This is a genomic window from Actinoplanes sp. NPDC026623, from assembly GCF_040638275.1.
In the GTDB taxonomy this organism is placed as follows: Bacteria; Actinomycetota; Actinomycetes; order Mycobacteriales; family Micromonosporaceae; genus Actinoplanes.
In genome coordinates this window covers 1-40,708 of record NZ_JBEZXZ010000064.1, presented here as the reverse complement: position 1 = coordinate 40,708, position 40,708 = coordinate 1, and the positions used below count along the sequence as shown (strand labels likewise).

Annotated in this window: 42 protein-coding genes, 3 tRNA genes and 2 pseudogenes; 23 read left to right on the top strand and 24 right to left on the bottom strand. The window is 70.3% G+C overall.

Going from position 1 to position 40,708, the window contains the following annotated elements; genetic code table 11:
- Positions 1-139 precede the first annotated feature (139 nt).
- A complete protein-coding gene (locus AB0F10_RS20440; RefSeq protein ID WP_360627006.1) occupies positions 140-1,054 on the bottom strand; it encodes an IS3 family transposase in 915 nt (304 codons plus the stop codon).
- Positions 1,051-1,362, bottom strand: a complete 312-nt coding sequence (locus AB0F10_RS20435; protein ID WP_262012285.1) for a transposase — start codon at positions 1,360-1,362, stop codon at positions 1,051-1,053. Before AB0F10_RS20435 ends, AB0F10_RS20440 begins: the two co-directional genes overlap by 4 nt.
- Positions 1,363-2,113: 751 nt before the next feature.
- Here AB0F10_RS20435 and AB0F10_RS20430 point away from each other — a divergent pair.
- On the top strand, positions 2,114-2,578 hold the full coding sequence (locus AB0F10_RS20430; protein ID WP_360627015.1) for an ATP-binding protein: 465 nt from the start codon (positions 2,114-2,116) through the stop codon (positions 2,576-2,578).
- Here the strand turns inward: AB0F10_RS20430 and AB0F10_RS20425 are convergent.
- Positions 2,575-3,936, bottom strand: a complete 1,362-nt coding sequence (locus AB0F10_RS20425) for an NAD(P)/FAD-dependent oxidoreductase (RefSeq protein ID WP_360627003.1) — start codon at positions 3,934-3,936, stop codon at positions 2,575-2,577. The two genes, AB0F10_RS20430 and AB0F10_RS20425, sit on opposite strands and share 4 nt — an antisense overlap.
- Positions 3,937-3,974: 38 nt before the next feature.
- Between AB0F10_RS20425 and AB0F10_RS20420 the strand changes: the two genes are divergently transcribed.
- The gene (locus AB0F10_RS20420) at positions 3,975-5,066 is read left to right on the top strand and encodes a serine hydrolase domain-containing protein (RefSeq protein ID WP_360627000.1); all 1,092 of its coding nucleotides are present in this window, start codon (positions 3,975-3,977) and stop codon (positions 5,064-5,066) included.
- A gap of 142 nt (positions 5,067-5,208) precedes the next feature.
- On the opposite strand, the gene AB0F10_RS20415 is transcribed toward AB0F10_RS20420, so the two are convergent.
- The gene (locus AB0F10_RS20415; protein ID WP_360626997.1) at positions 5,209-6,540 is read right to left on the bottom strand and encodes a deoxyribodipyrimidine photo-lyase; all 1,332 of its coding nucleotides are present in this window, start codon (positions 6,538-6,540) and stop codon (positions 5,209-5,211) included.
- A 1-nt stretch (position 6,541) separates the two neighbouring features.
- Positions 6,542-7,447 (bottom strand): phytoene/squalene synthase family protein, encoded by a 906-nt coding sequence (locus AB0F10_RS20410; protein WP_360626994.1) that lies wholly within the window; start codon positions 7,445-7,447, stop codon positions 6,542-6,544.
- 105 nt (positions 7,448-7,552) lie between these two features.
- Between AB0F10_RS20410 and AB0F10_RS20405 the strand changes: the two genes are divergently transcribed.
- The 11 genes and pseudogenes from AB0F10_RS20405 (at position 7,553) to AB0F10_RS20355 (ending at position 14,807) form a co-directional block, all read left to right on the top strand.
- Positions 7,553-8,632, top strand: coding sequence for a polyprenyl synthetase family protein (locus AB0F10_RS20405; RefSeq protein WP_360627012.1), 1,080 nt, complete (start codon positions 7,553-7,555; stop codon positions 8,630-8,632).
- A gap of 30 nt (positions 8,633-8,662) precedes the next feature.
- Complete coding sequence (gene crtI / locus AB0F10_RS20400; RefSeq protein WP_360626991.1) at positions 8,663-10,168, top strand: phytoene desaturase family protein; 1,506 nt, start codon at positions 8,663-8,665, stop codon at positions 10,166-10,168.
- Positions 10,165-10,752 (top strand): isopentenyl-diphosphate Delta-isomerase, encoded by a 588-nt coding sequence (gene idi / locus AB0F10_RS20395; protein ID WP_360626988.1) that lies wholly within the window; start codon positions 10,165-10,167, stop codon positions 10,750-10,752. The genes crtI and idi overlap by 4 nt, the downstream gene beginning before the upstream one ends.
- Positions 10,745-10,972, top strand: a pseudogene (locus AB0F10_RS20390) (MerR family transcriptional regulator); the annotation flags it as partial. The gene idi and the pseudogene AB0F10_RS20390, both read left to right, overlap by 8 nt.
- Positions 10,973-11,593: 621 nt before the next feature.
- Positions 11,594-12,271 (top strand): annotated as a pseudogene (locus AB0F10_RS20385) (B12-binding domain-containing protein); the annotation flags it as partial.
- 123 nt (positions 12,272-12,394) lie between these two features.
- Positions 12,395-12,467 (top strand) — tRNA-Glu (locus AB0F10_RS20380).
- 47 nt (positions 12,468-12,514) lie between these two features.
- A tRNA-Asp gene (locus tag AB0F10_RS20375) sits at positions 12,515-12,588 on the top strand.
- 37 nt (positions 12,589-12,625) lie between these two features.
- Positions 12,626-12,702 (top strand) — tRNA-Phe (locus tag AB0F10_RS20370).
- 181 nt (positions 12,703-12,883) lie between these two features.
- Positions 12,884-13,009 carry a hypothetical protein gene (locus AB0F10_RS20365; protein WP_360626985.1) on the top strand — a complete coding sequence of 42 codons (126 nt, stop codon included), beginning with the start codon at positions 12,884-12,886 and terminating at the stop codon, positions 13,007-13,009.
- A gap of 233 nt (positions 13,010-13,242) precedes the next feature.
- A complete protein-coding gene (locus tag AB0F10_RS20360; protein ID WP_360626982.1) occupies positions 13,243-13,758 on the top strand; it encodes a hypothetical protein in 516 nt (171 codons plus the stop codon).
- Between the two features lie 230 nt (positions 13,759-13,988).
- Positions 13,989-14,807, top strand: coding sequence for a site-specific integrase (locus AB0F10_RS20355; protein WP_360627009.1), 819 nt, complete (start codon positions 13,989-13,991; stop codon positions 14,805-14,807).
- 328 nt (positions 14,808-15,135) lie between these two features.
- Here AB0F10_RS20355 and AB0F10_RS20350 read toward each other — a convergent pair whose 3' ends face one another.
- On the bottom strand, positions 15,136-16,116 hold the full coding sequence (locus tag AB0F10_RS20350; RefSeq protein WP_360626979.1) for an AraC family transcriptional regulator: 981 nt from the start codon (positions 16,114-16,116) through the stop codon (positions 15,136-15,138).
- A 109-nt stretch (positions 16,117-16,225) separates the two neighbouring features.
- Complete coding sequence (locus tag AB0F10_RS20345) at positions 16,226-17,179, bottom strand: AraC family transcriptional regulator (RefSeq protein ID WP_360626976.1); 954 nt, start codon at positions 17,177-17,179, stop codon at positions 16,226-16,228.
- A 1,075-nt stretch (positions 17,180-18,254) separates the two neighbouring features.
- Here AB0F10_RS20345 and AB0F10_RS20340 point away from each other — a divergent pair.
- Together AB0F10_RS20340 and AB0F10_RS20335 are read left to right on the top strand one after the other, a co-directional pair.
- Positions 18,255-19,139, top strand: coding sequence for a peptidase inhibitor family I36 protein (locus tag AB0F10_RS20340; protein WP_360626973.1), 885 nt, complete (start codon positions 18,255-18,257; stop codon positions 19,137-19,139).
- A 707-nt stretch (positions 19,140-19,846) separates the two neighbouring features.
- Positions 19,847-20,560: a hypothetical protein gene (locus AB0F10_RS20335; protein ID WP_360626970.1), complete on the top strand. Its 714-nt coding sequence runs from the start codon at positions 19,847-19,849 to the stop codon at positions 20,558-20,560.
- A gap of 38 nt (positions 20,561-20,598) precedes the next feature.
- Here AB0F10_RS20335 and AB0F10_RS20330 read toward each other — a convergent pair whose 3' ends face one another.
- Together AB0F10_RS20330 and AB0F10_RS20325 are read right to left on the bottom strand one after the other, a co-directional pair.
- A complete protein-coding gene (locus tag AB0F10_RS20330; RefSeq protein WP_360626967.1) occupies positions 20,599-21,033 on the bottom strand; it encodes a hypothetical protein in 435 nt (144 codons plus the stop codon).
- Complete coding sequence (locus tag AB0F10_RS20325) at positions 20,984-21,226, bottom strand: hypothetical protein (protein ID WP_360626964.1); 243 nt, start codon at positions 21,224-21,226, stop codon at positions 20,984-20,986. The genes AB0F10_RS20330 and AB0F10_RS20325 overlap by 50 nt, the downstream gene beginning before the upstream one ends.
- Positions 21,227-21,409: 183 nt before the next feature.
- Here AB0F10_RS20325 and AB0F10_RS20320 point away from each other — a divergent pair, with 183 nt between their 5' ends.
- Complete coding sequence (locus AB0F10_RS20320) at positions 21,410-21,913, top strand: hypothetical protein (protein ID WP_360626961.1); 504 nt, start codon at positions 21,410-21,412, stop codon at positions 21,911-21,913.
- Positions 21,914-22,070: 157 nt separating this feature from the next.
- On the opposite strand, the gene AB0F10_RS20315 is transcribed toward AB0F10_RS20320, so the two are convergent.
- On the bottom strand, positions 22,071-23,507 hold the full coding sequence (locus AB0F10_RS20315; RefSeq protein WP_360626958.1) for an Ig-like domain-containing protein: 1,437 nt from the start codon (positions 23,505-23,507) through the stop codon (positions 22,071-22,073).
- A gap of 220 nt (positions 23,508-23,727) precedes the next feature.
- Between AB0F10_RS20315 and AB0F10_RS20310 the strand changes: the two genes are divergently transcribed.
- Complete coding sequence (locus AB0F10_RS20310; protein WP_360626955.1) at positions 23,728-24,207, top strand: hypothetical protein; 480 nt, start codon at positions 23,728-23,730, stop codon at positions 24,205-24,207.
- Between the two features lie 342 nt (positions 24,208-24,549).
- The gene (locus AB0F10_RS20305) at positions 24,550-24,867 is read left to right on the top strand and encodes a hypothetical protein (protein WP_360626952.1); all 318 of its coding nucleotides are present in this window, start codon (positions 24,550-24,552) and stop codon (positions 24,865-24,867) included.
- Here the strand turns inward: AB0F10_RS20305 and AB0F10_RS20300 are convergent.
- The 3 genes from AB0F10_RS20300 to AB0F10_RS20290 are packed head-to-tail and all read right to left on the bottom strand — an operon-like array spanning position 24,864 to position 26,437.
- Positions 24,864-25,541, bottom strand: coding sequence for a DUF2786 domain-containing protein (locus tag AB0F10_RS20300; RefSeq protein ID WP_360626949.1), 678 nt, complete (start codon positions 25,539-25,541; stop codon positions 24,864-24,866). The genes AB0F10_RS20305 and AB0F10_RS20300 overlap by 4 nt on opposite strands.
- A gap of 46 nt (positions 25,542-25,587) precedes the next feature.
- The gene (locus AB0F10_RS20295; RefSeq protein ID WP_354727123.1) at positions 25,588-25,980 is read right to left on the bottom strand and encodes a hypothetical protein; all 393 of its coding nucleotides are present in this window, start codon (positions 25,978-25,980) and stop codon (positions 25,588-25,590) included.
- Between the two features lie 37 nt (positions 25,981-26,017).
- Positions 26,018-26,437 carry a hotdog fold thioesterase gene (locus AB0F10_RS20290; RefSeq protein WP_360626946.1) on the bottom strand — a complete coding sequence of 140 codons (420 nt, stop codon included), beginning with the start codon at positions 26,435-26,437 and terminating at the stop codon, positions 26,018-26,020.
- A gap of 187 nt (positions 26,438-26,624) precedes the next feature.
- On the opposite strand from AB0F10_RS20290, the gene AB0F10_RS20285 reads away from it, so the two are divergent.
- Positions 26,625-26,870 carry a hypothetical protein gene (locus AB0F10_RS20285; RefSeq protein WP_360626943.1) on the top strand — a complete coding sequence of 82 codons (246 nt, stop codon included), beginning with the start codon at positions 26,625-26,627 and terminating at the stop codon, positions 26,868-26,870.
- Positions 26,871-26,876: 6 nt separating this feature from the next.
- Here AB0F10_RS20285 and AB0F10_RS20280 read toward each other — a convergent pair whose 3' ends face one another.
- The 4 genes from AB0F10_RS20280 to AB0F10_RS20265 are packed head-to-tail and all read right to left on the bottom strand — an operon-like array spanning position 26,877 to position 30,128.
- A complete protein-coding gene (locus AB0F10_RS20280; RefSeq protein ID WP_360626940.1) occupies positions 26,877-28,172 on the bottom strand; it encodes a PrsW family intramembrane metalloprotease in 1,296 nt (431 codons plus the stop codon).
- Complete coding sequence (locus tag AB0F10_RS20275) at positions 28,169-28,738, bottom strand: hypothetical protein (protein ID WP_360626937.1); 570 nt, start codon at positions 28,736-28,738, stop codon at positions 28,169-28,171. The genes AB0F10_RS20280 and AB0F10_RS20275 overlap by 4 nt, the downstream gene beginning before the upstream one ends.
- 56 nt (positions 28,739-28,794) lie before the next feature.
- On the bottom strand, positions 28,795-29,355 hold the full coding sequence (locus AB0F10_RS20270) for an RNA 2'-phosphotransferase (RefSeq protein WP_360626934.1): 561 nt from the start codon (positions 29,353-29,355) through the stop codon (positions 28,795-28,797).
- Positions 29,352-30,128 (bottom strand): methyltransferase domain-containing protein, encoded by a 777-nt coding sequence (locus AB0F10_RS20265; RefSeq protein ID WP_360626930.1) that lies wholly within the window; start codon positions 30,126-30,128, stop codon positions 29,352-29,354. Before AB0F10_RS20265 ends, AB0F10_RS20270 begins: the two co-directional genes overlap by 4 nt.
- Positions 30,129-30,146: 18 nt before the next feature.
- On the opposite strand from AB0F10_RS20265, the gene AB0F10_RS20260 reads away from it, so the two are divergent.
- A complete protein-coding gene (locus AB0F10_RS20260) occupies positions 30,147-30,539 on the top strand; it encodes a PPOX class F420-dependent oxidoreductase (protein ID WP_360626927.1) in 393 nt (130 codons plus the stop codon).
- 72 nt (positions 30,540-30,611) lie between these two features.
- Here the strand turns inward: AB0F10_RS20260 and AB0F10_RS20255 are convergent, their stop codons facing one another.
- Complete coding sequence (locus AB0F10_RS20255; protein ID WP_014687221.1) at positions 30,612-30,821, bottom strand: BldC family transcriptional regulator; 210 nt, start codon at positions 30,819-30,821, stop codon at positions 30,612-30,614.
- A 302-nt stretch (positions 30,822-31,123) separates the two neighbouring features.
- A complete protein-coding gene (locus AB0F10_RS20250; RefSeq protein ID WP_360626924.1) occupies positions 31,124-31,963 on the bottom strand; it encodes a hypothetical protein in 840 nt (279 codons plus the stop codon).
- Positions 31,964-32,126: 163 nt separating this feature from the next.
- Here AB0F10_RS20250 and AB0F10_RS20245 point away from each other — a divergent pair, with 163 nt between their 5' ends.
- Together AB0F10_RS20245 and AB0F10_RS20240 are read left to right on the top strand one after the other, a co-directional pair.
- Positions 32,127-33,209 carry a Glu/Leu/Phe/Val dehydrogenase dimerization domain-containing protein gene (locus AB0F10_RS20245; protein ID WP_360626921.1) on the top strand — a complete coding sequence of 361 codons (1,083 nt, stop codon included), beginning with the start codon at positions 32,127-32,129 and terminating at the stop codon, positions 33,207-33,209.
- Positions 33,210-33,422: 213 nt separating this feature from the next.
- The gene (locus AB0F10_RS20240) at positions 33,423-33,641 is read left to right on the top strand and encodes a DUF3073 domain-containing protein (protein WP_184998193.1); all 219 of its coding nucleotides are present in this window, start codon (positions 33,423-33,425) and stop codon (positions 33,639-33,641) included.
- 126 nt (positions 33,642-33,767) lie between these two features.
- On the opposite strand, the gene amcA is transcribed toward AB0F10_RS20240, so the two are convergent.
- The 5 genes from amcA to AB0F10_RS20215 form a co-directional block, all read right to left on the bottom strand.
- Positions 33,768-33,992 carry a multiple cyclophane-containing RiPP AmcA gene (amcA, locus tag AB0F10_RS20235; protein WP_360626918.1) on the bottom strand — a complete coding sequence of 75 codons (225 nt, stop codon included), beginning with the start codon at positions 33,990-33,992 and terminating at the stop codon, positions 33,768-33,770.
- The gene (amcB, locus tag AB0F10_RS20230; protein WP_360626915.1) at positions 33,961-35,064 is read right to left on the bottom strand and encodes a cyclophane-forming radical SAM peptide maturase AmcB; all 1,104 of its coding nucleotides are present in this window, start codon (positions 35,062-35,064) and stop codon (positions 33,961-33,963) included. The genes amcA and amcB overlap by 32 nt, the downstream gene beginning before the upstream one ends.
- A 144-nt stretch (positions 35,065-35,208) precedes the next feature.
- Positions 35,209-36,360: a phosphoribosylformylglycinamidine cyclo-ligase gene (gene purM / locus AB0F10_RS20225; protein WP_360626912.1), complete on the bottom strand. Its 1,152-nt coding sequence runs from the start codon at positions 36,358-36,360 to the stop codon at positions 35,209-35,211.
- A gap of 105 nt (positions 36,361-36,465) precedes the next feature.
- The gene (gene purF / locus AB0F10_RS20220; protein ID WP_360626909.1) at positions 36,466-38,076 is read right to left on the bottom strand and encodes an amidophosphoribosyltransferase; all 1,611 of its coding nucleotides are present in this window, start codon (positions 38,074-38,076) and stop codon (positions 36,466-36,468) included.
- Between the two features lie 78 nt (positions 38,077-38,154).
- Positions 38,155-38,487 (bottom strand): sterol carrier family protein, encoded by a 333-nt coding sequence (locus AB0F10_RS20215; RefSeq protein ID WP_360626906.1) that lies wholly within the window; start codon positions 38,485-38,487, stop codon positions 38,155-38,157.
- 303 nt (positions 38,488-38,790) lie between these two features.
- On the opposite strand from AB0F10_RS20215, the gene AB0F10_RS20210 reads away from it, so the two are divergent.
- Positions 38,791-40,708: carboxypeptidase regulatory-like domain-containing protein (locus AB0F10_RS20210; protein ID WP_360626903.1), on the top strand; the 1,918-nt coding region annotated here is incomplete at its 3' end.

Sequence of the window (40,708 nt, the reverse complement as noted above, 5' to 3'; positions counted from 1 at the left end):
GCGAAGCCAGGAGGCGAAGCCAGGAGGCGAAGCCAGGAGGCGAAGCCAGGAGGCGAAGCCAGGAGGCGAAGCCAGGAGGCGAAGCCAGGAGGCGAAGCCAGGAGGCGAATGAGTTCCCCCCGCTTTGACGGAGCGGTGGTTACCTGCTTCCGGTCGGGGCAGGAGTGAGGTTATCTGGCTCGGTCTGGGCGTGCCAGGCCGCCTCGTATTCGTCGGGGCTGAGGTAGCCCAGTTCCTTCTGGATGCGGCGGGTGTTGTACCAGCCGTCGATGTATTCGAAGATCGCGTTCTCGGCCTCGTCGCGGGTCCGCCAGCTCGTGCGGTACACGAGTTCGATCTTCAGCGTGGACCAGAAGTTTTCCATCAGCGCGTTGTCGTAGGAGTCACCGACCGACCCCATCGAGGGCCGGATTCCGTTGTCCTGCAAGCGTTGTGAGAAGCGGAAGCTCGTATAGTTCGAGCCCCTGTCCGAGTGGTGGATCAACTGGCCGTCGCGGACGTCACGCGACCAGATGCCGTACTCGAGCGCGGCCAGGATCAGATCGGTGTCACACCGGTCCGAGGTCTTCCAGCCGACGATCCGGCGGGAGAACACGTCACGGACGGCGGCCAGCCAGAACACGCCCTCGCCGGTCGGGATCCGGGTGGCGTCGGCGACCCACAGCCGGTTCGGGCCGGCCGCGGTGAACTGGCGGTTGACCAGATCCGGCGCCGGCGTGTGCCGCGGATCCTGCTTCGTTGAGCCGCCGCGCCAGCCGCGGCGCAGGAACGCCCCGTGCCAGCCCTGCCCGGCCATCAGCCGCTCGACCCGCTTGCGGCCCACGCGGATGCCGTCGCGGCGTAGCTGCCGGTGGACGCGGTCGGCGCCATAGGTGAACCCGGACGCCTCCCAGATCTCATAAATGTTGGAGAGCAGCCCGAGGTCGACCAGGTCCCGCTCACAGGGCTGTTCGGCCTGCCTGATCCACTGGTAGTAGGTGGACTCGGCGATGCCCAGGACCCGTAGCAGGAGCGCGACCGCGAAGCGGTCACGATGTTCGTTGATGAACCTCATGACCGTCGCCGGGTCGGGCCGAGCTCCGACGCGAAATACGAGGATGCCGCACGCAGGATCTCATTGACCCGGCGCAGCTCAGCGACCTCTTCACGTAGCCGGCGGTTCTCCTCGGCCATCTCGCTGGTGGGCCGGTCATGACGCTCGCCCGCGTCGGCCTCGGCCTGCCGGATCCAGTTCCTGAGCGCCTCGTGATGCACGTTCAACTGCTCTGCCAACCGCCGGATGGTCGGTTTCGGGTCTGACTCGCGATACAGACGCACAGCACGCGCTCTGAGCTCGTCGGGGTACTTCTTCGGTGCGGCCACGGATACTTCCTACCCATGATCAGTCGATCATGCTTGAGAAGCTCCACCAAACCGGGGGGAACTCAGAAGCCAGGAGGCGAAGCCAGGAGGCGAAGCCAGGAGGCGAAGCCAGGAGGCGAAGCTCTGGTGGCAGTTGACGGGCAGGTCAAGGCGCCGCATCCGGCGAAGGTCAGTGCCCCGCGAAGGCCGCGCCGGGCTGCGAGCGTGCCGGAGCAGCGAGGGACGAGCGAACGGCGCCCACCAACGCGACCTACCGCGGACCCTGCGGCAACGACGTCGCTCGGCCGGCGTTAACGGGCGCGGCGCTCGCTGTGCCGGTAGATGGGCACCTCTAATCCATGCTCGGAGGACCTGCCTATCGGGTACGTTGCGGACCCGGGGTTAGTTGAGGAGATTTCATGGCCGCCGCGACGCCGATGAGTCGACTCGGTCCCGACGGCCACGCATGCGTCGCGTTCCTCTATCCCCGGAAGGTGGCGGCGACGCGGACCGGCCCGGGCCTGCTACTGAGGCGGCTGGATAACGCCGCGGACCGGTTCCGCGACAGTAGAAGTTCCTGCCGCACAGGTCTCGTGGGCGGTGACCGGCCGGGTGGCGCCGGCAGCCGACCGGACGCGGTCCTGATGACAACGCTGCCCGCGGGGCCCCGTTCTCCCGCGCGAGGCCCGGATCCTCGCGGTCTGCGAAAGGCCGACCTAGCGAACACCGACATTGGCGGGCGCCCCCGCGCTCGGAAGGCTGGCGCGCGGTGATGGGCGCCGAGTCGATGGGCGCCGGCCGTCGCCACCACGCCTCGAACCGGCCGGCCCGGGCTGCCCGCAGGGACCCGACCGGGACTACGACAGTCCTGCTCGAGCTGGGTTTCGACGGCGACGGCCTGTCCGGCGTGCGGTCGGCCGTCGCCGCACAGGTGGCCGCGATACCCGCCGGCCGCCTCGTGGACACGATGATGCTGGTCGCCCACGAGTTGGCCAGTAATGCCGTCCGGCACGGCGGCGGTTCCGGGCGGTTGCGCCTCTGGGTGGGTGGCGGCGTGTTGCACTGCAGGGTCAGCGACGCCGGACCGGGCCTGGCGGAGCCGGCTTCGGTCGGGCGGGTTCTGCCGTCGCCGTCGCTTCCGGGCGGCCGCGGGCTGTGGATCGCCCGGCAGATGTCCGAGCTCCGCATCGTCTCGTCGCCCAGCGGGACCACCATCACCGCGATGCTTTCGCTCTAGAGGCTCCGCAGGGCATCTCCGATCGCCCGGTGGAATGTCGGGTACGCCCAGATCGTCGCCTTGAGCGTGGTTATCGGAACCTCTGCCTTCACCGCCACGGCCAGGGCGCCCAGCACTTCGCCGCCCGATGGCCCGGCTGAGGTGGCGCCCACCAGCACACCCCGGCTCCGGTCGGCGATGACTTTGATGAAGCCCTCGTTGCCCGGCCCGTGGATGAACCCGCGCGACGAGGACGGCAGGCTCGAGTAGCCGACCTGCACGTCGAGGCCGGCGTCGCGGGCCTGCTTCTCGGTGTAGCCGACCGCCCCGATCTCCGGATCGGTGAAGGTGACGCGCGGCTTGGCGTGAAAGTCGGCGGCGGCCCCGCCCTGGCCGAGGATGTCGCGGACCGCGACATCCGCCTCGTACATCGCCATGTGGGTGAACGCGCCGTTGCCGGTCACGTCGCCGACCGCCCAGACCTTGTCGGCGGCACGCATCCAGTCGTCGGTGCTGACGAAACGGGCCGCCGGGTCCAGGCCGATCGCCTCAACGCTCAGGCCGTCGAGGCGGGCCGCGCGTCCGGTGGCGACGAGCAGCCGTTCCCCGGTCACGGTCGAGCCGTCGGTGAGCACGACGCTGAAGGCGGTGCCGGAATGGGAGACGTGCTGTGCGCGTACCCCGGTGAGGATCTTTACGCCGTCGGCGGCCAGGGCCGCGGCGGCCGACGCGGAGGATTCGGGCTCCTCCATGGCAAGCAGGCGGCCGCTGCCCTCGATGACCGTGACCTTCACGCCGAAGCGGGCCATGACCTGGGAGAGCTCGAGTCCGATGGCGCCCCCGCCGAGGACGAGCATGGTGGCCGGCAGGGTTTCGGCCTCGACGGCCTCGCGGTTGGTCCAGTAAGGGGTGCCGGCGAGCCCGTCGATGGCCGGGATGATCGCCTTCGTGCCGGTGGCGATCACGATGCCGCGGCTCGCGGTCCACTCCTGGTCGTTCACCCTGACGCGACCCGGCCCGGCGATGGCGGCCCGGCCGCGGACGAAGTGGCCGCCCTTGGCGGTGAAGCGGTCGACGGCGACCTTGTCATCCCAGGTGTCGGTCGCCTCGTCCCGGATTCTGCGCGCGACGGGTGCCCAGTCGGGCTGCACCTGAGCATTGCCGGCCAGCCCGGGAATGCGGCGAGCCTCGGCGAGCGCGTTGCCCGCGCGGATCATCATCTTGGTCGGGATGCACCCCCAATAGGGACACTCGCCGCCGACCAGCGTGTCCTCGATACCGACCACATCGAGGCCCGCCTCCGCGAGCCGTCCGGCGACCTCCTCGCCGCCCACGCCCAGGCCGACGACCACGACATCAACTTGCTGTCCTTCGCCCATGCGAACACCCTTCCACTTTTCGCCGGTACCGTGCGCACATGTCAGCCGACGATGATGCCCACGGCTTCGTGGCGCCCGGATACGAAGCCGTCCGGGAGGCCCTCGCGGCACATCCCAGCGGCGGTTCCGCACTCTGCGTGCTGCGCGACGGTGCGCGGGTGGTGGATCTGCGCGAGGGCTGGGCCGACGCCGCCCGGACCCGACCGTGGGTCGAGAGAACCCTGGTCAATGTGTATTCCGTCGGCAAGCCGGTGATCGCGCTGGGCGTGCTGCTGCTGGTGGACCGCGGCCTCGTCGGGCTCGATGATCCGATCGCGCGGCACTGGCCCGGATTCCGGGCCCCCGCCTCCGTACGCCAGGTGCTTACTCACACGGCGGGCCTGCCCTTCTTTCCGGTACCCCGGAAGGCGTCGGACTGGGGCGACTGGGATCTGCTCTGCGCGGACCTGGCCGGCGCGAGCCCGCAGTGGCCGCCGGGCACGGTGGCGGCCGAGCACGCGCTGACCTATGGCCATCTGCTGGGCGAGATCATCCGCCGGGTCGACGGCCGGCCGCCGGCGCGGTTCGTCGCCGAGGAGATCGCCGCGCCCTGGGGGCTGGACTTCGGCTTCGGTACCGCCGAGCCGGAGCGATGCGCCGAGCTGGAGTTCGACCGGCCGGACCGGCCCGCGCTGATGCTCGGCGAGCCGGAATCGGTGCGAACGCTGGCGGTTCTGAATCCGCCCGGCGCGCGTGATCTCGCGGTCGTCAACAGCCCGCTCTGGCGTGATGCCGTCGTGCCAGCGGTGAACCTGCACGCCACGGCCGGCTCCCTCGCGCGCTTCTATGCCGGGCTGCTCGCCGGTGGGATTCTGGACGGCCGCCGTCTGCTGAGCGCGGCGCTCGTCGAAGACCTGACGTCGGCGCACTTTTCGGGTCAGGATCTCTTCATCGAGAGCCAGACGACGTGGGGTCTCGGGGTGCAACTGGAGCCCGACGGGACGTGGGGCATGGGTGGCCTCGGCGGCAATGCGGCGTGGGCGGACCCGAAGACGGGTCACGCGATTGCCTTCGTGACGCGGCAGCTGGGCGACTTCGACCGGGTCGGGGCGATCGACGCCGCGATCTCCTCGGTACGGATTCCCGGCTGACCGGGGCCGCCCGCCGGCGCCGTCCCGAGTTCGGAACGTCCTGTCCTCCGGGTCCTGCCAGCCTTCAATCGACGAAAGCTCCGGGCCGGCCGGAGCCGCGTCCGCTCCCGCCGGGCTTGTCGAACGGAATTCTCCCGTCGGGTCATGGCCGCAGCCAGACCGCATCGTCGCGATGCGACTCGAGTGGCCCCGGATAGTCGAGATCTGAGCGCACCGCCTCCGGCAGCCGCCAGGGCTGGTGCACGGCCTTCCCCTCGACGGATTTCAACTCGGGTACGTAACGACGCACGTACGCGCCGTCGGGGTCGAAGCGCTCCGCCTGCCGGATCGGATTGAACCGCCGGTAGGGCTTGGTGTCGTGGCCCGTGCCGGCCACCCATTGCCAGTTGCCGGAATTGTTCGGCACGTCGCCGTCGATCAGCCAGCGGAAGAACCATCTCACGCCGTGGCGCCAGTCGAGCCCCAGATGCTTGGTGAGGAACGACGCGGTGATCAGCCGGGCGCGATTGTGCATCCACCCCTCGGCGCGCAACTGGCGCATGCCGGCGTCCACCACCGGCACCCCGGTCGTGCCGTTCTGCCACTGCTTGAGCGCGTCGTCGTCGGCACGCCACCCGGAGTCGCCTGCCCTGCGGTAGGCCTCCGTCGAGATCGCCGGAAACGCGGCGGTGGCCTGGTAGTAGAAGTCGCGCCAGCAGAGTTGGCGGACGAAGGCGTCCGCGCCCGGGCCGCCGATTCCGCGCGCCGCGTTTGCCACCGCCAGCGGCGAGACACATCCGAACCGCAGGTAGGCGCTCAGCCGGGAGGTTCCGTCGGCGGCCAACTGGTCGTGCAGGTCGTCGTACGGCTCGATATGCCGAAGCCACGCCGCGAGCCGGCGCCTTCCCTCGCTCTCGCCGCCGGGCGCCGCCCCTGGGGACTCGTTCTCCGGTGCCTTCGGAAGCCGGCCCGCGGCGACGCCCGGCGGCAGAGTGACCTTGTCAGGGGTGGCGGACTCGTCGCGCCATGCCGCCGATTCCCAGGCCCGGTGGTATGGCGAGAAGACCCGGTAGTGATCGCCGCCACCAGGTCGCACGCCGCCCGGCGGGACGACCGTGGTGCCGGGGAAGTGCCGGACCGAGATGCGGTGTCGCTCGCCCTCCCGCTCGAGGCGCTGCTCCCGGCGCCGGGCGTAGCCGCTGACGTCGGCGGCGAGCGCGATCCCCTCGGCCTCGACCTCGCGGGCCAGCCTGATCGCCTCCGCGACCGGCTCGCCCGTGCGGATCACCAGGTCGCCGCCCAGGCGGCGCAGGGTCTCGCGCAGGTCGGCGAGGCTCTGGTGCAGGAAGAGCGCCCGGTTGGGGGAGAGCCGTAGCAGGTGCGGATCGAGCACGAAGAGCGGCACGACCCGCTCGGCGGACGCACAGGCTGCGGCGAGGGCGGGGTTGTCGTGCACCCGCAGGTCGCGGGTGAACAGAACCACGGCGGTCCGCATCTCAGCCTCGGGCCGACGCGGCCATCGGGGTGCCTGCCCTGGTCAGCAGGGACCGGGCCGCCACCCGGACCCGGCGCCGGCCGGGGACCCTGGCTCGGCGGACGAAGACGTCATAGTCGGCCGCGACGACCTCGTCGAGGATCCCGCCGTACAGCTGGAAGGCCGTGCGCATGCAGGCCTGTGAGCCGGGCAGCAGCAGGGGGACGCCGGAAGCCGCAGCGGCGTAGTGCTCGTCGGCGCGGGCCACCTCGGCCCGGATCAGGGCCTTGATCTGCGGGGTCGAGCGGCCCTGCGCCCGAGCGGCCAGCAGGTCGTCGTGGGTGACGCCGAACTCGGCGAGGTCGGCCTCCGGCAGATACGTGCGACCGCGGTCGAGGTCCTCGCCGACGTCGCGGATGAAGTTGGTGAGCTGGAAGGCGAAGCCGAGCTGGCGGGCCGGCTCGCGGGCGACCACCAGGTCTCTCGAACCCAGGATGGGCAGCATCATCGTGCCGATGACGGCCGCCGACCCCTCCATGTAGTCGAGCAGGTCGTCATATGTCGCGTAGGACGTGACGGTGAGATCCATTGCCATGCTGCGCAGGAACGACGCGAAGTCGGCAGGATCCAGGTCGAACACCGCGATCGTGTGGAGAACCGCCGGCAGCAACGGGTCACCGCTCGGCGCGCCGGCCAGCCCGGCCAGAAACTCGTCTGACCAGGCGCCGAGCCGTGCGGCGCGCGCGGCCGGAGGCAGGTCCTCGGTGCGGTCGACGATCTCGTCGGCATAGCGCGCGAAGCCGTAGAGGGCGTGCACATGGCGACGTTTCCAGGACGGCAGCAACTGGGTAGCCAGATAGTAGGTACGACCGTGGCGCTTGTGGATCCTGCGGCACCGCTCGTATGCCGCTGCAAGATCGATCTCCACGGACCCTCCAAAACCAAATCGACTCATGAATCGACGCAACTGGAAGCTTACGGTAACCTGGCTGTCGTGGCCAACGACATCCTCGAGGAAAGCCTTCGATTCGGAATACTTCGCCGGACCGCCTCTCCGGGTGATCTGGCGCCCGCCGTCGAGGCCACCCTGGCCGAGTTTCTGAACGACCAGATCTCGGCACTGGGCGGCGTGGACCCGGCGCTCGGACGCTTCGCGAGCAAGACCCGTGAGCTCGTGCTCGCCGGCGGCAAGCGGCTACGCCCGACCTTCGCCTACTGGGGCTGGCGCGGCGTCGTGAGCCCGCACGCACCCGTCGAACCGGTGCTGCCGGCGCTGGCAGCACTGGAACTGATGCACATGTTCGCGCTGATACACGATGACGTCATGGACGGCTCCGCAACCCGACGGGGCAATCCGACGGCACACCGGATCTTCGCCACGGAGCACGGCGACGCGGCCCGATCCGGCGATTCGGACCGATTCGGCACTGCGTCGGCGATCCTCCTCGGCGATCTCTGCCTGGTCTGGGCCGATCAGCTCCTGGCCCGGGCGACGCTGCGCCCGGCGACCTTGTTCGCCGCGCGCGCCGGCTACGACCGGATGCGCATCGAGGCCATCGCGGGGCAGTATCTGGACGTTCTCGGCGAGGCCGAGCCCGGCGCCTGGTCCCTCGAGCGCGCGCTGCTGGTCGCGCGTAACAAGACCGCGAGCTACACCGTGCGGCGGCCGCTGCAGTTCGGGCTCGCGCTGGCCGGCCCGCCCGAGGCCGACGTGGCCGCGATCGACGAGGCCTACAGCCGCTACGGCCTCGCGGTCGGCGAGGCATTCCAGCTCCGCGACGACCTCCTGGGTGTTTACGGCGATCCCCTCGTCACCGGAAAGCCGGCCGGCGACGACCTGCGTACCGGAAAGCCCACCGCCCTGCTGATGCTGGCGCACCAGCTCGCCACCCCCGCGCAGCGAGCCGAGCTCGCCGTCGGCTCCGAATGCGCCCGATCGGTTGCCCGGCGTGCCGAGGTGATCGCCGAGACCGGCGCGGTCGCGCACGTGGAGGCCCTGATTCAGCGGCGGGTGTCCGAGGGTGTCGCAGCGCTCGCGGGCACACCGATCCACGACGATGCATACGCTGCGCTGACGGACCTGGCGGTCACCGCGACCCACCGTCCGAGATGATGGCCTTTCTCCGACCCCTGGAGCTGTGACGTGCGAAGAACGACGGGACCGACCGACCGCGTGGTGGTGGTCGGCGCCGGACTGGGCGGCCTTGCCTGTGCGCTGCACCTGGCCGCGGCCGGGCGGCAGGTGACGGTCGTCGAACGGGAGGCCGTGCCGGGTGGCCGCGCCGGCAGGCTGTCCGTCGACGGATACGAGTTCGACACCGGGCCGACCGTGCTGACCATGCCCGAGCTGATCGCCGAGCCCCTCGCGGCCGTCGGGGAGAAGCTGTCCGACTGGCTCGAGCTGACCCCTCTCGATCCGGCGTACCGGGCCTACTACCCGGACGGATCCACCCTGGACGTGCGCACCGACCCGGTCCGGATGGCCGCCGAGATCTCCCGGCTCTGTGGTCCCCGTGAGGCCGACGGCTACCTGCGCTTCGTCGATTTCGCCCGCGGCCTGTGGCATCTCGAGCGGAACGCCTTCATCGACCGCAACCTGGACACGCCGCTCGACCTGATCAATCTCAACCTGCTCAAGCTGCTCGGCATGGGTGGTTTCCGCCGGCTCCAGCCGAAGATCAGCCAGTACTTCCGCGATCACCGGACTCAGCGCATCTTCTCCTTCCAGGCCATGTATGCGGGGCTGGCACCGCACGACGCCCTCGCCATCTACGCGGTCATCGCCTACCTCGACTCGGTGGCCGGAGTGTTCTTCCCGCGCGGTGGCATGCACGCGGTGCCGAGGGCGCTCGCAGGCGCGGCGGAGAAGCACGGCGTGCAGTTCCGCTACGAGACGACCGTGACCGGGGTGGAGACGGCGAACGGCCGTGCGACCGCCGTGCTGACCGACGGAGGCGAGCGCCTGAGTGCCGACGTCGTGGTGCTCAACCCGGATCTGCCGGTCGCCTACCGCGACCTGCTGCCCGGGTCCCGCCGCCCACGCCGGCTGAAATACTCGCCGTCCTGCGTGGTGCTCCACATCGGATCCACGCGGAGTTATTCGAAGATTGCCCATCACAACATCCACTTCGGAGGGGCGTGGAAGGGCACCTTCGATGAGGTCATCAACCAGGGGCTGTTGATGAGTGACCCGTCGCTGCTCGTCACCAATCCCAGCCGCAGCGACCCCGGTGTCGCGCCGGACGGACGGCAGACCTACTACGTGCTGGCCCCGACGCCCAACCTCGACGTGGCACCGTTCGACTGGAGAGGCGGTCTCGGCCGCCGCTACGCCGACGAGTTGACCGCGGTGCTGGAGCAGCGCGGCTATGTGGGCTTCCGGGACGGCATCGAGGTCGAACGGGTGATCACCCCTGACGACTGGGCCGCCCAGGGCATGGCCGCCGGGACTCCGTTCGCGTCGGCGCACACCTTCACCCAGACCGGACCCTTTCGCCCGGCAAATCTGCACCCGACCCTGGAAAACGTGGTCTTCACCGGCTCCGGCACCCAGCCGGGCGTCGGCGTACCGATGGTGCTGATCTCCGGAAAGCTGGCGGCCGCCCGCATAACGGGCGTCGCGAACGACCTCGTCGGGAGGGTGGCATGACCGGCTCCCGCGAGGCACACCTCGTCGAGCTCGTCGACGCCCTCGGCAAGCCAACCGGCGCTGCCACGGTCGATGAGGCGCACCGGGCGCCTGGCCGGCTGCACCGGGCCTTCTCCGTGTTCCTCCGCGATCCGTCGGGCCGGGTCCTGCTGCAACAACGGGCCGCGGTCAAGACCCGGTTCCCGCTGCGCTGGGCCAACACCTGCTGCGGCCATCCCCTGCCGGGCGAGGCGCCGGCGACGGCCGCCGCCCGCCGCCTGGTCGAGGAGATCGGCGCGCACGGCGTCGACCTGACCGAGACCGGCGTGTACTCGTATTACGCCGAAGACCCGTCGACCGGCCGGGTCGAATACGAGTACGACCACGTACTGGTGGGCGATGCGTCGGCAGACCTGGGCCTGATGATCGACTCCGACGAGGTGGCCGCCGTCCGCTGGGTCTCGATTGAGGAGCTGACGGCGGGCCTGAGCGACGATCCCCGGTCCTACGCCCCCTGGCTGCGGGGGGTCACCGGTTCACTGATCCGCCACCTCGAGGCACAGCCGCGGCCGGCCGACGACTTAGCGGAGCCATCGGGTGGCTGACGGCGCCCTGACGGCGGGGGCGGTCGCCCGGCGTCTGGGCGTCGCCGTGACCACCCTGCGCACCTGGCATCAGCGGTACGGGCTGGGGCCCAGTCATCACGTGCCGGGGCACCACCGGCGCTACACGCCGGAGGACATGGCCCGGCTGCAGGTGATGCGCCGGCTGACCACACAGGGCGTGGCGCCGGCGGAGGCCGCGGCCTGGGCTCTGCGCGTGCCGGTGCCGATCGACATCGCCATGCCGCCGACGCTGCCGCCCGGCGTCTTCGCGGTGCACCAGCCGGCCGGATACCCCGTCGTGGGTGATGACCCGCAGGGCGCGTCCGGCGGAAAGGCACCGGGAGACGCGGACGGCGAGAGTGCTACACCGGCGAGCGAAGACGACCGGCCGCAGCCGGTACGCGGCGGCGGTTCCGCTGTCGCGAGCGACCACGACCCCCGGAAACCCCGCGACGGCGCTCCCGGGACGGGCGGGCACGACCTCGACCCGGCAATTCGCGATGACCCTCCCGGAACTGACCGCCACGAGCTTCGCCCAGTAGCCCGCGGCGACGCTTCGGAAGCGGCGAGCGGCCACGACCAGGAGACGGGCACCGGGTATGGGATTGGCAACGATCCGGCCGGGCAGGTAGCGGCTCCTCGATCGGCGGGTGGCGACCGCCCCCCTCGGAAGGCAGCCGGCGAGACCCAGAGCGATGCTCGGCTGGCACCGGCCGGCGGCGGCACCACCCAAACGCCGCTCGAAGGCCTGCCACGGCCTCCCGATGAAGCGCCGCCCGGACGGCGAGCCGGCCCGCCCAACAGGGTGGATGCGGTGTGGCCCGACCGGCTCCTCGCCGCGCGCGACGGTGGCGGGAACGCCATCCGCACGGGCAGGGCCGGCCCCGCCGCTCGCGGCCTCGCCCGGGCCGCGATGCGACTCGACGCCCCCGCCCTGCGCGAAATCCTCGAGGCGAGCATCGCCGACCTCGGCGTCGTCGCGGTCTGGGATGAAGTGATCACGCCGGTGCTGATCGGAATCGGCGAGCGCTACGCGGCAACCAACCGCTTCATCGAGGTCGAACACCTGGTCTCCCGCAGCATCACCGAGGTGCTCAGCGCGGTGGCTCGGCCAGCTGGCCTCCAATCGCCACGGGTCCTGCTCGCGGCCGCCGACGAGGAACAGCACACGCTCCCCCTGGAGGCGCTGGCCGCCTCGCTGGCCCAGGCCGGTGTCCCCAGCCGGCTGCTCGGGGCACGGGTGCCGCCGCAGGCACTCGGCGACGCCATCGCCCGGACCGGACCGGCCGCGGTCGTGCTCTGGTCCCACATGCCGGCCACCGGCAGCCCGGAGCAATGGGTGACCGTGCTCACCGCGCCGCACCGGCCACTGCTCGCCGCGGCGGCCGGACCGGGCTGGCCGAGGCACGAACTTCCCGAAGACGTCACTCCGGTGCAGAGCCTCGCGGAGGCGGTGCGCCTGGTGTCGATCGCCGCCGCGCCGACCAACCACGGACATAACCGCAGGTCAGAGCCCTAGACGCGGCGGCGGGGATACCGGTTTGGATGAGAGCGGGGACATCACGTATGCTTTCCAAGCCTCAAGCGGGGCCGGTTGGGGCCCACGCCGCCGGAAGTTGAAATATGCAATGATGGCGGGGTTGCCCTCATCGTCTAGTGGCCCAGGACGCCGCCCTTTCAAGGCGGTAGCACGGGTTCGAATCCCGTTGGGGGTACGAACCGACCTCGGTCGGGTAAGTGGTAGAAAGTAGCAGCACAGCAAGGTCCTGTGGAGCAGTTGGAGTGCTCGCCGCCCTGTCAAGGCGGAGGTCGCGGGTTCAAGTCCCGTCAGGACCGCAAACTAGCCAGAAACGCGTGCACCATTGCGCGGCAGGGCCAGGTAGCTCAGTTGGTACGAGCGTCCGACTGAAAATCGGAAGGTCGGCGGTTCGACCCCGCCCCTGGCCACCAAGCCTCTCGCCGGGCTTTGAGCACCGCCCACCAGCGGAAACGCCGGTGGGCGTTTTGCTGCCCAGGCGAGATCGGGCGCCTCACGTCGGCACTGTTGATCACCTCTGTTGACCGCCTTTTGCCGGTGCTTGTCGCACGCAGATCGCACGCCGCGGTTGTGCTCGCTCCCTACACTCGGGCGATGGAAGTGGTCATCGTGATCGCGGTGTTGGCGCTCATCGCAGTGGCGCTTGGCGTCGCCCGAGACAGGGGTCTGCCCCAACGCATCGGCCGAGAAGTCCGCAAAGACGACGGTGACGACAGCTGAGCTGTGACCGCCTCGCCACGCGCCCCAAGCCATCCCGTCCGCCGTCGACCCACACCTTGTGGAGCGGGCCTGGCCCAGGGCGCCAAGGTGGAGCGCCCTACCGGACGTACGACCTTGGCGCCCTGGGCCAGGTCTGCTCGGCTCCGCCTGGGGCGACGGCGGACGGGATGGCAGCCCTCATCCCAGAAGCCCGAGAGCCCCCGCCGGAGGCCCGACCTTGTAGCGTGTCAGCCGTGTCAGAAGACCGTGTGCGGGTCCACCAGTTCGAGCCTTACGCCGACCACCTGACCTTCGTCATCTCGGACGCAGAGGCCACCGAAGACGTATTTGACGGCGACACCTGGGACAAGGCCGACGACGCGTGGCGGATCGCGGTGGAGCGTCACTGCGTCGTGGTCGGTACGGCTCGCTACGACTACGTGCCGGTGACACTGACGGTTTCGAGCAACCTCCCGGTCCTCGGTCCACTCGACGGCTACGACCATGTCGTTGAGGCTGATGTCGCGGTTCCCTCGGGGCAGCTGACGGTCACGGGTGCCACGGAGCTGCCCTCGGAGGTCGAACCGGTCCCTGTCGCGCCGGGGAAGTACCGGGTGCGCGTGGGGTACCTCCAGACGGGGCGGCGGCCGTCGAAGTTCTCGGAGTCTGATCCGGGAGACCATCTGGAGTACCGGGTCACGATGTGGCCAGTCGCGGAGGATCGCGGCGTGCAGGTACTCAAGCAGGGTCCCGAGCCCTGGGCCTACTGAGCGACCTGAGTGCAGGTGGCCGGCGCGCCGGCCGATGCCGGCCGGAGGCCGCCAGCAGGCCGAGCGCGTCCGGCCGCGCCGCGCTTGCGCGGCGCCTTGACGATCGCGCCGGCGCGGAAACGTTCGGCAACTACGCTCGCGCCGTCCTGCGGGACAGTCCGAAGATCGGCGTCCGGTGGCGGGAGACATGCGAACGCAACATGCGGCTACATCTGGTCCCGTTGCTCGACGTGCCGCTTCGGACGGTCAGCCCGGCCACCGTCAGGCATTGGCACGCCGCAGCACTGCGGGGCGATGGTGGGCGTACATCTATCTCGCAGTCCTACCGGTTCCTGCGCATGGTCATGAACACCGCGGTCCGCGACGGCATCCTCGGTCGTAACCCTTGCCAGATCCCCGGGGCTGGCACCGTCAAGTCGGTCGAGCGGCCAGTGGCGACCCCTGCCGAGGTCGTCGCCTTGGTGGAGGCCATCACGCCCTGCTACCGCACTGCCGTTCTCATCGCCGCATGGTGCGGTCTTCGGCGCGGAGAAATCGGCGGGCTCCGCGTCACTGACGTCGATCTGACCAACCACACGATCACTGTTCGGAAGAATCGTGTCGAGCCGCTGCACGCTCCAGGCCGAGCCCACGACAAGGATCCGAAGTCGGAAGCGGGCAAACGCACGATCACCATCCCGCCGCACGTCATGCCGCTGGTACGACTACACCTCGACGAGTACGCCGGCAAGGAGCGCCTGTTCGTCAGCCGCGACGGCGGCCCTCTCCGAGGCAACACCCTCTATCAGGCGTTCGTCCGAGCACGCGGGAAGGTCGGTATCGACATGACATTCCACGACCTGCGCCACACGGGGCAGACGCTGGCCGCTCAGACGGGGGCGACGCTCGCAGACCTGATGAAGAGGCTCGGGCACTCGACCATGGCCGCCGCCCGTCGCTACTTGCACGCGGTTGACGGACGTGACCGGGAGATCGCCAACGCCCTCTCGGATCTCGCCGCACACGGGGACGTCGCACGGCTGCCCCGCCACATCACCATGCGCAGCTAATCGCACGCTGGATCGCACGGCGGCATGTTGGAACGCTCTGACCTGCGAAAATGTGCGTGACTGAAAATCGGAAGGTCGGCGGTTCGACCCCGCCCCTGGCCACCAAGCCTCTCGCCGGGCTTTGAGCACCGCCCACCTGCGGAAACGCACGGTGGGCGTTCTGCTTTTCCGAGCTCAGCTCAACAGGCTGCATGATCTTGTGGTCTCAATCACCCTCAGAGCCTCCGCGCCGCGCCCTACCTGGTTCATGTCGGCGCTGGTCAGCACCGAAGAGTCCGCCGGCCTGGTCTCGGATACCGCGCTGCGTGCACCTCGCGGTGCTATGGGGTCAGCTGTACAGGGTGTCTCGGGGTGGGCGCCCGTAGGTGGCGCGGTAGTAGCCGGCGAAGCGGCCGAGGTGCCCGAAGCCCCAGTGTCGAGCGATGGTGGCCACATCGTCGCCCTGGTTGGGGTCGGCGTTCTGCAGGTCGTGGTGGGCGTGGTCGAGCCGAACCTGGCGTAGGTAGAGCATCGGGGTGCTGCCCAGGTGTTGCCGGAAACCGGTTTGCAGGGCGCGGATGCCGAGCCCGGCCGCGGCGGCGATGTCGGCCAGCGTTATCGGCTGGGCGGGGTTCGCGTCGATGTACGCCGCCGCGCGGCGGATCGCGGCCGGCCAGGCCCGGCGCAGGTAGTCGCTGACCTGGTCGCTGTTGTGCGGGAACGCGGCCAGCGCGGCGCCGGCGATCGCGTCGATCACGCCGGCCAGGACCAGCGGATGTGCCAGGGCGGTGTCCTGCTCCTGCAACGCCTGGCAGACGTACTCCATGGTGGCGCGGAAGTAGCGTGCCAGCGCCGGCGAGTTCGGGGTCATAGACGTGAACCGGAACCCGTCCAGATTCGCCCCGGCGCGGCACGCGACCGGAGCGACGGGCAGCCGCAGGATCTTGCTGTCGAGATCGCGGGCGGTCGCGGTGAACGTTTCGCCCACCGGATACAGCAAGGTGTCACCGTCGGCCAATTCGACCTCCTGGCCGACGGCGCGGACGCCGCTCTGGGCGTGGTATACCGCGGCGAAGCACAAGTCGGTCAATCGGGGGCACTCGAGATGGACGCCGATCGGGCTGGTCACCTCGTCCATTGCCAGCGCCCCGACGGCGATGGTGCGCTGCCGATATAAGAAGGTGTCCTGGTCTCCGAATATCCTCATCCGGGTGTCGGCATAGGTGGCGCGCACGATCTCGACGGCTTGTTCCGGATCGTCGGTGGCCAACTCGAAACGGCGCACCGGTACGGCGCCACCACCGTGCGGATCGTCAGTGGTGGAGAACATCGCTCTCCCTCCCGAACGACATCGGTCTCCCTGTACCCACTGCCCATCTTCGCGCCGCCTCATTCCGCAGTACGAGGCCCCCCTTCGTGTGCCGCGCGGGCGGTCCTGTTCAGTGATGCAGGGTGTCCGACGGTGGGCGTCCATAGGCGGTCCGGTAGTAGTCGGCGAACCGGCGCGGGTCGCCGAAGCCCCAGCGGCGGGCGATGGTGGCCACCTCATCGCCATGGGTGGGCTCGGCGGCCCGCAGGTCGTCGTGGGCGTGGGTGAGCCGGACCTGCCGCAGGTAGAGGGCAGGGGTGGCATCCAGGTAGCGGCGGAAGCCGTACCGCAGACCGCGGACGCTGATCGCGGCCGCGGCGGCGATGTCGGCCAGGGTGAGCGGCTGTTCGGGGTGGGCCTCGATGAACGCGACCGCGCGGCGGATCGCGGCGGGCAGGACCCGCCTGGGGTGGGTGTCGGCGGGCTCGCCGGTGTACGGGAATGCAGCCAGCACGGCGGTGACCATGAGGTCCATCGCGGTGGCCAGGACCAGGGGATGGGCGAGGGCCGTGTCCGGGTCTTCCAGCGCCCGGTGCAGATGGTGCAGGGTGGCGCGTACGTGGTGGCCCATCGCGGTCGAGGTGGGAGTCATCGCGGTGAGGCGGAACGTGTCCGCCGCCAGGCCGGCGCGGGCGGCGAGCGGCACCAGAGGCAAGCGCAGGAGCCGGGTGTCCATGTCGCAAGTGGTTCCGGTGAACGGTTCACCGACCGGGTAGGCGATGGTGTCACCGGCGCTCATCTGGATTTCCTGAGCGCCTGTGCGGAAGCTGGCTCGGGCGCGGGCGGCTGAGGCCACGCACAGGTATTCGTACGGGGGGCAGTCGACACCGATCGTGATCGGGTTCGTGATGGTGTCGACCGCCAGCGGCCCTGCCACGATGGTGCGCTGCCGGTAGAGGAAGGCGTCCTCGACGCCGGAGATTCTGATCCGGGTGCCGGCGTAGGTGTTACGCACGGCCTCGACGGCGTGCTCCGGATCCTCGGTGACCAGCTCGACACGACGCACCGGTACCACATCGTCCACCCGGGCATCATCAACGGCGGGGCACATCGCGGTTCCTCTCCGCAGATCAGGTAGGAGTCAGGGCCGGCTCCTTCTCCCATCCGAGGCGCATGCCCGCAGGGGCGACGTCACTCCTGCAACATGTGTCGACAAGGATGACTCCTTCAACCACATGCTATGAGAAGTGCATAGCCGCGCCCGTCACCCGACGGTGTTCCCAGTGCGATGGCCATCGTTCCTCGACGTCACACAACGTCGCTCGCCGGCCGCCTGGGCGTCCCGGCCGAACGTACGCGTATCGGGGAGTCTGCGGTCACGGGATCGCCCGCCTTAGGTCTCAGTCCTGGTCTCGTTCAGGGCTGTTCGGCGGGACCGCCGGCCACCGTTCCCCGTCGTCGGTGTTCCAGAGCAGTCCGCCGACCTGTCCCGTGTGCCGGGCATCGTGGAGTCCGGCGCCTAGTGACGTCCGTTGCCTCCAGAGGCCGAGCCACTACCCGGTCGATTTCCCGGGCTCCGGTCGCCCCGGCGGGTACCAAAGTGCGAACGCTCGATGTCAGTCCGGGTGCTAGCCAAGCTGACAACACCGCATTCATCGAGCTCAGTGGTGGTCTGATCAATCTGACAGGGCTGCGGGGCTACCGAACAGCGGGCCGCCTATTGCAAGGTGATGTCCGTTCCGAATGCGACTCACCAGCCACGAGGAGGATCGACCTTGCGCCGTCCCCGGTTAGCCGTCCGGCTCGCCGGCTGTGCGTGGCCATCGGCCGGTAATCCACGACGGCCGGGGGTCGTGGACATCTTGATCACCGGCACGACCACGGCCAGGCGCACCGCCGTCGTACGGGCCTTGCGCCAGGTCGGCTTCGCCGCCTGGGGCCGGCGACCCCAGCCAGGGGTGACTGGCCGTGGCACATCCACGCCGCCGCGATCAACGACACGGACCTGTCCGGCCAGGAGCAGCACCAGGCCGGCGACTACTACCTCGGCATGAACGGCCTCGCCAACCGCGGCTCCCGCATCCCGATCGAAACCTGGCAGCAGTACCAGCGCGGGCAGTGACCCGCAAACCACCCCTCGCCGTCCACGAAAGGACACCATGAACATCCGTAGAAAGCTGGCCGTCGCCGGTGTCGCGCTCGCCGCCGCTACCGCAATCCTGAGCTTCTCCTCGCCGGCATCAGCTGCGGCCCGGGACGGCGTCTGCGACAGCGGCGAGTTCTGCTACTACTACAACAGCAACAACGAGGGATCGATCTCGGACTTCACCGGTTCGGTCGATGACTACGGCGCCAAGCAGCCCGAGTGCTACGACTTCAAAGGATCCGGCAGCGGTAAAGGCACGTGCGTCAAGAACGAGGCGGCCTCGGTCTGGAACAGGAGCGGCGTGACCGTCCGGGTCTACTTCAACAGCAACTACGGTGGCGAGTACCAGAATTTCGCGGCCGGCGCGAAGGGCAACCTGAACGCGACGCTGAAGAACAACAACGCCTCGCACCAGTTCTCGCCGTCAGCGCGCACGAACCTGTCGTACGCGTTGTACGAGACCAGTGGCGGCGCGATCACGTGCGGTTTCGACGGTTACAACAACACCCCCGGCCGGCACGAGGGCATCGACATCGCCCGGAGCGTCGGCTCGGACGTGCACGCCCTGGTGGCCGGAACGGTCACCTACGTCGCGCACGGGAGCACCGGTAGTGGCGGGCTGTCCACGATCGCCGTCTACAACGCCTCGTCGAACAAGACGGTGATCTACCTGCACTCCGCACCGAGGGCCGCCGTGAGCGTGGGCGACGCCATCAGCCGGGGCGAGGTTATCGCCGACGAGTCGTGGCACGGGGTGTCTTCCAGTTCGGCCGCACACACCCACGTCGAGGTCCGGTCCGGACGCCAGACCCATGCGGCCGTCAGCGTCGGCGACCCCACTCTGGATAACTCGGACCCCACCTCGTTCTGGAACTCCCAGGGATACAACGAGAGGTAGAGCGCGGCGACATCCACCGGGTCCGGTCCCCGTGACCACCAGCCTCTCGCCGGACCTTGAGCACCGCCCACCTGCGGAAACGCCGGTGGGCGTTCTGCTGTCCGCCTCACGTCGGCGCTGTTGATCACCTCTGTTGACCGCCCATTTGCCGGTGCTTGCCGCACGCAGATCGCACGCAAGATTCGCCCCGTCCGCCGCCGATCCACACACCGTGGAGCGGGTCTGGCCCAGGGCGCCAACGTCGTTCGTCCGGTAGGGCGCACCACCTTGCACCCCTGGGCAGGTCTGTTCGGCTTCGCCCTGGGTCGTCGGTGGGCGGGATGGCGGCCCTCATCCCCGCAGCCGGAGAGGCCCCGCCGGACGCACGGACAGGGTCCGGCAGCCAGCTGCCTCGCGGCCGGCTGAAAGGGGCCGGCCTGAAAGGGCCGGCTGAAAGGGCAGGCACCAATTGTCCTCAACCCTGCACCGACCCTGTCGATGCGTGGAGCGTGATCTCGCCGCCTCGACGTCAGAGCCCGCCCGAGCGTCCCCGCTGGATGGTTTTCGCCGCCGTGGCCGGTGTCGCCGCCGCCGGTGCGGCGCTCGCCGTCCGAACCACCCGACACAGAAGCGCCGCCGGGCAGGCCCCGCCCCAAGCCGTCGCACCGGCCGAGCTCGCCGCCCCGGCCCCGGCGAAAGCGACGACCACGCCCCTGCAACGTCCTACCGTGCCGCCCTCTCCGGCGGCGCACTCCCGCCGCTCCCGGCCGGCGGCCCTGATCGCCGTGGCCGCCGTGGCCGTCGTGGCCGCCGCGGGCGGGATGCTCGTCGGCCGGGCCACCGAATCCGGCACCGGCACCGCTGCGGCGCCGCACGCCTCCGCCTCCGCCTCCGCCTCTGCCTCTGCCTCTGCCTCTGCCTCTGCCTTCACGGTTCCCGCCCTGGCCAACCCCGCGGGCTGGATGACGACCAGCCCCAACTGGGCACCACTGCTCAGGCCCTCGAGCCCGGCACCCGTCCCGGCCGGCGGCACAGTCCCGCGCAACGGTTCTGTGATCATGGACGGCGACAACGGTGAACAGGTGACAATCTCCGTCGTACGGGTGGAGGACCCGGAGCTGTCAGTCTTCCCGGAGTTGAAGCCCGCGACCGGCGACCGGCTGGTGTCGGTCACCGTGAACGCGAACAACACCGGCGCCATCCCGTTCATCGCGCAACTGCAGAAGTACGCGTGGGTCGCCGACGACGAGGGCGAGTGGTACCAGCGCGACACCACCATGACCACAGCCTTGGCGGCTTTTCCCGACGCCCTGGTCGAGCCGAAGTCGGAGTTCGCGCGGACCATCGTGTTCGAGATGCCACAGGACGCCAAGCTGACCCGGCTCCGCCTCAGCCTGCAGCCCGGCGTCGCCGCCCGGACCGCAGTGTGGAAGCTGATCTGACGAACCCCTCCAGGTGCCCTCAATCGAGGTGATCTTGCCTAGCCGGAGTTCCGGGCCACGACCAGGACGCGCCCCGAGTCGGAGAAGCCAGCCGTCCGAATCGGGTCGTCGTCGTGAATGATCAAGGCCGCGTCGGGGTCGGCGCCCGGGTCGGGGTCGGCGGTCGGATCGGCGGCCGGGGTCGGCGGCCGGGCCGAGATCGGCGGTCGGAGCGGCGGCCGGGTCGGCGGTCGGATCGGCGGCGCCGGGCGGGGGTCAGGGCGACCCTTCTCGTCGGGCCAGTCGGGGGCGATCACCGCGACCCGCCACCCGTCCGGCGTGAAGGCCCGCAGCCCGCCGCCGCATGGTCCGGCGAGCGGGATCCGAGTGCCGGCGACCGGCCCGATGCCGGCCACTGCGACCGGGTAGTGGTCGCCGTACGTGTCATCGTCGCCGCTGCGGGCCACCGTCTGCGATGAACGGGTCGACGACACCTAAACCGTTGTGCGAGAGGTCGGTGCCGGGCGCGAAGCCCACCGCCGTGATGCCGCCGATCCAGATGCGCCCGGAGCGCCACGGCGCGGGCGGCTCGACGGCCGTCCTGGACCGCAGTGCGGCGCGAATGTCGGCGAGAGCGGCCACGGGCGAAGGCTCCTGACGATCGAGGCCATGGATGTTGACCGCCATTTATCGTCGCGGCTCCCCCACCCCATTTGATCAATCTAGGGACCCACCCGCCGTGGAGGCGGGTAGCGGAACCGAACGCCGAGGGCTACGGTCCCGTGTCGATCTACATTGCCCGGCTGCAGGAAGGTTCCGGAACGGGTTCCGCCGCTGAGGCCCGTCCCTGAGCTCACGAGGGAGGAAGTCGTGCACCGTCTCTTGAGTGCCGCCGCGCTCACCATCGTGCTGGCGACGGCGGGATGCACGAGCGAGCCGGTCGAGCCTGCGCCGTTCCAGGCCGTCGATGTGGTGAAGATCGACGAGGGCACGATCGGTGGCGCCGGGTGGACGCTTGTCACCTTTCACAACGAGCGCGGGGACGTCTGCCTGCAGTTGCGGGACGCCCAGATGCAGGTCGGCTCGGACCTGAGTGGCGGTTGCGGCCCGTGGGATGACAGCCCGACCGGCGGGCGCTACCTGGACGGCAAGGGGCCGGGCAGCAGCGAGTTCGCGTACGGCCTGCTGACCGAGCCGGCGGCCGGCGTCACCGCGACCGCGCCCGGCCACGACCCGGTGACGGTGCCGGCCAAGCCGATGCCGGCCGGCACGGGCGCCGCCAAGTTCTTCGTCATCGCGTTCCCCACGCCGGCGGGGACCTGGACCTACACGGCCAGGGACGGCGCCGGAGCCCCGGTCCAGCTGGGCCCCTGACCGATCAGGCCGGTCCGCAGGGTGGTCGGTCTCCACCTCGATGGGCCGGGTGAAGCATGCCGGCCCGTTCCTGGCCGGAGGCGTCACGCACAGCTGGCCGCGACAGGCGACGCGCCGCCCCTACAACATGTAGTGGCGGCGCGTCTGCGTGCCGGGCTCAGCGGTGCCAGGTGCGGGTGGTGGTGCTGATGGCGTTGCCGGCGCGGTCGTACGCCCGCAGCTGGAACCGGATCTTCTTGCCGTACTTCTTGGTGTTGATCGAGAAGCCGTAGCCGGCCTTGGCGTCGCGGGCGACGACCTTGCCGTTGATCAGCAGCTCGACCCGGCTGACGCCGTTGCGGTCCGTGGCCGACGCCGTGACCTTGACCGTGCCGGACACCTTCGCGCCGGACTTCGGCGCCTTGGTGAGCTTCAGGACGGGCCGGGTGTTGTCGACGATCACCGTGCGGGTCACGGTGGATTCGTTGTATAGGGCGTCGAACACCCGCCAGGTCAACGTCTTGCGACCGTCGGCGCCCGCGCTGGTGGCGGTCGTCAGGTTCTTCGGGTTGCTCACCCAGGGCCCGTTGTTCAGGTTGGCGCCGTTGACGCCGGCGGGGTCGGTGGCGCGGACCGTGCTGGTGATCCGCGAGCCGCGGACGAGCGCGCCGTTCGCCGGGGTGACCGACGTGATCTTCGGTCCGGTGACGTCGACGACCAGGCTGTACGTGCGCGTCGCCGGGTTGCCGGCGAGGTCCCAGGCGCGAACCTCGACGGTCGCGGTCCGCGCCGTGGTGCCGAAGTCGTACGTCAGCACGTCGTCGAAATACCGCCCCGTGTGGAAGATCGACTGCACGAGCGTGCCGTCGATCCACCACTCGTTCCGGTTGATTCCCGACGCGTCGGAGAATTCCACGCCCAGGTGGGTGACGCCGCGGACCCGCCGGAGCGGGGTGCCGAAGTAGCCGTTCAGATCCGAGATGGACGGCCTGGCGTTGTCGAACTTCCAGGCCTGGTAGGTCCGCTGGTTGCCGGCCCGGTCGGTGACCCTGGCCTGCGCCGTGGGGGCGCCGCCGACGCTGTTCCAGGTGATGGTCCAGGGCGCGGCCGTCGCCGTGGCCAGCTTCTTGCCGGCGCCGTCGATCAGGGCGAGCTCGGCGACATCGGCGGAGACATCGGTGGCCGCCACCGTGATCACCCCACCGAGCGGTGCGCCCGGCGCGGGGTTGAGCGTGGCCGACGGCGGGGTCAGGTCGACGTGCACCGTGGTGGACGCGGCCGCGGTGTTGCCCGCCGCGTCATAGACCTTGACCGTCAGGCTGACATCGGTGTTGTTCTCGGCCGGGAGAACCTGGGCGCCCATGCCCTGCGCCCATTTTCCGTTCAGCGCCGTGGCCCGCAGGGTCCCACCCATGTAGACCTCGACCTTGGCGGTGGCGGCGCCTCCGGTCCAGACCGGGTGGAACACGATGTGGCTGCTGAAGTCCTGCCCCTCGGTGAGGCCGGTGGAGGTGATCGCGAGCGGGCCGCCTTCGGCCGCGGCGGCCGGGTTCGCGCCCGCCGCGATCAGTGCACCCACTGTGGCCGCGACGACGGCCGCACGTACTCTGCGCATCGATGGTTCTCCCCGTGTCGATCGGCGTTGCGGCAGGATACGCCACTTGCCGATCAAGGGCGAGGGCGCGCTGGCCCAGCGTGCGCGGCCGCCTCGCACGCCCCCTCGAGGCGGCAACTGGACCCGTTCTGGGGTCATGGCACGAACCCGTGATCAACTTCGTACCGGACATCGGCATACTTCCCGGTATCGATCACCTCGGGAACCTGGAGAACCATCCGTGTCTGCACGTACGTTTACCATTCTTGCCGCCGGTGCCGGCCTCGTCCTGAGCGTTGCCGGCTGCAGCGAGGCCAAGCCCTCGGCCGCCGCCGCACCGACCTCGGCGCCCAGTTCCGCCCCCGCGGCGACCGCGCAGGCCACGACGGCTCCGCCGACGAACGTACCGGCTGATTCCGCCGCGCCGGCGTGCCCGGTGTCCGAGAAGACGCTGCTCGCCGCGTTTGAGACCCACTACGACAAGAAGGCGCCCAAGGGGACGCGGATGACCCGCATCGTCTGCTTCAAAAGCTACGCCATCGCGGGATTCGAGCCGCTGAAGCAGGAATCCGAGATCCAGACCTTCAAGTACGCCTCCGGCTCCTGGACGTTCGACAGCGGCACCAACGACGGCTACTGCATCGGCCTTCCCGCCGACGTCAAGAAGTACTTCGGCGGACATGGCTGGCCCAACTGCGCCCTGACCCCCTCCCCGGCCTGACCCACCATCCGGCTGCTGCCCGGCAGAGGATCGACGGCCGGGCAGCGGGCGCGGCAGGGCGAACCGTCAGTACAAGGCACTTTGAGGTGGTGCCGGCCAGCTCACCGCGCCTGCCGACCAGTCTCGGCATCACCAGGAGCAACTCCCTGACGGCGTCCTCCGTTGACATCCGCCAACCGGCGGAGTCGTCGTCACGTCGTAGCGGAGGATCTCGAGCGGATCCGTCTCCCGTTCCAGGGACTCCGAACAGTTTGACCTTTCTTGCAGTCTGCGCGTGGACCTAGCGCTGGAGCATCGCGTTCCGTACAGCTAACCGGGAACAAAGTTCACGGGAGGAACGACGTGCTGAAGTTCAAGAACGTGGAGGAACAGGCGGCCTGGAACATGGCGGAGGCCCTGAGCGAGAAGGGCTTCTCCTGCATGAGGCAGGCGGAGGAGGCCGCCGAGAACTTCCGGGCCGGCAAGATGCAGATGCGGCGCAACTTCAAGGCACGCGGTCTGTCCGAGGTGGATGCCGACATCCGCTGGTCGGGGATGACCCAGGCGAAGAAGGCCCTGTCGGACAACGGCTGGTACATGTCGCAGGCGACCATGTACAACGAGGCCGCCGCCGCGCAGTACGCCAAGGCGCTGTACCTGAAGAACTGCGACGAGCTCTAGCGCGACGGCAGGCCGGTGCCGCCGAGGGAGGCGGTCCGGCCGGCGGCGTAGCCCAGCCGGCGGCCGGTGCCGGCCAGCCGGCGCGGCCCGAGCCGGGTCAGGTTGGGGTAGGTCTCGTCGCGCCTGCGGTCCACCTGCTCGGTCCGGTCGACCAGGACGAGTTCGGCGCCCGGCACGTCCGCGGCCGCCTCCCGCTCCGCCTCGGCCAGGCGGGCCCGGATCGCCTCGGTGAAGCCACACAGCCAGGAGCGCCGGAACGCGGCCGGATGGTCGAAGCGCGGCACCTGCGTCGCGGCCAGGCCGTGTGCGGCCTGCACGAGCAGCGACGTGAAGAGCAACTCGATCCGCTCCAGGTCGGCGACGTGGCCGAAGAGATGGATCCGCGCCGCGCCGCGGCGCTCCAGGTAGACGACCCGCGAGCGCAGCGTGACGGCGACGGCTCCGAGCAACCCGGCCTTGTCGCGGGCGTACGGCGCCTCGATCGTCACCACCTTGTCCCCGACCGGATCGAGGGCGGGATCGGCGCCCGCCAGCAGCGCCCGGTCGACGCCGTACTTGGCGATGAGCTGCGCCGCCTTCGCGGTGAACGCCTCGGCCTCGGCCGGCGTACAGGCGGGATCCTCGGCCTTCGCCAGCAGCTTGCGGACCCGGGCGAGCAGCGGATCACCGGTCACGCGGCGCCCGCCTCCGGCAGGCGATCGCGGGTGTCCGTCGGGTCGGTCATGCCGCCCGGTGCCGCAGGGTGGCGACGGTCGAGCCGGCGAGCGCGAGCAGGCAGTCCGGGAGCTGGCCGTCGGCGATCGCCGCGCCGAACAGCGCCTCACCGGTGAAGATGTCGCCGTTCACGTACGCGCTGACGAACCGCGCGACCCAGCGCTTGTCATACCGCGCGTCGTCGATCCCGGGGAAGTCGAGGGTCCAGGCGCCACCCTTGGGCACGTTCTGTCCCACCATGGTTGCGGCGAGACACCAGGCCACGTCGTAGGCCCCCACGACGCCGGATCGGTCGACCACCGCGTCGAAGGTGCCCACCACAGCGTCGCTGTCGCCGCTGAGCGCGCAGTGCAGCACCTGCGTCGCGTCGTCGAATGCATGCTGTGGTATTTCCGTCACGTGGGAAAAGGTACGCGGATCCGTCAAGAAGCGCCGCTCACACGCCCCTCAGGAGGCAGGTGATCCGGGCCGTGCAGACCCGGTCGCCGTCCTCGTCGGTGATGACGATCTCGTAGGTCACCGCCGTGCGGCCCCGGTGAACGGGGGTCGCGACGCCGGTGACGAGGCCGGAGCGGACCCCCTTGTGATGGGTGGCGTTGATGTCGACGCCGACCGCGAACGGCCGGTCGACCGTCGCGCCGTGCAGCACCGCGCCGACCGAGCCCAGCGTCTCCGCGAGCACGCAGGACGCACCGCCGTGCAGCAGGCCGTACGGCTGGGTGTTGCCCTCGACGGGCATGGTGGCGACCACCCGCTCCGGGGTCGCCTCGGTGATGTCGATGCCCATCCGCTCGCCGAGCGAACCGCCGCCCGCACTGCCGAATAGCCTCTGCAAGCCGTCCGCCGCTGTACTCATGTCGGGCAACGTTACCGGCGAGTCGCGCGGGGGCCAGCGACTTCGGTCACACCGGTTCGGCACGTTCCGGGGAGCAATCGCATTGCGGCAGATCTCTAGATTCGATCTCGGTCCCGGGTCGCGAGGGGGTGGCCCGGGCCCTAGGTTGGGCAGGACCGCCCTCTGCCCGCAGCATCGAGGAGAATTCATGAGCGAGCCCGAAATCGTCGAGACCCGCGGCGACGACCGCGTCGACCTGCTGACGAGTGACACCAACGGCGACGGCAAGCCGGACGTCTGGGTCTCCGACACCGACGGCGACGGCAAGGCCGACCTGTTCCAGTTCGACACGGACGGGGACGGCAAGGTCGACATCACGATGGTCGACCTGGACGAGGACGGCACCCCCGACACGATCGTCGACGGCGACGGCGGGCTGCCCCCGACCGTGTGACCCGCCCTACCCGCCACCCAGCGTGCTGATCGCGGCCCAGAGCACGGCGATGGCGAGGGCCGTGGTGAACACCGTCGAGGCGGTGCGCCGCCACGGGCCCTTGCCCTCCGGCGCCGTCGCCTCCGGGTGGCCGAGCCGGGCGAGGATGCGGCGCTGCCGGCGTACCTCGTGACACCAGCGGCCCAGGTCCGGCGTGCCCCGGCTGAGCTCGACCGCGAGCCGGGCCTGGGCGCGCTGGAGGCGCCGCACGGCCGAGCGGGCGCGCAGGCCCGCCCGGGTGCGGGCGTGCCAGCGCGCGGTCGCCCGGCGCGAGCCCGACTTCAGGACCTCCAGCTCGGCCGGGGTGATCAGCTCGGGGTCGCCGAGCTTGGCCAGCTGGTCGGCGTAGTAGTCGGCCTCGCGGTCGTGCGCGCTGCGCACCAGCACCATGATCAGCAGCAGCGGCGGCAGGCCCTTGAAGACCAGCACCGCGAGCAGCGCCAGCGCGCCGTTGCCGAGGCCGTCGCGAAAGAGCGGCGAGTTCCAGAGCACGTGCGAGGCCCAGGCGCCGAGGACGGCGAGCATGGCGACGCCGAGCCGGGTTCGCCAGGGCCGATCGGCGCGGACGACCAGGTAGCCGATGCCCGCGCCGGCCAGCGCGCCGAAGAGCGTGTGGCTCCAGACCCCGGAGAGGAAGCCGCGGAGCAGGAACGTCGTGATCACCGGCTCCACGTGATCGCCGCGGCCGGCCAGGGCGACCGCGCCGAGCGCGTACACGATGTCTTCGACGATCTGGAAGCCCAGGCCGACCATCGCGCCGTAGACGACGCCGTCGAGCACGCTGTTCACCTGCGCGCGGGCGATCAGCACGATCGCGACGACGCCGAGGGTCTTGGAAATCTCCTCGACGGTCGGCCCGGCGAGCGCGGCGCCCCAGTCGGCCGCCAGGTGCGGCGAGCCCAGCTTCGCTATGAGGTCGTCGAGGGCCGCGCTGCCCGGCAGGGACACGGTGGTGGCCACCAGGCCACCCCAGGCGAAGGCCAGCACCAGCAGGGCGAGCGGCTCGCGCTCGAGGAAGTCGAGCTCGGTGACGACCAGCCAGAACGGCACGGCGAGCAGCGCGAAGAGGGCGATCGCGGTGGTCGTCGCCACCGGGTAGGTGCCGGCGAACCGCCCGGCGATCATCGTCATCCGGACGCCGCCGGTCACCAGCAGGGCGATCACGATCCAGAACGAGGGCAGCCGCATCAGCCTTTCGCCCGTCGCGTATCCCGGCTGCACAGGTGCGCTCCGGGCGCTGCGCAGCCGTGGTTCGGCCGTCATTGCGGCCGCTCCGGTTCATACCGCAGCGTCTTGGTGCTGGCGTCGATGGCGGGCAGGATCCGGCCGAGGTCCAGGTCGGCGCCGCTGACGGTGACCTCGATCGTGCGGCCGTCGGCCACGAAGACCGCGTACCTGCCGCCGCGGCCGGGCGCGGTGTAGCCGCCCTGCAGGCCGGCCAGGCCGGTGCCGGTGGCGACGGCCAGCTCGGTGCCGGTGACCTGGTAGCCGGAGGTGCCGGTGATCCGCCGGCGCAGCCGGTTCGCCGCGGCGGGAAGGTTGCCGTCGAACGGTCGCACGGTGATCAGGTAGCGGACCGGGCCGAGCCGGAACAGCACCGTGCCCGCGTCGTGGGTGGGCCGGGTCTCGGTGACGTCGATGCGCGCGCCGGGCGGCGGAACGACGGTCACGCCGCCGCCGATCACGTACGGGCGGTCGGTCGGCACCGGCCGATCGGCGGGCAGCGCCCGGTCGAATGCCGGGAGCCCGAAGGCGATGCCGGCGAGGGCCGCGACGAGGCTGAGCGCACCGAGAAGGTTCGTCAGCTGACGCCGAGTAACCCACCCCATCCCAATAAGTTAACGGCCCATTCGCACGGACTCTCGGCATAGAACGTTTTGTCCGTTTACTCCGAACGTTCGTGCAGCAACCCCGGCGGGACGGCGGAGGTGAGCCAGACCCCGTTGTCGCTTCGATGGAAGGCGTGCCCGGCCCGGGCCATGGCGCCGGCCGCCACCTCGAGAACCACCACGTCCGCGGACCGGCGGCGACCGACGCTCAGGGCCGTGGCGACATCCGGCGACAGATGTACGTGGTCCCGGGCGCGCGGCCGCAGCCCGTCCCGCATGATCGAGGCGAGGTTGGCGCGCGGCGTGCCGTGGAACAGCGTGGCCGGCGGCTCGACCACGGGCAGGCCGAGGTCGACGTTCACCCGGCGGGAGTGGCCCTGGCTGGCGCGGATCCGTTCGACGCCGTCCGGGCCCGCCGCGATCGCGAAGCGGGACTTGTCGTTGCCCGCGACCACCTCGTCGAGGTCGGCCCGGACGATCTTCAGCGCGGCGAGCAGGTCGGCGACCGGCACCCAGCCGTTCGCGTCCAGCCGGAGTCCGGCGACCTCGGGCCGGTGGCGCAGCACCAGCGACAGGCGCTTGCTGAGCCGCACCTGTTCCGGGGTCAGCCCGGTCACCCGGTCAGCTCCATGACCGCGAGGTAGTAGGGCCGGTCGGCGGTGTCGACCGACTCGAGCCGCCAGCGGGTGCCCTCGAGCAGCCTCTCCAGCTCGTCCACCGAGCAGTTCAGGTAGTCGAACCACTCGGTCGCCAGCAGCCGGTAGCGCAGCCGTAGCCGTAGCTGCCCGCCGAGCCGGCCCTGCTCGATGTTGCGGCGGTGGTAGGCGACGTGCACCGGGTCCGTGGTCCCGTACGGGTCGGTGCCCTGCGCGATGATCCGGGCGCCCGGGCGGGCCAGGCTCGCGAGCGCGGCCAGGAAGCCCGGCGCGCGCTGCGGCCCCTCGATCAGCCCGAGGTTGTTGCCGAGCAGAAGGAACGTGTCGTAGCCGGCCCCGGAGCGGGCGTACCCGTCGACGGTGTTGAGGACCGTGTCCCGCAGCCCGCGCTTGCGGGACACCTCGATCGCGCCGGCCGAGGTGTCCAGCCCGGTGACGGCCATGCCGCGCCGCTGCAGCTCCAGCGCCGTACGCCCGGCCCCGACGCCGATGTCGAGCACCGCGCCGCGTACCAGCCGCAACGCACGGTGGTCGTGTGGCTGCCACTCGTCCGGCTCGGCCAGGTAGTGGTCGGCGGGGGCGCCGTTGATCAGTCCGTCGTCGCGCTCGATCACCTCGACGACCGGCCGGGGCACCCGCCCACCGGCCAGCGGGCGCGGCCCGATCCCGGTACGCACCGCGTACGCGTCGCGGATCATCTCCCCGAACACGTCCCCCACCAACGGCTGATCCATTGTCACTACTCTTGATCCATGGTGACGCTGGAGCAACTCGGTTCCGAGAAGTACGTCCTTCTGACGACGTTCCGCCGGGACGGCCGCGCGGTGCCGACCCCGCTCTGGGCGGTCCCGGACGAGGCCGGGCTGGCGTTCTGGACGCCGGCCGGCACGGGCAAGCTCAAGCGGATCCGCAACAGCGGGCGCGTCACCGTCGCGGCCTGCGACATGCGCGGCAATGTCACGGGCGAGGCCATCGAGGCGCACGCGCGGATCGGCGACGCCGCGGACCGCCGCCGGATCGGCGAGAGCCTCAAGCGCAAGTACGGCCTGCTCGCCCGGCTCACCCTGCTGGGCAGCCGGCTCCGCCGCGGCGTCGACGGCACGGTGGCCGTCCTGGTCTCCGCGACGCCGGGTCCGGTCGCCTGAGAAGACGAAGGAGGGGCGACTGCCTTACGGCATTCGCCCCCACTATCGATCTCTCGGCCGACCGAGATTCGTTCAGTCGCCCTGACGCTGCGTGGGAATCTGCCCCTGCAGCAGGGCACGAACCTCCGACTCACGGTAGCGACGGTGCCCGCCCAAGGTGCGAATTGCACTGAGCTTGCCCGCCTTGGCCCACCGGGTGACGGTTTTCGGGTCGACGCGGAACATCGATGCCACCTCGGCCGGCGTGAGTAGCGGCTCAGGATCATGCGTACGCGATGCCATCGGTCACTCCTCCACAGGTACCTAAAGACATCGGCCGGGGTCCCGCCGGCCGGTGCGTCTCTCATGGTCCGGCTAGTCCCCGATGTCCGACATGGGCCGAACGGCCGAACGTCCCTAGATAGACGGTTGAAGCATGCCCGATTTTTACCTGTTTTCTACGCCAGAAAGCGTCTTGTTTGGACCGATTATCACGCTTCGCGGGTCTGCGATCACGAGGAGTGTTCGTTTAGAGAGCGCTCTCCCGCAATGGGTTCCATACCCGTTCGTCCCATTTTCCCTGGTCACGGTCTTATATGTGTCGATCAGTTGCAGCGCTCGAGCAACTGCACCGCGCGCCACCGCGCGACGAGCTTCTCGTAGGCCTCTGTCCCCGAGTCGGCGTCACCCCGCGAAAGTGCCGAAAGCCCCGCCGCCACCAGGCCGGGCGAATCGTCCTCGGCCAGGGCCTCCTCACCGAGCAGGCCGGTCAGGCCGCCGTAGTCCAGCTCGACCACCGATCGCGGGTGGAACTCCTCCAGCCACCGGGTGCCCTCCTCGACGGCATCGGTGATCGGGGCGTCGCCCAGCGACTTGCGCAGCACCGAGACCGCCCGGTGCGCCCGGCGCCGGGCCTTGGAGATCTCCGTGCGGTAGCGCAGCGTGCGCTTGCCGCCGGTCAGGTTGATCTCCCGCTCGTCCAGATCGACGAAGACGAACCAGCGCAGCGGCACGCCCCAGGTCGCGATCTGCTCGTGCACCCGGGGCACGCCGTGCTCGAGCACCTTCGCCCCGCTGCGCCAGTCCTCAACGATGGCCTTGGCCTGGCCGGCCAGCACCGGCGGCACGAAGGCGTCGGCCAGCACGCTGGGCACGCCGTCCCGGGCGTTGAGCGCGGCCTCAGCCACCCGCAGGCGCAGGTTCCAGGGGCAGACCAGCAGCGAGTCGCCCCACTCCAGCACGTACGCCTCGTCGGGCAGGTCGGGCAGCCGGGTCCAGCCCGCGCCCAGCGCCTCGAGCACGGCGGTGCGCTGCCGGACCGGCCCCTCGATCGGGCCCAGCGCCCGGCCCTCACGCGCATAACGACGCCAGAAAACCTGGCGGTCCCGGTCGAAGGCGGTCAGCGGCTCGTAAACCCGCAGGTACGACGCGAACAGTGACGGCACGGCGCGATCCTTTCACGAAATCGCCCGGGATTGACTCGCGGGCGCGTGGCCAATCGACGCGCCCATTCCGCGACTAGGCTCGCTGATGTCCGGCACCACCCCGCCGGAGCAGGCAGCCAGGCCCCACAAGGGCCGCAACCCACACCTGTAGGAGTGAGCAGTCATGGGCGTGTTCGTAAGCAGCGACGGCACCGATGCCGCCGGGCACGAGCAGGTCGTCTTCTGCCAGGACCGGCACACCGGCCTGAAGGCGATCATCGGTATCTACTCCACGGCCCTCGGGCCCGCGCTGGGCGGCACCCGGTTCTACCCGTACGAGAGCGAGGAGGCGGCGCTCACCGACGTGCTCAACCTCTCCCGCGGCATGGCGTACAAGAACGCGCTGGCCGGGCTGGACCTCGGCGGCGGCAAGGCCGTCATCTGGGGCGACCCGGGCCAGATCAAGACCGAGGGCCTGCTGCGGGCCTACGGGCGCTTCGTGGAATCGCTGCGCGGCCGCTACTACACCGCCTGCGACGTCGGCACCTACGTGCCGGACATGGACGTCATCGCCCGCGAGACCAGCTACGTGACCGGCCGCAGCCTGGAATACGGCGGCGCCGGCGACTCCTCGATCCTGACCGCGTGGGGCGTCTTCCAGGGCATGCGGGCCGCGGCCGAGCACACCTGGGGTACGCCGACCCTGGCCGGGCGCCGGGTCGGCATCGCCGGGCTGGGCAAGGTCGGCAAGTACCTGGCGGGTCACCTCATCGAGGACGGCGCCTCGGTGGCCGCCACCGACGTCAACGAGGCCGCACTCGAGTGGGCCCGCACCACGTACCCGCAGATCGACCTCGTCGCCGACACCCACTCCCTGATCACCGGCGACCTCGACGTGTACGCGCCCTGCGCGCTCGGCGGCGCGCTGAACGACGACACGGTGCCCGTCCTGCGCGCCAAGGTCGTCACCGGCGGCGCCAACAACCAGCTGGCCCACCCCGGCATCGAGAAGCTCCTCGAGGAGCGCGGCATCCTCTACACGCCCGACTACGTGGTCAACGCCGGCGGCGTGATCCAGGTGGCCGACGAGATCGAGGGCTTCAACTTCGAGCGGGCCAAGCTGCGGGCGACCCGGATCTTCGCCACCACCGGGGAGATCCTGCGCCTCGCCGACGACGAGGGCGTGCCGCCGGCGGTCGCCGCCGACCGGCTCGCTGAGCGCCGCATGGCGGAGGTCGGCCGGCTTCGCAGCATCTACCTGAGCTGACCCCGCCCGACCCCGGGCGGGCCCGCAGGGTTGAGCGGTTTGTACACCATCGCGCGTCGGGTCCGTGACAAGCGAGGACGCGCGATGGTGGTACACGCAACCCGAGGTGCCGAAGCAGGCATCGTCCATGTACCGTAAGACCCACGAGAGATGCCTGACGTCATCGGGGCCCGCCTTCGGGCTGCCCCGAATTCTGTGCGAGGGGGTCGAGCCATGGGGCGCGGCCGTGCTAAGGCCAAGCAGACGAAGGTGGCCCGGGAGTTGAAGTACCACTCCCCGAACACCGACCTCACCGCCTTGCAGCGCGAACTGGCGGGTGCCGGTGGTAAGTCCGACCATCATTTCAACGACGACGATGATCAGTTCGTCGACGACGATGACGAGGACGACGCGGACGACGACCAGGACCCCTGGTCGCCTACGAGGCGCTGACCCGTATTGCACAGAGCACGCGGCTTACCGCGTGCTTCCGTGTGTCGTGGTCATTCCGTGGTCATTCCCGACGGGACTATGAAGCCCACGCGGTAAACACCGCGTGGGCTTCATGAACCGCAACCCTCAACGGGGCCGGTTGTTCCAGTTGTAGAACGTGGGGATGTTCTCGAAGTGGTTCCAGGCGCAAACCGCCGAGCCCTCCTTCGTCGTGGCCTCCGCGCGCCGCTGCCGGGCGTCCTCCGCCTCCTCGATGAGCGCGGCCAGCCCGGCCCGGGTCTGGCTCAGCCGTGCCGTCACGGGATCCGTCTCCACGCGGTCAGACGGCCGTGGGCTCGTGATCTCGGGCATGGTCCAGCACTCCCTCCAGTAGGCGAATCTTGCTGTTGCGGCAGTGGTCCGTCTCCGTGACGTCGAACCGGCCGTGCTCGAAGTAGCGGTTGGCCGCGTGCGCGCCGCCGCAGAATCCGAAGTAGGGGCACTGCACGCGGCAGGCCTCCACCCCGTCGAGGAACTCGCGGATCCAGGGCGTCTCCGTGGCTCGGTCCAGGATCTCGCCGAGCGGCGTGGTGAGCACGTTGCCGCTGGAGAAGTCGCCGTAACGGGGGTCGTCGAAGCCGGCGAGCTCGGGTGAGAGCAACACCACACTTCCGTCCTGCGCGACGGTGGGGATCGGGTCCAGCCGGCGGGGCAGCACCTCGTCGGCCGTGCCGTCGAGGGCCGCGGCCGCGTACCGCAGCGACCATTCGATCTCGCGCAGGTGAATCCGGGGGTCGCGGCGCCAGGCGCCGACCAGCTCCGCCCAGAAGGCCGTCACGTCGCCCTCCGGATGCCGGTTGTCGCGCTTGTTGACCCCCTCGAGCTCCTCGACGTTGATGCCGAGCACGTCGCATCCGAGGCCGAGGAAGTATTCGTACAGCTCGGTGGCCAGGCCGGGCTCCGGCCGGGCGACCACGCAGAGCGCGGAGAACGGGATCCCGTGCCGGCGCAGGGCGTCGATGCCGCGCACGATCCGGTCGTAGGCGGGCTTGTCGCCCCGGGTGACCCGGTCGCCGTTGCGCGACCGCGGCCCGTCGACGCTCACGCTGACCCGGATCTGCCGCCGGGCGAAGAACTCGCACCAGGCGTCGTCGATCAGCGTCGCGTTGGTCTGCACGTGGTGCTCCACGTCGGCGGCGAAGGGCGCCAGCAGGGCCGCGAAATGGTCCCGGCCCGCGGCGAGCGGCTCGCCGCCGTGCCAGACCACCGAGAACCTTCCCGTACGCGACCAGGGGTTCACGGACGCGGCGACGGCCTGCGCGACCTCGACCGGCATCCTGCGATCCACCTGCCGAAACGGCAGGTAACAGTAGGAACAGTCGAGGTTGCAGAGGGTGGTGGGCTGCATGACGACATAGGTGGGTACCGGAGCGATGCCCCGCATCCCACTCCATAGCTGTGCCACGCCGTTACACCCCCGTTCGTCGTCAGGCTAGGTGCCGCCGTCCACCCTTCTGCAGAAAAAATGATCCGCGCGTGCCGAGACATCGACAAGCGCGGATCATTTCACACCAGGCACGGTATGACTTCAGCCTCGGGTGTACTGACCGACCATCTGCACCTGACCGGTGCCCTCGATGACCTCGCCGACCTGCCAGGCCTCGACGCCGCGGCCGGTCAGGTAGGCCATCGCCCGGTCGGCGTCGTCGGCGGAGACGATCGCGAACATGCCGACGCCCATGTTGAACGTGGCCTCCATCTCGGTGTCCTCGATCCGGCCCTTGGCCTGGATCAGGTCGAAGATCGACTGCGGGCGCCACGACGAACGGTCCACGACCGCGTCGGCGTGCTCCGGCAGGATCCGGACCAGGTTGCCGGGGATGCCGCCGCCGGTGACGTGCGAGAACGCGCGGACGTCGGTCTCCTCGATCAGGCCGAGGCAGTCCTTCGCGTAGATCTTGGTCGGCGTCAGCAGTTCCTCGCCGAGGGTGCGCTGCCGGCCGAAGTCCTCCACCACCGTGTCCAGGCGCATCCGGCCCGCGCCGAGCAGCACGTGGCGCACCAGCGAGTAGCCGTTGGAGTGCAGGCCGGACGAGCGCATGGCGATGACGGCGTCACCGATCTCGACCCGGTGGGCGCCGAGGATCTCGCTCTCCTCGACCACGCCGACGCCGGTCGCCGAGACGTCGTACTCGTCCGGGCGCAGCACGCCGGGGTGCTCGGCCGTCTCGCCGCCCAGCAGGGCGCAGCCGGCGTAACGGCAGCCGTCCGCGATGCCCGCGCCGATCTCCGCGACCTTGTCCGGCACGACCTCGCCACAGGCGATGTAGTCGAGCAGGAACAGCGGCTCGGCACCGCACGCCACCAGGTCGTCGACGACCATGGCGACCAGGTCGATGCCGATCGTGTCGTGGATGTTGAGCTGCTGGGCGATGACCAGCTTGGTGCCGACGCCGTCGGTGGACGAGGCCAGGATCGGGCTCTTGTATTTCTGGGTGTTGAGCTTGAAGAGGCCCGCGAAGCCGCCCAGGTCACCCATGACCTCGGGGCGGGTGGTCTTCTTGACCTTGGACTTCAGCAGCTCAACCGCGCGCTCGCCGGCGTCGATCGAGACACCCGCGTCCGCGTACGTCACCGTGCGCTTGCGTCCGCTTCGGCCGGCACCCGCCGACCACGGCTGGTGGTCGGCGCCTTCAGCACCGTTGGATCCGGCACTGTTGCGCTCGGACACGTGCGTCACGGTTCTCCCCTTAGTGCGCGGTTGCCCGCGCGGTTGCAACTGATCGGTGCCGCGGTCTACGACGTCTCGGGTGGTGCTGGCGGTTCCGGTGATCCGGCCTTCTAACTACGGGCGACGCAGAGCGTCGGCACCGCCCGGGCTTGCCACCAGGGGTTTCGCGGTCTCCCGCTCGTCCTCGGCGTACTGCTCGTCATCATGATCCTGGTCGGGTGCGGCGGCCGCGGCAGCGGTGGCCCGCGCTGTGGCGTCGGGCATTGCGGCGCGCTTGCCGACGCCCTCCAGCAGGTGCTTTCCGATCAGGTGACCGGCCGGCAACTCGATCGGGTACTGCCCATCGAAACAGGCCATGCAGAGTCGCGTCTTCGGCTGCTCGGTCGCCTGGACCAGACCGTCCAGCGAAACGTAGCCGAGCGAGTCGGCGCCGATCGAGCGGCGGATGCCGTCGATCTCCAGGCCGTTGGCGATCAGCTCGGCGCGGGTCGCGAAGTCGATGCCGTAGAAGCACGGCCACTTCACCGGCGGCGACGAGATGCGCACGTGCACCTCAAGGGCGCCCGCCTCGCGCAGCATCCGGATCTGGGCGCGCTGGGTGTTGCCGCGCACGATCGAGTCGTCGACCACGACGATCCGCTTGCCGCGCACGACCTCGCGCAGCGGGTTGAGCTTCAGCCGGATCCCGAGCTGGCGGATCGTCTGCGAGGGCTGGATGAAGGTGCGGCCGACGTAGGCGTTCTTCATGAAGCCCGCGCTGTAGGGGATGCCGGAGGCCTCCGCGTAGCCGATCGCGGCCGGGATGCCCGACTCCGGCACGCCGATGACCAGGTCGGCCTCGACCGGGTGCTCCTTGGCCAGCTTGCGGCCGACCTCGACGCGGGCCGAGTAGACGTTGCGGCCGGCGATCGTGGTGTCCGGACGGGCGAGATACACGTACTCGAAGAGGCAGCCCTTCGGCTCCGGCGCCGCGAAGCGGGTCGAACGCAGCCCGTGCTCGTCTATCGCGATGATCTCACCGGGCTCGACCTCGCGGACGAAGCTCGCGCCGACGATGTCGAGCGCCGCGGTCTCGCTGGCCACCGCCCAGCCGCGCTCCATCCGGCCCAGCACCAGCGGGCGGACGCCCTGCGCGTCGCGGGCCGCGTACAGCGTGCCCTCGTCCATGAAGACGAAGCTGAACGCGCCGCGCAGGCGCGGAAGCACCTCGACGGCCGCGGCCTCCACCGACAGGTCGGGGCGGCCGGCCAGCAGCGTCGTCACCAGCGCGGTGTCGGAGGTGCCCATGTCGGCCTCGAGGCCGCGCTCGGCGACCTCACGGGCGAGCTCGGCGGTGTTGACCAGGTTGCCGTTGTGCGCCAGCGCGATCGTCGTGCCGGCGGTGGTGGCCCGGATCGTCGGCTGGGCGTTCTCCCAGTTGGAGCCGCCGGTGGTCGAGTAGCGGGTGTGGCCGATGGCCAGGTGCCCGCGCAGGCTGGCGAGGGTGGGCTCGTCGAAGACCTGCGAGACCAGTCCAAGATCCTTGTAGACGACCACGCCGGAGCCGTCGCTGACGGCGATGCCCGCCGCCTCCTGGCCCCGGTGCTGGAGTGCGAAAAGCCCGAAATAGGTAAGTTTCGCGACCTCTTCCTCGGGCGCCCAGACCCCGAAGACGCCGCAGGCATCCCGAGGTCCGCGGTCCTGTGGGTCGAGATCGTCGGTCAACCGGCCGTCGCCTCGGGGCACGCGCTTGCTCCCTCATGCTGATCTGCTCGGACTTGCTGGCCTCTTCCGACCGCCCAGTGTACGCGAGCCGGAGACCGCTCAGCTTGGGTGCACAGGGAGGTACGGAGCCAGATCGGTGCGTATTCCACTGGCCCGCACCCGGCCGGACTCCACGGCATCGGCCCAGGCCAGGCGGCCGGTGGCCACCAGCAGCCAGGTCATCGGATCGGTCTCGACCACATTGGGCGGAGTGCCCCGGGTATGCCGCGGACCGGCCACGCACTGAATTGCACCGAAAGGTGGAATACGGACCTCCACCGATCGGCCGGGCGCGGTCCGCGCCAACTCGGCGAGCAGCGCTCGTACGGCGTCGCGCAGCACCGTGCGCTCGGGTTCGACGCCTTGATCCAGCGCGTCCAACGCGTCGGCCACGGACTCGGATTTATTGTGCGCAGGAGACACGTCGGGACAATACGACCCGACTTCAGATAAGAACCCGGCGGCCCTGGGTCGCGCTAACGCCGTGCGACAGGGCATAGTGGCCGACGGTGTGTAATCGTCGCGGGATCATAGGGCACTCGAAGGCAGCCCGGTGACCGTGCGACCCGGAAGGCGGTGGACGTGACAACGCACCTACGAGCCAAGGCTCTCCAGGCCGGTGCGTTCCTGGCACTGATCGGTGGCGTTCTCGTCACCGCCCCCTCAGCAGCACTAGCAGAATCACCCATTGTAACCGTGTCGACACTGACGTCGGGTGACATTCCCTCCGGCGGCAAGACGACCCTCACCTACGTGGTCAACAACAAGAACACCGGCGCGGCCGGCGAGACCACGAACGTGAGCGTGCTGATCAGCGCCGACGGGCTGCGCTGCTCCGGAGCATGCGACTTCGACGACACGATCCCCTTCAGAGGGAGCAAGCAGTACACGGCCACGCTGACGGCGGGCGCCGTGGAGCCGGGCGAGACCCTCGAAACCCAGGTTCAGGTCACGGCCACGATGGTCGGCGGAGCCGACAACGACAGCGGCAGCGTCACCCGCAAGATCACCGTGCGCGGCGAGGACAAGCCGGAGTCGGTGCGCCAGGTCAGCGGCAAGGTGAAGGACCAGGACGGCAAGGCCGTCTCGGGCGCGCAGGTGGCGCTCCGGGACCGGACGAACCGCACCTTCAACACCACGACCAACGGCGAGGGCGGATACTCCTTCAACTCGTCGGACAGCCAGCCCATCGCGGTGGGAGAACTGTTCGTCGGCGCCACCAAGGTCGGCTACGACATCGCCAAGGTGACCGCGCAGGGCAAGGCCGACAAGTCGATCAACGTGCCGCTCACCATCAAGCTGACGGCCGCCACCGCGTCGCCGTCGGCGAGCCCGTCCGTGTCGGCCACCACCAGCGCCGAGCCGACCGACGAGGCCGCCGACGACGAGCAGGCGACCGACGAGGCGTCCGACCCGGCGGCGGACACGAAGCTGGCCTCGGATGACGACGATGGCTCCGGCTCGATGCTCTTCATCATCCTGGGCGGCCTGCTCGTCGCGGCCGGCATCGGCGCGATCGTGCTGGTCGTGATGCGCCGCAAGTCCGGCGAGGACGCGGACGGCGCGGACGGCGCGGACCCCATGGGCACCGTGCCCCCGGCCGGAGGCGGCGGCCGGTACGCCGGCGCCGGCGACACCCGGCTGGCCGGCGCCCCGGTGGGTGCCCGAGCCAGCGATGCCACGATGATCGCTCCGCGTTCGGGCGCACCGTCCATCGCGGACGCTCCGACGATGATCCACCGGGCGCCCCCCGTGGTCGACGAGTTCCCGGACCCGTACGGCGCGCCTATCCCTCCGGGCGGCGGCTACAACGCTCCCGGCGGCTGGGGTGCGGCCGGTGCCACAGCGGGCGCATACGGCGCGGCAGCGGGCGCTGAGGCCTACGGCGCGGCCAACCAGTACGGCGGCGCCCCGGTGCCGGCGCAGAGCAACGGCTACGCCGAGCCGGCCGACGAGGCCTATGGCGGCTACGGCGCACCGCAGGGCGGCTACCCCGAGCAGGCCGGCTACCCCGAGCAGGCCGGCTACGACCAGGCGGCGCCGTACGGCGCTCCGCAGGGTGGCGGCTACGATCAGCCGGCACCGCAGCAGCGCTACGACGAGCCGACCGGCATGTACCGGCCGGAGCCCGGCGGCTACCCGCCCGAGGCCGGCTACGCCGACCAGGGTGGCTACGGCGGCGCGGAGCCGGCGTACGGCCAGCCCGGCGGCTACGGCCAGCCCGCCGACAACTACGCCGGACAGGGCGGCGCCTACCAGGGCGGCAACGGCTACGCCGGCGGCGCTTACGGCGCCGCGGCCGAGCCCGTCGAGCAGGGTGGCGGCTACGGCTCGTGGGACGGCCAGGGCGGCGCCGTAGACAACGGCAACGCCTACGGACCGCCCGCCGGCGCCAGCGCCTACGGCGGCCCTCAGGGCGGCCAGCCCTACGGCGGCGGCAACGCCTACGGCGCACCCGCGGGTGCGGGCTACGACCAGGGCGACGGCTACGGCGACCAGGGCGGCTACGACCCCCGGGCGGCGTACGGGCGGCCGGAGGGCTACGACGCTCCGGCCGGCGGCCGGGGTCAGCAGCCTCCTACGGGAGGCCCGCGTGGCCAGCAGCCGCCTCCGG

Excerpts from the sequence above, each read along its gene's own strand:
- AB0F10_RS20245 (WP_360626921.1), top strand. The coding sequence starts at position 32,127 with ATGGGCGTGTTCGTAAGCAGCGACGGCACCGATGCCGCCGGGCACGAG.
- AB0F10_RS20340 (WP_360626973.1), top strand. The coding sequence starts at position 18,255 with ATGAACATCCGTAGAAAGCTGGCCGTCGCCGGTGTCGCGCTCGCCGCC.
- AB0F10_RS20260 (WP_360626927.1), top strand. The coding sequence starts at position 30,147 with ATGGTGACGCTGGAGCAACTCGGTTCCGAGAAGTACGTCCTTCTGACG.
- AB0F10_RS20350 (WP_360626979.1), bottom strand. The coding sequence starts at position 16,116 with ATGTTCTCCACCACTGACGATCCGCACGGTGGTGGCGCCGTACCGGTG.
- AB0F10_RS20285 (WP_360626943.1), top strand. The coding sequence starts at position 26,625 with ATGAGCGAGCCCGAAATCGTCGAGACCCGCGGCGACGACCGCGTCGAC.
- amcA (WP_360626918.1), bottom strand. The coding sequence starts at position 33,992 with ATGCCCGAGATCACGAGCCCACGGCCGTCTGACCGCGTGGAGACGGAT.
- AB0F10_RS20440 (WP_360627006.1), bottom strand. The coding sequence starts at position 1,054 with ATGAGGTTCATCAACGAACATCGTGACCGCTTCGCGGTCGCGCTCCTG.
- AB0F10_RS20430 (WP_360627015.1), top strand. The coding sequence starts at position 2,114 with ATGGGCGCCGAGTCGATGGGCGCCGGCCGTCGCCACCACGCCTCGAAC.
- AB0F10_RS20290 (WP_360626946.1), bottom strand. The coding sequence starts at position 26,437 with ATGAGTACAGCGGCGGACGGCTTGCAGAGGCTATTCGGCAGTGCGGGC.
- AB0F10_RS20275 (WP_360626937.1), bottom strand. The coding sequence starts at position 28,738 with ATGGGGTGGGTTACTCGGCGTCAGCTGACGAACCTTCTCGGTGCGCTC.
- amcB (WP_360626915.1), bottom strand. The coding sequence starts at position 35,064 with ATGCGGGGCATCGCTCCGGTACCCACCTATGTCGTCATGCAGCCCACC.
- AB0F10_RS20240 (WP_184998193.1), top strand. The coding sequence starts at position 33,423 with ATGGGGCGCGGCCGTGCTAAGGCCAAGCAGACGAAGGTGGCCCGGGAG.
- AB0F10_RS20325 (WP_360626964.1), bottom strand. The coding sequence starts at position 21,226 with ATGGCGGTCAACATCCATGGCCTCGATCGTCAGGAGCCTTCGCCCGTG.
- AB0F10_RS20365 (WP_360626985.1), top strand. The coding sequence starts at position 12,884 with ATGGAAGTGGTCATCGTGATCGCGGTGTTGGCGCTCATCGCAGTGGCG.
- idi (WP_360626988.1), top strand. The coding sequence starts at position 10,165 with ATGACCGGCTCCCGCGAGGCACACCTCGTCGAGCTCGTCGACGCCCTC.
- AB0F10_RS20255 (WP_014687221.1), bottom strand. The coding sequence starts at position 30,821 with ATGGCATCGCGTACGCATGATCCTGAGCCGCTACTCACGCCGGCCGAG.
- AB0F10_RS20420 (WP_360627000.1), top strand. The coding sequence starts at position 3,975 with ATGTCAGCCGACGATGATGCCCACGGCTTCGTGGCGCCCGGATACGAA.
- AB0F10_RS20265 (WP_360626930.1), bottom strand. The coding sequence starts at position 30,128 with ATGGATCAGCCGTTGGTGGGGGACGTGTTCGGGGAGATGATCCGCGAC.
- AB0F10_RS20425 (WP_360627003.1), bottom strand. The coding sequence starts at position 3,936 with ATGGGCGAAGGACAGCAAGTTGATGTCGTGGTCGTCGGCCTGGGCGTG.
- AB0F10_RS20280 (WP_360626940.1), bottom strand. The coding sequence starts at position 28,172 with ATGACGGCCGAACCACGGCTGCGCAGCGCCCGGAGCGCACCTGTGCAG.
- AB0F10_RS20415 (WP_360626997.1), bottom strand. The coding sequence starts at position 6,540 with ATGCGGACCGCCGTGGTTCTGTTCACCCGCGACCTGCGGGTGCACGAC.
- AB0F10_RS20315 (WP_360626958.1), bottom strand. The coding sequence starts at position 23,507 with ATGCGCAGAGTACGTGCGGCCGTCGTCGCGGCCACAGTGGGTGCACTG.